The following is a 51,756-nucleotide window of genomic DNA, read 5'->3' as shown; positions in this document are numbered from 1 at the left end:
CGCCGAGCTCGCCCTTGTCGCCTTCGATCGCCTTCAGCGCCGAACCCTTGACGATGGGAATGTCGTCGCCCGGGAAGTCGTACTTCGACAGCAGTTCGCGCACTTCCATCTCGACGAGCTCGAGCAGCTCGGCGTCGTCGACCATGTCGCACTTGTTCATGAAGACGATGATGTACGGAACACCGACCTGACGCGCCAGCAGGATGTGCTCGCGAGTCTGCGGCATCGGGCCGTCGGCGGCCGACACGACCAGGATCGCGCCGTCCATCTGCGCCGCACCGGTGATCATGTTCTTGACGTAGTCGGCGTGACCCGGGCAGTCGACGTGCGCGTAGTGACGGGTCGCGGTTTCGTATTCGACGTGCGCGGTGTTGATCGTGATGCCGCGCGCCTTCTCTTCCGGCGCCGCGTCGATCTGGTCGTAGGCCTTCGCCTCGCCGCCGAACTTCGACGACAGAATCGTCGTGATCGCTGCGGTCAGGGTCGTCTTGCCATGGTCAACGTGGCCGATCGTCCCAACGTTTACGTGCGGTTTCGTCCGCTCAAACTTACCCTTAGCCATGCCAGTACCTCTTTGACAGATTCAGAAAACCGGACCGAACAGATCGACCACAACAACACGAAAAAGCGTGGTGCCCATGACGTGGATTGAACACGTGGCCTCTCCCTTACCAAGGGAGTGCTCTACCACTGAGCTACATGGGCTCCGTAAAAACCTAAGCGCGCCAAGCCTGGAGCGGGTGAAGGGAATCGAACCCTCGTCATAAGCTTGGAAGGCTTCTGCTCTACCATTGAGCTACACCCGCATACAACGCAGACGAAACGCTTTACACCCAGACCAGCTCGAACAGCGAGCCGGTCGCAGAAACTTGGTGGAGGGGGAAGGATTCGAACCTTCGAAGGCAGTGCCGTCAGATTTACAGTCTGATCCCTTTGACCGCTCGGGAACCCCTCCAAACGAAGACGCGCACTATAGGGGATCATTTTGCGCGTGTCAAACATCATTCGAACTTTTTTTCAGACGGGCGAGTTTTCCCCGCTTTGGCAAGGACGGCGATGCGGCGGCGCGTCGTGCGACCGGAAAGGAAATCGGGGAAGATGGCGCACCTTTCCCCATGGAGTCGCTGCAATGACGCTCCCCGCCCCCGGTTCGCGCGAGCCGCTTCCTGCCGGCTTTGTCGATGCGCTGCGCGCGCGCTTCGGCGAGCGCTTTTCGACGGCGGAGGCCGTGCGTGCGCATCACGGGCATGACGAATCGCACTTCCCGGACATGCTGCCGGACGCGGTCGTGTGGCCGCACACGACCGGCGAGGTAGTGGAGATCGCACGTGCGTGCCACGCGCATCGCGTACCCATCGTGCCGTTCGGGGTCGGCAGCTCGCTGGAGGGACATGTGCTCGCGCTGCATGGGGGCCTGAGTGTGGATTTCTCCCAGATGAACAGGGTGCTCGCGATTCACGGCGACGACATGGATGCGGTGATCCAGCCCGGGATCACGCGCAAGCAGCTCAACGCGGCGCTGCACGGCACGGGGCTGTTCTTTCCGGTCGATCCGGGGGCCGATGCGAGCCTCGGGGGGATGGCTTCGACACGCGCCTCGGGGACGAATGCGGTGCGCTACGGGACGATGCGCGACAACGTGATGGCGCTGGAGGTGGTGCTCGCGGACGGGCGCGTGATCCGCACCGGCGGACGGGCGCGCAAATCCTCGGCGGGCTACGATCTCACCGCACTGATGGTGGGCTCGGAAGGTACGCTGGGGCTGGTCACCGAACTGACGGTGCGGCTGCACCCGCTGCCGGAGGCGGTGTCCGCGGCGGTGTGCGCCTTCCCGGACGTCGACGACGCGGTGCGCACGGTGATCCAGACGATCCAGCTCGGCGTGCCGGTGGCACGCATCGAGCTGCTGGACACGCTGACCGTGCAGGCGATCAACCGCTACAGCAAGACGAGCCTGCGCGAGGCACCGATGCTGTTCTTCGAGTTCCACGGCTCGGCGGCGGGCGTCGAGGAACAGGCGCAGACCGTGCAGGAGATCGCGCGCGAGAATGGCGGCAAGGATTTCGAATGGGCGACGCGCCCCGAGGATCGCAGCCGGCTGTGGGCGGCGCGCCATGACGTGTATTTCGCGTCGATCAATCTGCGGCCGGGCTGCCGCGGCGTCACCACCGACGTGTGCGTGCCGATTTCACGCCTCGCGGACTGCATCGCCGGGGCGCGCGAGGACATCGCTGCAAGCGGATTCATCGCGCCCATCGTCGGCCATGTCGGCGACGGCAACTTCCATACGGTGATCCTGGTCGATCCGGACAGTGCCGACGAGATTGCGCGCGCGGAGGCGCTCAACCGCAGGATCGTCGAGCGGGCACTGGCAATGGACGGGACCTGCACGGGCGAACACGGGATCGGCTTCGGCAAGCAGGATTTCCTCGTCGCCGAACACGGTGACGCCGCGGTCGACGCGATGCGGGCGCTGAAGTTGTCGCTGGATCCGCACAACCTGATGAATCCGGGCAAGGTCGTTCGCGCGGGCTGAACGCCCCCCCATTGCGATGCCCGACGCGTGGGGCTAGGCTGGCCCGGATCGCGGGGACTTGTCCGCGCGGTGGTCCGGAAACGCAGTTCTTGCGCAAGGAGTCGCCATGGCCGAAGCCGATCCCCGCAGCGATGCATCGCCGGTGAGGAAGGTCAGCCTCGAGGACAAGTACACGCAGACATCGGGGCGCGTGTATCTCACCGGGTATCAGGCGCTGGTGCGCCTGCTGATGATCCAGAAGGAGCGCGACCGGGCGACGGGGCTGAATACGGCCGGCTTCGTGTCCGGCTACCGCGGATCCCCGCTGGGCGGGCTGGACCAGACGCTGTGGAAGGCGCAGACGCATCTTTCCAGCCACGACATCGTGTTCCAGCCGGGCGTAAACGAGGATCTCGCGGCGACCGCAGTATGGGGCACGCAGCAGGTCAACCTGTCGCCGCAGGCGAAGTACGACGGCGTGTTCGCGATGTGGTACGGCAAGGGGCCGGGCGTCGATCGTAGCGGCGACGTGTTCCGCCACGCGAATGCGGCCGGGACCTCGCCGCATGGCGGCGTCCTGGTGGTGGCCGGAGACGACCACGCGGCGAAGTCTTCGACGCTGCCGCATCAGACCGACCATTACTTCAAGGCGATGATGATGCCGGTGCTGGCGCCGGCAGGCGTGCAGGAGTACATCGACTTCGGCGTGCATGGCTACGCGCTGTCACGCTATTCGGGCTGCTGGGTGGCATTCAAGGCGCTCGCGGACACGGTGGAGACCTCGGCGTCGGTGGACGTCGATCCGCTCCGCGTGGGGGTCGTGATCCCGACCGACTTCGCGCTGCCGCCCGACGGCCTCAACATCCGCTGGCCCGATCCGCCGCTGGTGCAGGAGAAGCGCCTGCTGCACTACAAGCTGTACGCGGCGCTGGCGTACTGCCGTGCCAACGGCCTCAACCGCATCGTGATCGATTCGCCGGGGCCGCGACTGGGGATCATCACCTGCGGCAAATCCTATCTCGACGTGCGCCAGGCCCTCGACGACCTGGGCATCGACGAGGCGCTCGCGGCCGGGATCGGCATCCGCTTGTTCAAGGTAGGCATGGTGTGGCCGCTGGAGGCCGAGGGGGTGCGCAAATTTGCGGCGGGGCTGGACGAGATCCTCGTGATCGAGGAGAAACGCCAGCTGCTGGAGTACCAGCTGAAGGAGGAGCTGTACAACTGGCGTGAGGATGTCCGCCCGCGCGTGGTCGGGAAGTTCGACGAGAAGGGCGAGTGGGCGATGATCCCGCAGGCAGGCGGGGGCGTGGATCACGGCGAATGGCTGCTGCCGGCGGCGGGCGAGCTGACGCCGGCGATGATTGCGCAGGTGATCGCGGCGCGCGTCGGGCGCTTCTTCACGTCGGCGCGCATCGAGGCGCGGCTCGCCTTCCTGCTGGAGAAGGAGAAGGCGCTGGCGGAGCGCTTCTTTGCGATCGACCGCGTGCCGACCTTCTGCCCCGGCTGTCCGCACAATACGTCGACGCACGTTCCCGAGGGTAGTCGCGCGGTGGCCGGCATCGGCTGCCACTACATGGCGACGTGGATGCCGGAGCGGCGCACCGGCGCCTTCACGCAGATGGGCGGCGAGGGCGTGCCATGGGTCGGGCAGGCGCCGTTCACGCACGAACAGCATGTGTTCGCGAACCTCGGCGACGGCACCTACTTCCACTCGGGCCTGCTGGCGATCCGCCAGGCGGTCGCGGCGCGGGTGAACATCACCTACAAGATCCTGTTCAACGACGCGGTGGCGATGACGGGCGGGCAGCCGCTGGACGGCGGGCTGACGGTGCCGAAGATCGTGCGCCAGTTGCAGGCCGAGGGCGTGAGCAACATCGTCGTCGTGACCGACGGCACCGATCGCCATTACGGTCCGTCGGACATCCCGCACGTCCCGGTGCGGCATCGTGACGAGCTGGACGCGGTGCAGCGCGAGCTGCGCGCGTCGCCGGGCGTCACGGCGCTGATCTACGACCAGACCTGCGCGGCCGAGAAGCGCCGGCGCAGGAAGCGTGGCGCCTACCCCGATCCGGCGCGGCGGGTGTTCATCAACGAGGCGGTGTGCGAGGGCTGTGGCGACTGCGGCGTGCAGTCGAACTGCATGGCGGTGGTGCCCGTCGAGACGCCGTTCGGGCGCAAGCGCCAGATCGACCAGTCGGCATGCAACAAGGATTACTCGTGCCTCAAGGGCTTCTGCCCGAGCTTCATCACGATAGAGGGCGGACGTTTGCGCAGGGGCGGCGCGCAGGCGGCCGACAATGCGTGGATCGCCACCCTGCCCGAACCGGAGCTGCCGGGAACGGCCGCGCCCTTCGGCATGCTCGTGACCGGCGTGGGCGGATCGGGGGTCGTGACGATCGGCGCACTGATCGGGATGGGCGCGCACATCGACGGCAAGGGCGTGACGGTGCTGGACATGACCGGGCTCGCGCAGAAGGGCGGCTCGGTGTTCAGCCACATCCGTGTCGCCGACCGGCCCGACGACCTGCACGCGGTGCGCATCGCGGCCGGCGAGGCACAGGCGGTGATCGGCGGCGACCTCGTCGTCACGGCGAGCGTCGAGGCGCTGGCGAAGATGGCGGCGGGACGCACGCGCGCGATCGTGAATATGGCGGAGACGCCGACCTCGGAATTCGCGCGCAATCCGGACTGGAGTTTTCCGGTCGAGCGCATGGAGCGCGCGATCCGCGAGGCGGTGGGCGATGGCCCGGAGCGGCAGGCGGCCGATTTCATCGATGCGCAGCGGACAGCGACGGCACTGATGGGCGACGCCATCGCGACGAACGCCTTCCTGCTCGGCTACGCGTGGCAGAAGGGCATGGTGCCGGTGACACGGGCGGCGCTGCTGAAGGCGATCGAGCTCAATGCGGTGGCCGTGGCGATGAACACCCAGGCCTTCGAATGGGGACGGCGTGCGGCGGTCGAGCCCGAGGCGGTCGCGCGGGTGCTGGAACCGGCGCAGGTCGTCCCGATCCGGACGGAAACGCTGGACGGGCTGATCGCGATGCACGACGAGACGCTGGCGGCATACCAGGATGCGGCTTACGCGGCGCGATATCGCCGTCTGGTCGAACGGGTCAGGGGTGCGGAGACGCGCGTTGCCGGGACCGGCGCAACGCTGCGCCTGACGGAGGCGGTGGCACGCGGCCTCTTCAAGCTGATGGCCTACAAGGACGAGTACGAGGTCGCGCGGCTGTACACCGACCCGGCCTTCTGGGCGCGCGTCGAGGCGAGTTTCGAGGGGGACTACGAGCTGCGTTTCCATCTCGCGCCGCCGCTGCTCGCGCGCCCGGATCCGAACACGGGAAAGCTGCGCAAGAAGGCCTACGGCCCGCGCATGCTGAAGGCATTCCGCTGGCTCGCGCGGCTGCGGCGCGTGCGTGGCACGGCGTGGGACGTCTTCGGCTACAGCGCGGAGCGGCGGGCCGAGCGGGCGCTGATCCCGCAGTACGAGCGCGACATCATCGAGTTGCTGGAGACGCTCTCCTTCCTGCGCCTGCCGGCGGCGGTCGAGATCGCGAAACTGCCCGAGCAGATCCGCGGATACGGTCATATCAAGGCGCACAACATGGCGCAGGCGGCGACGCGGCGGGCCGAACTGCTGGCGGCCTGGCGCGAGCCCATCGGCGAGGGGCATGCGGGCGCTTCCGAGGCGGCCTGACGGGTCGCCGGCACGGGGGCGCGGTATGATCGCGCTCCCCTGCCCTTCCTCGTCCCCGGATGCCGCCTGCGCTCAAAGCCCTGTTCGCCCAGATTGCCGGCTGGGCCTGCGCCCTGCTGTTCGCCGGCGCCGGATGGCTGCCGCCGGGCATCTGGCCGCTGGCCGGCATGCAGGCGCTGGGCGCGACGGCTGCGGCGGCGGCGATGCGCAGCGCGCGCTGGTGGCTGGCGATCCATGCGGTGTTCGCGCCGTTGCTGGTCGTCGCCGGGCGGGCGGGCATCGCTCCGGCGTGGTATCTCGCCGCGTTTGCGCTGCTGCTCGTCGTGTATTGGACGAGCTTTCGCACGCAGGTTCCGCTCTACCTGTCGAACCGCGCGACGATTGCCGCGCTGGCAGGCATGCTGCCGGCCGGTCGCCCGGTGCGGGTACTGGACCTGGGCAGCGGCACGGGGTCGCTGCTGCGGGGGCTGGCGCGCCTGCGCCCGGACTGCCGCTTCGACGGCGTGGAAGCCGCGCCCGCGCCGTGGCTGCTGAGCCGCCTGCTCGCCCCCCGCGCGGGGCGGCAGATTACTGTGCGGCGCGGAGACTTCTTCGCGGAATCGTGGGCTCCCTACAACGTCGTCTATGCCTTCCTGTCGCCGGTGCCGATGGAGCGCGTGTGGGCCAAGGCGCTGCAGGAACTCGCGCCCGGCGCGCTCGTCGTAAGCAACAGTTTTCCGATTCCCGGCCGTAAACCGGACAGGGTCGTCGAGGTCGGCGACAGGCGGGCGACACGGCTCTACGTGTATCGGGTCACGGACGGGCGGGCGTCGAAATAGCGGGCTTATCCGGGCGCTTTTTCGCCTCTTGCACGCAAGCTCCCGAACCGATAATGCAATCGTGCGGCGTGGGGGCCGCGAGTGAGGAACACCGGCATGGCTGAAATCATCTGTGTGATCGGTAACAAGGGCGGTACGGGCAAGACCACCCTGTCGCACATGCTGTCGCAGGGGCTGGGCCTGTTGGGCCACCGCGCCGCCTGCGTGCTGACCGACACGTCGCGCGAACCGCTGAGTCCCGCGGGGCGCCGCTACATCACCGCCGATGCACGCACGCGCGAGGCACTCACCAAGGTCGTCGACAAGCTGCGTTCGCTCGAAGGCTGGCTGGGCGTGATCGACGGCGGCGGCAACCGCACGGAGATGGACCGCAAGCTGTACGCGATGTCGGACATCGTGCTGCTACCCTTCCGCGAGTCGCATGAGGACATCCGCACCGTCGTGCGCGATCTGGAGATGTTTCCGCGCGCCTATGCGGTGCCGACGCAGTGGCCGACCAATGCATGGCAGCGCGAGGCGGTCGATCGCAGCGTCGCGCAGTTGATGGGGGCGTACCGCCACCGCATCCTGAATCCGGTGCTGGCGCTATCGGGCACCAAGCTGTTGCTGCAGAAGCAGATTCCGGAGCACCTGCCGACGGCAGTGGCGAACGCTTGCCGCGCGCTGGCGCGGCAGGTTCTCGATCTCATGGACATCGAGCATACGGAATCGACCGCAGCGGCGGACGACGAGGACGAACCGCAGCTGAGCGGCCGGCTGTCGCCGGCCGACATGCCAATGCGCCTGCAGGCGAACCGGCGCCCCCACTGACGCAGCTTTGCTGCGGCACCCGCTAGCGCTGCCGGGCTGCGCCGGCCGCGGATCAGAGCCGCGAGCCGTGACGGGCGATGACGATCAGCGCCTGGGCGCGGCTGCTGACGTTGAGCGCGCGGAAGATCGCCGACATGTGCACCTTCACGGTGCCTTCGGACAGGCCGAGCAGGTCGGCGATCTCGCGATTGGTCTTCCCCTGTGCGAGGAGTTCCAGCACGCGGGTCTGCCCCGCGGTGAGACCGAAGCGTTCGCTGACGGGCGCGCCGGAGCGCTTGGCGGCCGGGTCATTGGCGATATCGGGCGCATGCACGCCGCCATCGAGCACGCAACGCACGGCTGCGCGTAGCGTGTCGCCCGAATCCGCCTTCGACACGAAGCCCGAGGCACCGCCCTTCATCGCACGCCGGATCGACGCCGCGTCGTCGAGGGCGGAGACGACGATCGTGGGGACGTCCGGGAAACGCTTCGCGAGCACGCCCAGCAGGGAAAAGCCGTTCAGGTCCGGCAGCATCAGGTCGATCACGGCGAGGTCCCAGTCGGGGCTGGCCTCCAGCTTGGCGAGCGCGTCCTCGGAACCCTTTGCCTCCACGCACTCGACGCCCGGCTCGAGGCGAGCAAGGGTCTGCGCCATGGCTTCACGCACAAGGGCATGATCTTCGACGATGAGAATCCGGGTCACGACGCGCTCCGCTATGCTGCAATTCCAAAGGCGTGAGGATAGCATGCGGGAACTGTCTCAAAAGGCAGGAGCAATTTTCCCCCTTGTGGGCAAAAATATCGGGGAAAATCACCCTGTTATATTCAGACAACCAATCATCACGACCGCCGCGCGGACATCACGCATTGTCATGCCGGGCGTACCGAAACTATCATCACCCGATGAGCATACGAGTTCCGCAACCGGCCCGGCTTTGGCCGACGCCTGCCGCGACATCCGCGCGAGGGGACCGGACCAGTCGTTCACCTGCGCTTCCGGATAACCGACCACTCCGCGCGACGCGCGCGGGGCGGCGCCGCTGAAGCGCCGATGCTGCAGCTCGACCGCCGCCTTCTGCGCACCCTGTTGCTCGCGCTTGCCGTCCTTGCGGTCTGCTGCGGTCGCGCATTCGCGGGCTCGCGCGTGGTGGTGGTCACGGGCGAGCGCAGCGGCGCCCACGAAGAAACCCTGGTCGCACTGCGCAATGCACTGGCTCCGGGCGTCCCCGATGGTGACGTGGCGGTCCTCGGCCTGCGCGACCTCGACCGCGGGGCGCTTGCCGATGCGCGCATCGTCGTCACGATCGGCACGCAGGCGGCCAAGGCCGTCGGCGTCCGCATGCCCGCGGCACCCGTGCTGCACACGCTGATCCCGCGCGACGCGTTCGACCTCCTTCAGTACGGGCCGCATTCGGACCGATATTCGGCGATCTTCCTCGACCAGCCCGTGCATCGCCAAATCGCGCTGCTGAGCATCGCCCTTCCGCAAACGCCCAACGTGGCCCTGCTCGCGAGTCCCGCCTCGGAGGATCTGGCGCGCCGGTTGGCGTCGGTCGCGCGGGAACAGCAACTGCGGGCGACCATCGAGAAGATCTCCACCGTGGACGAGATCTACCCCGCGCTGGAGCGCCTGCTGGCCGACCCCGCGGTACTGCTGGCTTTGCCCGACGGCGTGCTGTTCAACAGCTACACGATCCAGAACGTGCTCCTGACGAGCTACCGACGCCGCGCGCCGCTGGTCGGATTCTCGCCCGCCTATGTGCGGGCGGGGGCATTGTTGGCGCTGTATTCGACTCCGGCACAGATCGCCCGCCAGGCCGCCGATGCCGTGCGCCGCGTGCTCGCCGGGGGCGGCTTGCCCCCGCCGCAGGCGCCTCGCGAGTTCGAGATCGCAACGAATCCCAGTGTGGCACGCTCGCTGGCGATCGAGCTGGACTCCGCGGAGCACATCGCCGCCCGCCTGCGCCAGCGCGAAGGGCGTCCGGAGGTGAAGCCATGATCGACGCCTGGGGAGTCCGCGCGCGGGTGATGCTGGTGGCCGTGCTGCCGATGCTGGTGCTGGCCATCGTGCTCACGGCCTTCTACACCCGCTCGCGCGTCGCCGACCACGAGGAGGCGTATCACGCCCGCGGGCAGGCGTTTGCGCGGCAGCTCGCGGCGGCGAGCGAGTACGCGCTGTTTTCGGGCAACCGCGACACGCTGCAGCGGCTGGCGACGGCGATGCTTGCCGAGGACGACGTGACGGGCGTGCTGATCGTCGACCGCGGCGGCGAAGCGCTGGCGCGCAGCGGATACCTGGACGAGTCGCTGCCCGTGCTCTCGCAGCTGACACCTTCACGACGCCTGCTCGACACGCCGAAGACGCTGCGCATCATCGAACCGGTCGTTCCGAGCACGGTCGACCTCGACGACGACCTGTCCGGACATTCGCCGGGCAACGCGCTGGCAGCCGCTCCGCCGCCGATGCTGGGGGCGGTCGTCGTCGATATGTCGCGCGCACGTCTCGACGACCGCCAGCGCGAATTGCTGCTCACCGGAAGCGTTGCGATCGTGCTCGTGCTCCTGGGCAGCATGATGCTGGCAAACTACATGAGCCGGGGTGTGACCGGCCCGATCCGCCAGGTCGCGGTGACGGTGGAGCGCATCGGCCGGGGACAGTTCTCGGCCCGCGTCCCTCCCGTCGGCGGCGGCACGCTGCGCACGCTGACGGACGGGGTGAACCAGATGGCGGCTCAACTCGCGAGCGCACATGACGACATGAGCCGCCAGATTGCCGCGGCAACGTCGGAGCTGCGCGCGAGCAAGGACGAGGCCGAGCGTGCGACGCTGTCGAAATCGCGCTTCCTGGCGGCGGCAAGCCATGACCTGCGCCAGCCGATGCATGCGCTGGGCCTCTTCATCGCGGAGCTGGCGCAGCACGAGCACGCACCCGACGCGCACCGGCTCGTCGAGCGCATCGCCGCCTCGGCGGCGGCGATGGAGAATCTGCTTGACAGCCTGCTGGACATCTCGCGCCTCGATGCCAACGTGGTGCAGCCCAATATCCGGCCCTTCCCGCTGCAGCCGCTGCTCGACCGGATCGCGGCCGACGAGCGCCCCGGGGCCGACGCGCGCGACCTCGACCTGAAAGCACGGCCGACGGATGCGTGGATCAGCAGCGACCCCGTGTTGTTCGAGCGCATCCTCAGCAACCTCGTGAGCAACGCGGTGCGCTACACGCGCAAGGGGCGGGTGCTGGTGGCGTGCCGCAGACGCGGCGACCGGCTGCGCATCGAAGTGCGCGACAACGGCGTCGGCATTCCGGAGGAATCGCACGACGCGATCTTCCAGGAGTTCGTGCAGCTGCATAACCCCGAGCGTTCGCGCGACAAGGGCCTGGGACTCGGCCTGCCCATCGTACGGCGCCTGACCGAGCTGCTCGGACATCATCTGACGCTGCGCTCCAGCCCGGGACGGGGCTCGGTTTTCGCGGTCGAAGTCCCGCTCGCAAAGCCTGAGTCCGCCCCGGCGGGCAGCGAGAGCGGGCGCAATCCCGGCGATCTGGGCGGCTTGCACGTGGCACTGGTGGACGACGATCCGCTGGCGCGCGGCAGCATGCAGAGCCTGCTCACGTCGTGGGGCTGCAAGGTCGCGGCGGCCGGCGACGCCGAATCGCTCGTCGATGCGATGAACCGGGAGGGGTCCATCCCGGAACTGATCATCAGTGACTTCCGGCTCGATGGCCGCTTCAATGGAATAGATGTGATCCGCAGCCTGCGTGCGTGGAAGGGCACCGAAATCCCGGCGGTGCTGGTAACAGGCGATACGGGGCCGGACACGCTGCGTCAGGCACAGGAGGAAGGTCTGCCCCTGCTGCACAAGCCGGTGCGCCCCGCACGCCTGCGGGCTTTGCTGAATCGGCTGCCCGGGCGTCACGACTAGTCGCGGCGCAGTCGGACCAGGGCTCGTCCCATCCGTACGGGGGAGGAGTACTATGAAGGCGTATTCAATCGAGGGGGAGAGACATGACGAATGACAACTCGGCGAAGGATCCGCTCGAATTCGTGCGCGGCATGTGGAACAGCATGGGTTTCTCCCTGCCCGGCATGATCACACCCACGCTGGACGTGGGTGAACTCGACAAGCGTATCGCCGACCTGAAGGCGGTGGAGAACTGGCTGAAGATGAACCTCAGCATGCTGCAGATGACGACGCAGGGGCTGGAGGTGCAGCGCGCGGCGATTGCGGCCGTGCAGGCGATGAGCCATCAGGCGCGCGAGTCGGGCAACCAGGGACCCGGCGAAGCGCAAGCCAATCCGTTCGCGTCGGCAGCGATGTGGCCGTGGGCCGCGATGAGCGGAGCCCAGGCGGCCGGTGCACAGGCGGGGGCAGCGAATCCTGCCGCGGCCGGCGCCGATCAAGCGGCTGGTTCGCGCAAGCCTGCGGCGCAAAGGAAATAGGCCAGGCCAGGGGCGGACGCCGAGGCGCCGCCCCCCGTGCGCCGTGCTGCCTCTTACAGGAGATGCAGCCAGAAGGTGAGCGAGGGAACGGCGAGGAGCGTGGTCGCCGAGATCAGCCACGCGACGCCGGCGCCGTCGCCCCCCATGCGCATCGCGAGGATGTAGGCGGAACTCGCGCTCGGTAGCGCGGCGAACAGCACCAGCGTATCGAAGGCGACGCCTTCGACTCCCAGCGCACGACCGATCTGCCAGGCCACTGCAGGCAGGAACAGCAGCTTCACCGCAACGATCCACGCGGAGCCGGTCCAGCGTCCGCCCACCATTTCCCAGCGCAGCGCGGCACCGACCGCAAGCAGCCCCAGTGCCACGGCGGCATCGCCGAGGCGCTTGAGGAAGGACGTCAGAGGTCCGGGCAGATCGAACCCGGCGAGATTGAACAACAGGCCGGCGAGCGTCGCGAGTACCAACGGGTTGCGCGACAGCTCGCGCAGCAGGCTGCCCTGCCCGTGGCGCGCGAGCATGCCGACCGCCATCACGTTCGCAAACGGCACCATCGCGCCGCACAGACCGCCCATCAGCGCGATGCCCGCAGCGCCGTGCAGCTTGCCGGCGATCGCGATGCCGATGTAGGTATTGAAGCGATAGGCGCATTGCAGGCGCGACGCGAAGCCCATCGCATCGAGCCCCATGAGGCCGCGCCCGAGCCAGCCGAGCGCGAAGCCCGCGACCATCGTGCCGAGGCCGGAGAGGAAGAGCGGCAGCGCGCGGCCGGGATCGATGTCGGCGGTCGCCAGCGCGTTGAACAGCAGCGCGGGGAAGAGCACGAAGTAGACCAGCTTTTCGACGCCGGTCCAGAAGGCTTCACCGTCGACGAGGTGGCGGCGCAGGACCGTGCCGAGGAGGATCAGCGAGAAATCGGGAAGCAGGAGGAGCAGGCTTTGCATCGGTGAAGCTTAACGCGCGACCGGCTGTGCCGCGACTGCGGCTTCTACGCCCTACCCCCTGCTGCTGCCGCTCAGATCACGCCGGCCGTGCGCAGGCGGGCAATCTCCGCGGCATCCAGACCGAGCGACTCCAGCACCGCGTCATTGTCGCCACCGGCCTGCGGCGCGGGCGTGAAGGGGCCGGGCTCGAAGCCCGACAGGCGCACCGGAGGGCCGAACTGGCGCACGCCGTCGACTGTGGTGACCATGCCGCGCGCGCGGAGCTGCGGATTCTCGAGGCTTTCCTCGAGGCGCAGGATGGGCGTCACGCAGCAGTCGACGCCGTCGAAGATCGCCGTCCATTCGGCCAGAGTGCGGCTGCGGAAGATTGCCGCAACCTCGGCGCGCGCGCGGGCGCCCTCGTCGCCGGTCGCGAGATGCACGGGCTTGAGGTCGGGGCGGCCGAGGGTATCGCACACGAGGTGCCAGAACTTCTCCTCCAGCGAGCCGACCGCCATGTGGCGCCCGTCGGCGGTCTCGTACACGCCGTAGCAGGGTACCCCGCCGGTCAGGAGGTCCTCGCCGCGCGGCTTCACGCCGCCGTGCGCGAGCACTTCGGCGAGCGGGAAGATCGCATGCGCCAGCGCGGCGTCGGTCATCGCGACGTCGACGTGCCGCCCCTGTCCGCTCGCGCGCGCATCGAGCACGGCAACCAGGAGACCGAACAGCGCGGACATCGTGCCGCCGAGGAGATCGCCGATCTGCAGGTTGGACATCGCGGGCGCCGCCCCGGCCACGCCGATCTGGTCGAGCACGCCGGCGTAGCCGATGTAGTTGATGTCATGGCCGGCGCGCAGCGCGTAGGGGCCGGTCTGGCCGTAGCCGGAGATGCTGCATACGACGATCTTCGGATTCCGTTCCGACAGCGCGTCGTAGCCGAGGCCCAGCTTGTCCATCACGCCAGGGCGGAAACCTTCGACGACCACGTCGGCGGTGTCTACGAGGCGCAGGAACAGTTCGCGGCCTTCGGCCTGTTTGAGGTCCAGGCGCACGCTCTTCTTGCCGCGGTTGCACACCTGGTAGAAATAGCTGGTATCGCCGTTCATCGCGCCCATCGTGCGCGCGTAGTCGCCGGCACCGGTGTCCTCGATCTTGATGACCTCGGCGCCGTAGTCGGCAAGGTGCTGGGTCGCAAGGGGGCCGGGAAGGAGGCGCGTGAGGTCGAGGACGCGCAGGTTCGCGAGGGGCTTCTGTCTCATGCTTTCGGTATCGGATTGTGGGGACGCACGATTCTACCGTCCGCGCGGCGCGACATCCCGGAACGATTCCCGCGCGTCAATCAGTCGTACTTGCGCACGTCGTCGATGACCTTGCCGTCGTTGGCGAGGCTGCCGGGCGTGCAGAAGCTCACTTCGCCGCGCAGCTTCGTGAGCTCGCGGATGCTTGCCGCGATCGCGCCGGCCAGCATCTCGCCGGGGTGTACCGTCTCGCAGTGCAGGGTCATGCGGTCGTTGAGGTCCGGGTTGTCGACGACGAGGCGCGCGCGCACGATCTCCGGGTGGCGTTTCGCGACCGCCGCGATCTGGCCGGGATGCACGAACATGCCCTTGACCTTGGTGGTCTGATCCGCGCGCCCCATCCAGCCCTTGATGCGCAGGTTCGTGCGCCCGCAGGGCGAGGGGCCGGGCATCAGTGCCGAGAGGTCGCCGGTGCCGAAGCGGATCAGCGGATAGTCGGGGTTGAAGGTCGTGACGACGACCTCGCCGACTTCGCCCGGAGCGACCGGGTCGCCGGTGCCGGGACGCACGATCTCGAGGATGACGTCCTCGTCGAGCACCATGCCCTCGCGCGCCGGCGTCTCGTAGGCGATGAGGCCGATGTCGGCGGTCGCGTAAGCCTGGTAGGCCACGATGCCGCGCGCGGCGAACGCGTCGCGCAGCGCGGGCGGGAAGGCTTCACCGGAGACGAAGGCCTTCGTGAAACTTGGGACGATGCCCATCTCCCCGGCCTTGTCGAGGATGATGCGCAGGAAGGACGGCGTGCCGACATAGGCGTTCGGCCGCAGGTCGGCAACTGCGGCAACCTGCTGCTCGGTCTGGCCGACACCCGCGGGAAAAACCGTGCAGCCGAGGGCGTGCGCGGCGGTCTCCATCATCGAGCCGGCCGGGGTGAAGTGGTACGAGAAGGTGTTATGGACGAGGTCGCCCTCGCGGAAGCCGGCCGCGAAAAAGGCGCGCGCGAGGCGGTAGTAGTCCGGCCGCGCGCTTTCCGGCTCGTACAGCGGGCCGGGTGAGGCGAATACGCGGCGGCAGTCGGCACCCCACGCCGTCGCGGCAAAGCCGCCGAACGGACGTGCGGCCTTCTGGCGTTCAAGCAGTTCCGATTTGCGCGTGACGGGCAGGCACGCGAGCGCCTCGCGGCTCGTGACCGTGGCCGCATCGACGCCTTCCAGCACCACCGCAAAGGCCGGCGCATTCGCCTTCGCATGGGCGATCTGGGCCGGCAGGCGGGCCATCAGCTCCCGCTCGCGCTCGGCGGGGTCACGGGTTTCTCTGGCGTCGTAGTAGTTCATCTCTAGATTCCTGCACACGCCGGACCACTATTGGTCCGGCTGCCAAATACCGTTCGGGCTGAGCCTGTCGAAGCCCTGCGACGCTCCCGCCCTTCGACAGGCTCGGCGCGAACGGTCCCTCAGCAGTGTCCCCTGCTCGCGTTGCCTGGCCGCGGCGGCGGGAAAGCGCGGTGCGAGGGTGCGCCGTGTACTGCTGCACACAAGCGCCCGAGCACCACCGCATCGCGCCGCGATCTCCCGTCCTCAAGACAACCAGCGTTTGCGCCTGCGGTAATGCTTCACGTCGCGGAAGCTCTTCCGCCCCTCGCCCGACAGCCCGAGGTAGAACTCCTTGACGTCCTCGTTATCGGCAAGGCTCTTCGCTTCGCCCTCCATCACGATGCGCCCGTTCTCGACGATGTAGCCGAAGTCCGAGTAGCGCAGCGCGACCATGGTGTTCTGTTCGGCGAGCAGGAAGCTCACCTTTTCCTTCACGTTGAGGTCCTTCACGATCTCGAACACCTCCTCGACGATCTGCGGCGCGAGGCCCATCGAGGGCTCGTCGAGCAGCACCATGCGCGGGTTCGACATCAGCGCGCGGCCGATCGCGCACATCTGCTGTTCGCCGCCGGAGGTGTACGCGGCCTGGCTGGTGCGGCGCGTTTTCAGGCGCGGGAAGTAGGTGTAGACCTTGTCGAGGTTGGCGGCGATCTCGCCCTTGTCCTTGCGCGTGTAGGAGCCGGCGAGCAGGTTTTCCTCGATCGTCAGGTGGGCGAAGCAGTGCCGCCCCTCCATCACCTGCACGACGCCGCGGCGCACCAGGTCGGACGGCGACAGGCTTTCGACACGCTCGCCGTCGAGCTCGATCGTGCCTTTCGTGACCTCGCCGCGTTCGCCCTTGAGCAAATTCGACACCGCGCGCAGCGTCGTCGTCTTGCCCGCGCCGTTGCCGCCCAGGATCGCGACGATGCGGCCTTCGGGCACCTGCAGCGACACGCCCTTCAGCACCAGCGCGACGTGGTTGTAGATCACCTCGATGCCATTCACATTGAGAAGGAGGTTGGACGTATTCATCGGTTCATCCGGTAGCTGGTTTTCGCTCCGGCCATGCCCAGGCACGGCCGGTTCGGCGGAAAGCCCGCGCGCTGCAGACGGCCGCAGCCGGACTGCCGCGCGCGCTTGCGGCGATCAGGCCGCGCAGTCGCTCGCGTCGCGACGCTTGATCTGCTTGTCGGTCGCGTACTTGTCGGCCGCTTCCTTGACCAGCGGATCGACGACGCTCTTGTCGGCTTCATACCAATCCGCCTGCATCTTCCACGTGGTGCCGTCCCACGAGTGGATGCGCGCCGCGGACGAGCCCATGTGATCGGTGCAGCTCGTCTTGATCGGACGGATCAGGCCGGCCAGCCCGAGTTCGCCGATGCGCTTTTCGTCGACGTTGAGGTTCTCGAGTCCCCAGCGCACTTGCTCGCCGGTCATGACCTTGCCCTTGCCGAACTTCTCCTGCGCGGTGCGCACGGCTTCGGTCGCCAGCATCTGGATCAGCAGGCCGCGCATGTACAGCACCGAGCCCACTTCGTCGCGCGGGCCGCTGCCGTTGCCGGCGTCATGCACCTTCTTGAGGATGTCCTTGATCAGCGGCGAGTCCGTGCCGTGCGGATTCAGCGCCAGCGCGCTGTAGCCCTTGGCGTTGGCGCCGACGTCCTTGACGTCCGGCTCGGCACCCGACCACCACACGCCGAACAGCTTCTCGCGCGGATAGCCGGTCGCGACCGCTTCCTTGAGCGCCGTCGAGTTCATCACGCCCCAGCCCCACAGCAGCGTGTAGTCCGGACGCTGCTGGCGCACCTGCAGCCAGGTCGCCTTCTGCTCGACGCCCGGCGCCGTGACCGGCAGCAGCACGAGCTCGAAGCCGTGCATCTGCGCGCGCTTCTGCAGCAGCGGGATCGGCTCCTTGCCGAAGGGCGAATCGTGATAGACCAGCGCGATCTTCTTGCCCTTGAGCTTGTCGAGGCCGCCTTCCTTCTTGCCGAGATGCTGGATCAGGATGTCGGCCGCGGTCCAGTAGCTGCCCATCAGCGGGAAGTTCCACTTGAACACGCCGCCGTCCTGCGAAGCGGCAAGGCCGTAGCCCAGCGTGATCAACGGGATCTTGTCGACCGGTGCCTTGTCGGTGAGCGCAAAGGTGATGCCGGTGGCCTGCGGGTCGATCACGGTGGATTTCTTGCTCTTCAGGCGCTCGTAGCACTCGACGCCCTTGTCGGTCGCGTAGCCGGTCTCGCATTCCTCCCATGCGATCTTCACGCCGTTGATGCCGCCCGTGGCGTTGATGTACTTGACGTAGTCCTGCTTGCCGTTGGCCCAGGGGGTGCCGTTCGGAGCGTACGCGCCGGTGCGATACACGAGCAGCGGGAAGAACTGCTCGTTGGCCTGCTGTGCCGCCGCCGGGGCGGACAGGGTACCTGCACCGAATGCCGCCAGTGCGGCGACGAGCGCGAAAGCCTTGCGTTTCATGGTGTCTCCTCCTTGATTTTGATTGGCACTTTCGGCGTGCCTGCCGTTCTGTTGCCGAACCGCGACTACGTTGAACCGGTGGCGCCCCGCGTCAGTGCGGGAAGGGCCACAGGCGCAGCTTCTGCTTGCCGATGCTCCACAACTTCGCCAGCCCGTGCGGCTCCGCGATGAGGAAGAACACGATCAGCGCCCCGAAGATCATGTGCACGAGGTGCGAGGTGGTCGCCGTGGAGAGCGGGATGCCGAACCAGTGCGGGACCTGGTCGAGGATGATGGGCAGGACCACGATGAAGGCCGCGCCGAAGAAGGCGCCCATGATCGACCCCAGCCCGCCGATGATGACCATGAAGAGGAGTTGGAAGGAGCGGTCGATGCTGAACGCCGCCGGCTCCCACGCGCCCAGATGCACGAAGGCCCACAGCACGCCGGCGACACCGACGATGAAGGAGCTCACCGCGAAGGCGGTCAGCTTGGCATACACCGGGCGGATGCCGATCACCGCGGCGGCGACGTCCATGTCGCGGATCGCCATCCACTGACGGCCGGTCGCGCTGCGCGTGAGGTTCTTCGCGGCGAGCGCGAACACGCACACGACCGTGAGGCAGAACAGATACTTCGCGACGGGCGACTCGATCGGCAGGCCGAACACGTTGAGGCCGGCAACGCTGACCGAGCCCGAGGTCGAATTGTTCGTGAACCAGCTCACGCGCAGGAAGGCCCAGTCGGTGAAGAACTGCGCCGCGAGCGTCGCGACCGCGAGGTACAGCCCCTTGATCCGCAGCGAGGGGATGCCGAACAGAACCCCCACCACGGTCGCGGAGAGGCCGCCCAGCAGCATCGCGACGATCAGCGGCATGCCGTCGATGCGCACCAGGAAGTTGTACGCCGCGTAGGCTCCGACGGCCATGAAGGCGCCCGTGCCGAGCGAGATCTGGCCGCAGTAGCCGACCAGGATGTTGAGTCCCAGCGCCGCGAGCGCGAGGATCATGAACGGGATCAGCACGGCGCGGAACAGGTACTCCGAGCCGGCCAGCGGCATCACGACGAAGGCGACGAGGAGCACCAGTCCGATCGCGATGCGGTCCTGCGCGATCGGGAAGATCTGCTGGTCGGCCGCGTAGCTCGTCTTGAACTGGCCGTTTTCTCTGTAGAGCATGTGGAAACTCTCCCGGGATATGCAGCCGCGTCAGACGCGGTCGATGATTTTTTCGCCGAACAGGCCTTGCGGGCGCACCAGCAGGAAGCCCAGCGCCAGCACGTAGGCGAACCAGATCTCGATGCCGCCGCCGAAGAAGGAACCGAGGTAGATCTCGGACAGTTTCTCGCCGACGCCGATGATCAGCCCGCCGAGGATCGCGCCGGGCACCGAGGTCAGCCCACCCAGGATCACCACCGGCAACGCCTTCAGCGCGACCAGCGAGAGCGAGAACTGCACGCCCAGCTTGGAGCCCCAGATGATGCCGGCGACCAGCGCGGCGAAGCCGGCGACCGACCACACGATCACCCAGATGCGATTCAGCGGGATGCCGATCGACTGGGCGGCCTGGTGGTCGTCCGCCACCGCACGCAGCGCGCGGCCGGTCGCGGTTTTCTGGAAGAACAGCGCCAGCGCCAGCACCAGCGCGGCGGAGATGAGCGCGGCGACGAGGTCCTCCTTGCTGATCAGCAGTCCGCCCTCGAAAGTGCCTTCCAGGATCATTGCCGGATCCTTGGGCATGCCGACGTTGATGCTGTAGATGTCGTTGCCGAACAGCGTCTGACCCAGGCCGTCGAGGAAGTAGCTGATGCCCAGTGTTGCCATCAGCAGCGTGATGCCTTCCTGGTTCACGAGCCTGGACAGGCACAGGCGTTCGATCAGCCACGCCAGCACGACCATCAGCGCCATCGCCACGACGAACGCGAGCAGGTTCGCAACGACCAGGTTGTCGAAACCCAGCCACTTCGGAATCCACTCCGCGAAGCGCGCCATCGCCAGCGCTGCGAACAGCACCATCGCGCCCTGCGCGAAGTTGAATACGCCCGAGGCCTTGTAGATCAGCACGAAGCCCAGCGCGATCAGCGAATACAACATGCCGGCCATCAAGCCGCCGAACAAGGTTTCAAGAAAGAATCCCATGTGAAGCTCCCGCTCAGTGCGACGTGCCGAGATAGGCACGGATGACGTCCTCGTTGGCGCGCACCTCTTCGGGCACGCCGTCGCCGATCTTCTTGCCGTAGTCGAGCACCACGACGCGGTCGGAGATGTCCATCACGACCCCCATGTCATGCTCGATCAGCACGATGGTCGTGCCGAACTGGTCGTTCACGTCGAGGATGAAGCGGCACATGTCCTGCTTTTCCTCGACGTTCATGCCGGCCATCGGCTCGTCGAGGAGCAGCAGGCTGGGCTCGGCGGCAAGCGCCCGGCCCAGTTCCACGCGCTTCTGCAGGCCGTAGGGCAGCGCGCCGACCGGCGTCTTGCGGATGTCCTGGATCTCGAGGAAATCGATGACCTCCTCGACCTTCACGCGGTGCTCGATCTCCTCCCGCTGCGCACGCCCCCAGTACAGCGCGTTCGCGAGCAGACCCGACTTCATCTTCAGGTTGCGCCCGGTCATGATGTTGTCGAGCACGCTCATGCCCTTGAACAGCGCAATGTTCTGGAAGGTGCGCGCGATGCCCTGCGCGGCCGCCCTGTGCGGCTCCATCTTGCGGCGCTCCTCGCCGCGGAACAGGATGCGGCCCTCCTGCGGGTGATAGACGCCGTTGATCACGTTCAGCATCGAACTCTTGCCGGCACCGTTCGGGCCGATGATCGAGCGGATCTCGTGCTCGCGCACGTTGAAGCTGATGTTGGTCAGCGCCTTCACCCCGCCGAAGGACAGCGAAATGTTCTGCAGGTCGAGGACCACGTCGCCAATGCGGCGCCCGTTGCCTTGAGCCTGCTCCTGCGCCTGCACCGCCTGCGGCATGTCGTTCATCATCATCACCCTCCCCCTCACGCCGCCTGCTTCGACGCCTGCGGCGCGAAGGTCTTCGTTTCCTCGATGCGCAGGTCGGCGCTGATGCGGCCCTCGCGGCCGTCCTCGTACTTCACGACGGTGTCGATGTGCTGCGTCTTCTTGCCCTCGAACAGCGCCTCGATCAATTCCGCGTAGCGCTCGGCGATGAAGTTGCGGCGCACCTTGCGCGTGCGCGTCAGCTCGCCGTCATCGGCGTCGAGTTCCTTGTGCAGGATCAGGAAACGCTTGACCTGCGAGCCGCTCATCTGCGGATCGGCCGCGAGGTCGGCATTCACCTTCTCGACGCAGTCGCGGATCAGTTCATACACGGCCGGCTGCGACGCGAGATCGGTGTAGCCCGAGTACGGCAGGCCGCGCCGCTCGGCCCAGTTGCCGACCGCCTCGAGGTCGATGTTGATGAAGGCGGTGACGCAATCGCGGCCATTGCCGAAGGTGACCGCCTCCTTCACGTGCTGGAAGAACTTGAGCTTGTTCTCGATGTAGTTCGGCGCGAACATCGAGCCGTCCTTGAGCTTGCCGACGTCCTTGGCGCGGTCGATGATCTTGAGGTGGCCGTCCTCGTCGAAGTAACCCGCATCGCCGGTCATGAAGTAGCCGTCGGCGTTGATCGACTCGGCCGTCGCATCGGCGCGCTTGTAATAAGCCTTCAGCAGCATCGGCCCTTTTACGAGGATCTCGCCGTTGTCGGCCAGCTTCACATCGACGAAGGGCGCAGGCTTGCCGACCGAATCGAGCTTGATCTGGCCGTCGGGCTGCAGGCACACGTAGGCGCAGGTCTCGGTCTGGCCGTAGAGCTGCTTGAGATTCACGCCGATCGAACGGTAGAAGCGGAAGAGATCCGGCCCGATCGCCGCGCCCGCCGTGTAGGCCACGCGGATACGGCTCATGCCCAGCACGTTCTTCAGCGGGCCGTAGATCAGCAGATTTCCCAGCGCGTACTGCAGGCGGTCACCCGCGGACACCGGCTTGCCGTCCAGGATGTCGGATCCGCAGCGACGCGCGACCTCCATGAAGTGTGCGAAGAGCTTGCGCTTCAGCGCGCTCGCGTCCTCCATGCGGATCATCACCTGCGTCAGCAGGTTCTCGAACACCCGCGGCGGAGCGAAGTAGTAGGTCGGGCCGATCTCGCGCAGGTCCGTCATCACGGTATCGCCGGACTCCGGGCAGTTGATCGTGAAGCCCGCGACCATCGCCTGCGCGAAGGAAAACAGGTGGTCGCCCACCCAGGCCATCGGCAGGTAGGACAGGATATCCTCCTGCTCGGAGAGCTTGTCGAAGCCCATCGCCCCGGTCGCCGCGGCGATGAAGGCCGCATGGGTCTGGCACACGCCCTTGGGCTTGCCGGTCGTGCCGGAGGTGTACAACATCACCGAGATGTCGTCGCTCGCGCCCTTGTCGATCTCCCCGTCAAGGAAGTCGGTGTGGTTGCGATCATGGATACCGCCCATCTCCTGCAGCTCGTCGAGGCCGATCAGCATCGGCTGGCTGTAGTGGCGCAGGCCGCGCGGATCGTCGTAGATCACATGCTCGAGGAAGGGCACCTCGGGGTGGATCTCGAGCATCTTGTCGACCTGTTCCTGGTCCTCGACCACCGCGAAGCGGATCTCGGCGTCCTGCAGCACGTAGGTCATCTCCGCGGCCACCGCGTCCTGATACAGCATCACCGGGATGCCGCCGAGACATTGGCAGGCAGCAACCGACCAGTACAGGCGCGGGCGGTTGTCGCCGATGATCGCGAGCCGGTCGCCGCGCTTGAAGCCCAGCTCCGCCAGGCCGCAGGCGATGGCGCGCACGCTGCGCGCGACTTCGGCCCAGCTGTAGGTCTGCCAGATGCCGAATTCCTTCTCGCGCATCGCCGGCCGGCCGGGTCGCACGGCCGCATGATGCATCAGCAGCCGCGGAAAGGTATCCAGGGCGGCCGGATGCGCGGTTTGCCCGTGTCTGTCGGACATACCATCTCCTCCTTTGGTTTTTATCCTGCGTCTCCACCCGGCCTGGTTGTCGTTATCGGGTCCGGGGTCCGGCGCAATCGTGTGCGCCGCGGCGTCGGCGGCAGCCTTGTGGCGGCCGCTCGCGCTCTTCCATGCGTGCAGTCTCGCAAGCCATGTTTGCGCAACTGTTTGTGAAATGTAGTGAATTGTTGCAGTCGGCCGTAACACCGCCGCAACGGCCCGGACGCCGCGCTGCGGCACCTTGCGTGCCGGGCCGTAGACGAAAAAAAGGGGAGGTCGCCCTCCCCTTTTGCGTTACTGCTTCAGGCTGCGATCAGCTGAAGAAACCCGTCACCACCAGCACCAGCAGCACGAGGCCGACGGTGATCAGGGTCAGGCCGAGGATCACCGAGCCGACATGCAGCTGGCGCGACGGCGCATCGACCAGGTACTTCTCCAGCTCGCCGGATTCCACCAGGCGCTGGTAGTGCGCGGGATGCTCGCGGCTGAACTCTTCCAGCGACTGCGTGCCGGTGAACATCACCACGTCCGGCGGCGGCAGCTTGTCGGGACGGAAGTGGTTGTTGAAGAAGTGCACCGTGAAGAGGAACACCGCCGCAAGGAAGGCTTCCTCGCCATGCACCAGCGTGCCGACGTTGAACACCCAGCCCGGCAGGAAGCTTGCCGTCACGTGCGGGAAGGCCAGCATCAGGCCGCTCCAGCCGATGATGTTCACACCCCAGAACACCGCCCAGTAGTCGAACTTCTCGAAGTAGGTCCAGCGATCGAACTTCGGCCGCGGCCCCTTCCCGAAGAACCACTTGAACATGCCCCAGCAATCGGCGAGGTCCTTCCAGTTCGGGATCAGCGAATCCGGCCCGAACCAGCGGAAGTTGCGATCACGCAGCAGGCGCGACATCACGTACACGAAGTGGATGAGGAAGATGCCGACGAAGAGCGAGGCGGCAACGCGGTGGATGATGCCCATCACCTTCGGCCCGCCCAGCGCCGCGGCAACCGTGGGCGCCCACGCGCTGTCGGCGAACATCACCGTCGTGCCGGTCAGCACCAGGGTCATCGTCACCAGCGCGAACGCGAGGTGCGCAATGCGCCAGCCCCGGGCGAAGCGTACGAAATGCTTGCCTTCATGGATGCCCAGCTCGCCCGTACGAACGTGCGGCACGGTCTTGCGTTCCTTGCGCTCCTGCCACTCGCGGTAGTACCACAGGCCGCTGTGCAGCCAGAAGAAGGCAAACACGCCGATCAGCAGCGCCGTCATGAACGTCCCGGCGATCCACATCTTCGGATACTTCTCGAAATCGTGCGTGTTGGCGTGCGGGCCGAAGGTCACGAAGCCGGCCGTCGCCTTGACCATGCCCGGCTTCTTGTCGTCATGGCACTTCTGGCAGGTCTTCAGGCGGTTGTCCGGATGCACGCGCGACTTCGGATCGTCGCCCGCCTTGATGCCGTGGCTGCCGTGGCAGTCTGCGCACTTGGCGGTATACACGAAGCCGAGACGGTTAACCTGCCCGTGGTAGGTATCGCGATAGCTGTGCAGCTCTTCCGTGTGGCAGTCGCCGCAGGCGAGCACGTTCTTGAGCTTGAACGCCTCGGACGACGAATTGCGGATCTCGTGCGTCGTGTGGCAGTCGGTACATACCGCCCCCTTCGGGTCGCCCTTCTCGATCAGCTTGCCATGCACGGAGCTCTTGAAGTCGTCGAGCTGATCCTCGTGGCAGGCGGCACCGCAGGTCTCCGGGATCGTCATGCGCCATTTTTCGCGCTCGGGCGTCCCGGCCGGCGGCACGGCGAAGTCGTGCGTCGCGTGGCACTGGTTGCAATAGGCCTTTGGCCGGTCCGGATTATCCGCGTCCGGGCGGGCGTGGAAGGACTCCTTGTAGGCGGCGATATTCTCGACGACGATGCCCAGGCGCTCCTTGCTCGCGGCCTGGTTGTTCTTCTTCGCCTCGTCCCACAGCTTCTCGTGGCAGCCGGCACAGTCGGGCTTCGCGGAACTGGCCGCCTTCTCGTGCTTTTCCTTCGCGTCGACGATGTCGGTGTGACAGGCCACACAGTCGAGCTTCGCGTGCACGCCCTTCGCAAGCTTGGCGGTATCGACGGCCGGCAGGGCGACCTTCTCGCCCTCGGCATCCTCGACCTGGATCTCCGGTTTTCCGCTCTGGTGGCACTTCAGGCAGGTCGCGTTATCGAGCGCGGCCGGAGCGTCGCCGCCACCGGCGGCATGGCCCGATAAAGGCCACAGCAGCGCGGCAGACGCGACCGCCGCCAGCAGGCCCCGAATGTTGCGTATTTTCACGTTGATGCTCCCCTTTTCGCGGCGCAGCCAGCGCGCCACACACAAAAAAAAAGGGGGCCGGCACGTCGCACGCCAATCGTCAGACGCGCAAGCGTCATATGTGCTCGTGGGCCCCCTGCCCGGCGACTTCCTGTCCCCGGACGAAACCGGGCCGCCTGCGGCCCGGCCGTTGCTGCCGTGAATCAGAATGCGTGCGAGAGCGTCACCGCAATCACGCGCGTTATCTGATCAGGATTCACGAGGACCTTCGTCCCGTCCGAGTAGGTCCAGCTCGACCACGTGTAGTCGTCCAGCTCGCGCCGGTCCCAGACATAGTCTAAACGAATAGCCGTGGCCTTGGTCACTGCGTACTTCGCGAACAGCCGCAGGGTATTCAGCGTGTACTCGGTGTCGGGAAGAATTCCCGCGCCCTGGCGGATCGACGAGAATCCCGGGCCCACGCGGGGCGACGCGAATGCCCCCTCGTCCGCGTAGGAGATGTCGTACTTGTTCACGTCGCGGCTGTAGAGGTACTGCCCGCCGACCGACAGCTTCGAACTGATCTGCCCGTCGAACCCGGCGCCGAACGCATTGGAACTCAGCTCGAGGTCGGCACCCCACGGCACGCAGGTGTTACGGACCGAAGTGCCGTTGCACAGGGAACCGAAGGTGCTGTTGAGCGAATTCTGCTCGATGTCGTTGGTGCTGTGCGAATACCACATGTTCGCCTTCCAACGGTCATTAAAGCGGTACGACGCGTCGAGCGAGAACAGTTCCGAGCGGCCCTCGTTCAGGCCCATGTCGAAGATGCGCGTCTTGTAGTCGTCCAGCGCATACTCATAGGCGAACTGCACCGACAGCGGGTCGATGGGCATCCAGTCGACCATCAGCTTGAGCTTGTCGCGCTCGCGGTCGGAGAACTGGGTCGGCGCGGTCCAGTGCAGGCCGACCGCGTGGGTACCGTCATTCACCAGGTTCGGCGTGGTGCCCCAGCTCGAGCCGTCGCGCTCGCTGTGTGCGAACATCAGGCTGCCGTTGACCGTGTCACCGAGGGACTTGCGTACATCGACCCGGTAGGTGTTCTCGGTGATCTCGTCGCGGAACAGTTCGTCCATGCCTTCGTACTTCTTGAAGTCATAGTCGTAGCCGGCGGTGAGGTTGAAGCCCCGCGGCAGGCGGTAGCTCGCCTCGAACTTGCCGCGGTGCGTCTTCTGCGACTCGGGATTGTTCTGCAGGATCGCGCCGCCGTGGCCCACGTCGACCAGGTAGTCGACCTGCGGCGTGCGGTCGTCGCGATCCTCGTACGCCCACGATGCCAGCAGGTTGAGCTTGTCCGTGACACGCGACGTCAGCGACCCGAACACGTTGGTCGTATCGACCTTGCCGCCCAGGTCCGAGCGCTTCATGCCCGCGTAGTACGGCACGCGCGCGGAATTCGGCAGGAAGCTGTCGTCCTGCGTCGCGAAGGTCTTGCTGATCTTCAGGTTCGCGCGCGTGTCGCGGCTCCAGTTGTAGCCGCCGGCAATGTGGAACTGGTGCGCCTGGTTGTCCGGCGCGAGCGACAGCGGGCTCATCTGCGTCGGCGAGCCCTGCACCGCAACGGGGTTGCCGGCACCACCGGTGGTGCCGTAATTGACGAACAGCCCCTTGCCCGCCTTGTTCTCGAAGAAGCTGCCGTAATACCCGCCCGAGACGTAGAACTTCTCGGTGGCATAGTCGATCGAGGCCTCGATCTGCTTGTGGTTGGAGTCGATCGGCTCGGGCGTGAACAGCTGGCCGAGGAAGCCGCCGACGTTGCCGTTCGATCCGAACAGGCGCTCGCCCTTCTTGTCCTCGTTCTTGAACGTGACGTTCGCCTGCAGATTCTTGCTGATGAACTTGGTGGCGGTCAGCGAGGTCGCGGTGCGCTCGGTTTTGAGGTCCTTGTCGTCGATGCGCGTACCGAGGTTGAGCGTGTCGTGGCCGATGCCGGTCACCGGCGTAAACACCACGAAGGGAGCGAAGCGCGGGATCTGGTTGTAGTCGATGCCGACTTTCCAGTCGCCCTGCTGCTCCAGCGACGCACCGAATTCCTGCGTGCGCAGGCCGAGGTCGCGGCCCTCGATGCGCAGCCAGCGGCCCGCATCGGAGCGCTGGATGATCTTGACGTCGGCACTCGCATTAACGCCGTCATCATTGATGCCGTTGTACTGCCGGTAGAGCGGATTGACGTCGTCGAGATATTGCAGCTTGACGCCTGCTTCCGCGACGTTCGGGCTGATCAGCTCCGCGACGTCTTCCTGGGCGATGGCGGACGAGACGGGGAAGGCCATCGACACGGCCAGCGCGAGCACGGTCCGCTTGAAAACGCGATTGTTGTGCATGGTTTCTCTCCCTGACTCTTAACGCCAGAAGCGCAACGCCTTGGAGGCGTTCGCCGGACTGTTGCTGCCATGGATCTCGGTATGGCAATTCAGGCAGCCGCGCGCCTGAGTGACGCCAACGGAATTGAGACCGTTGTTCTGAACCGCCGGAGAGCCGGTCGCGAGACCATTGACGGTGCGGCTGAGATCGGTGTTCGCCGCGACACCCGGAATCGTGCCGAGGTGGTTGGCGGGGTCATGGCACTGCTGGCACAGGAAGGGCGGACGGGTCTTGAGCATCGCGTCGGCGACGGTGCCGTGCGGGTTGTGGCAGTTGGCGCAGTCTTCGGTGACCGGCGCATGGTTATGCACGAAGGGGCCGCGCTTCTCCGCGTGGCAGGTGTAGCAGGTCGCGTTGGTGCTGTCCTTCACGAGCAGTTTCGGACCGGTGGTGCCGTGCGGGTTGTGGCAGTCCGAGCAGGCCATCTTGCCTTCGGGGATGGGGTGGTGCGACGGACGGTTGACCTGCGCGCGCTGCTCCTTGTGGCAGGCGAAGCACACTTCGGCCTGGGTGCGCTTGTCGCGGACCTTGTCGTCGGCGGTGTGCGTGTCGTGACACGAACTGCAGGCGACGTCGCGGCGCTCGTGCGTGCTGCCGGCCCACAGGTGACGCTTGGGATCGGTCTGGTGACAGGACAGGCAGGCGGCGTTGCGCTCGGCAACGGGGGTCGCGGACTGCTTGTCGAAGGTGCGGTCGGGCTTGGGCGGCTTGTCGCTGCCCTTGTAAGTCACGTGCTTGTCGCTGTCGCCGTGACAATCGGTACAGGTGGGCGTGCGGCCGTCGGCGCGCGTGCCGTGCTTGGTCTTGCCGATGTGCAGCACGCCGGGGGCATCCGCCTCGTCGTGACAGGACGTGCATTTGGCATCACCGGCGAGGACGATGTCCTTGGGCGCCTCCTTCGGCGCATCCGCGGCGAACACCGCCCCGGAGCAGACGCTGCCGATACAGGCCAGCACTGCAAGCAAGCTTCGTATTTTTCTCATGTTACCCCCTTGTTTCCAAACGTCATTGCCGCACCGCCCGACCGGGCGGTGCGATTCAGGCCACGCTGCTTACTGCGAAAGGATCCATTCCATGAGGTTCTTGATCTCGGCCTCGTTCTTGGTGTTGATGATCTTGTGCTCTTCTTCGGTGCCGTCCTCGAGCTTCACCTTCGGGCCGGTGGTGATGTTCTTCTTCATCTTCTCGAAGCCTTCCGCTTCCTTGCCCTTGTACTTGGCGGCGATCTTCTTGTACGCAGGGCCTTTCTTGGTCTTGTCGATGGCGTGGCACTTGAAGCAGTCGTTGTCCTTCGCGAGCGCCTTGGCGGCGTCGGCATCCACGGCGTACGACGAGGACGAGGCGAGGATCGCGGCGGTGGCGGCAACGAGCAGCGACACGCGGTTGAGACGGAATTGCATTTGAACTCTCCTGTTGAAGCTGGACTTTCGTCGTAGCGACCGCAGTTGGGGACGCGATCCGACGTGACGAAATTTTCACGAATCCGCGCAAAACCACATATCGGACAGGGTTTAAATTGCGTGTAGGAAAATTCCTAATGCCGCGCAGCCCGCGATCGCGGCCGATGCGGTGCAAGCGCCGGGCGCGCGCGGGCATGCCGCGGCCTTCGCGGCGCGGCGCAGGGGCCCGGCGGGGCCGGAAACGAGGCGGGAGAGGGGAAGCGGAAGGCGCCGCGCGGGTGCGGCGCGGACTTACACGTCGGTCGACTTCACCAGGTGGTGCGCGACCGCATAGCGGATCAGCTCGGACGTATTCGTCATCGACATCTTCTGCAGGATGCGCGTCTTGTGCGTGCTGATGGTCTTGACGCTGAGCGACAGCTCGTTGGCAATGTCGGTGAGGCCCTGCCCGAGCACGAGTCGGTGGAAGATCTGGTATTCGCGGTCCGACAGGGTGGTGTGCGGCAGCTCGTTCGCGGCGGGCATGAGGCCGCGCGCGATCAACTGGGCGACGGTGTCGCTCACGTACACGCCGCCATGCGCGACGCGGCGGATCGCTTGTACGAGCAGCTCGGCGTCGCTCTCCTTGGTCAGGTAGCCCGACGCTCCGGCGTGCAGCGCACGCACGGCGTACTGCTCCTCGTGGTGCATGCTCAGGATCAGGATGGGGAGCTTGGGCTTCTCGTCGCGGATCAGGCGGATGAGATCGAGGCCGCTGCGCCCGGGCATCGAGATGTCGAGCACGATGACGTCCCACTCCTGCTCGCGCACGAGCAGCAGCGCCTCGTTGCCGTTGGCCGCCTCGCCGCACACCGCAAGGTCTTCCGTGTCGGCGAGGATCTGCTTCAGGCCGTCGCGGATGATCGCGTGGTCGTCGGCGAGCAGTACCCTGAGTTTTTCCATCTTGCCTGCCTCATTGCCGGGCCGGGACGGTGACGTCGATCGTCGTGCCGTCGCCGGGCGTGGAGTGGATCACGAAGGTTCCCTGCACCAGGCGGATGCGCTCGCGCATGCCGAGCAGGCCGAATCCCGCCTGATTCGCCGCATCGAGCACGAAGCCGATGCCGTCGTCGCGTACCGTCAGGCGCCAGTCGCTGCCGTCGCGCCGGCACGCCACCCATACGGTACTCGCCTGCGCGTACTTCGTGACGTTGGTGAGGGATTCCTGCAGCACGCGGAACAGCGTCGTCGCCTCGGCGCTGCCCCGCTCGGGTTCGTCGTCGTCCAGATCCAGCACCAGTTCGATGTTGGTCCGTTTGGAGAAATCGTCCGTGAGCCACGAGATCGCGGCGCGCAGGCCCAGGTCGTCGAGGATCAGCGGCCGCAGCTCGTAGGTGATGCGCCGCACCGAGGCGATCGTCTGGTTGAGCTGCTCCTTGATCACGCCCACCTTGTCCTGCAGGTCGGCGCGTTCGCCCGGCAGGCGGCCGCCCAGCCAGGAGAGTTCGAGCTTGATCGCGGTGAGCCGCTGCCCGAGTTCGTCGTGCATTTCGCGCGCGATGCCGGCCCGTTCGTCCTCGCGCACCCGCTGCAGCGCCGTGGACAGTTCCTGCAGCTGGCGATTGGTTTCGCGCAGATGGGTTTCGATGCGCTTGCGCTCGGTCAGGTCGCGCAGCACCACGGTGAGGAACCGCTGCCCCTGGGTCTCGGTGGAGGAAAAGGTAGCGTCGGCGGGGAATTCGCGGCCGTCGGCGTGGCGGGCAGTGAGTTCGGCGCGGCCGCGGCGCGCATGCCGCGGTTCGCCCGAATTGCGCCGCCGCCCGACGATGGCGTGATAGGCGCCGCGCGACTCGCTCCCGAGGAGGCGGTCGAAGGGCTTGCCGATCGTGTCGTCGGCACGGACGCCGAACATCTGCTCGGCCGCGCGGTTGAACAGCACCACGGACAGGTCCTCGTCGATGGTGACGATCGCGTCCATCACCGACTCGACCATCTCGCGCAGGCGCTCTTCGCTGTGCTGCAGCGCGCTCGCCATCAGCGCACGCCGGCGCATGCTCCACGCGACACCGCAGGAGGCCGCCAGCAGCAGCGCGGCGACGATGCCGGCGCCCGCAACGATGGGACGTGCGGTCATCGGCCAGGACACCAGCGCCGAGTCCTGATCCACGGCGACGCCGATCAGGAAGGGATAGCGCGGCACGCGATGGTAGGCGACGAAGCGGTTCTCGCCGGCCAGGGTCTCGGTAACGCGGATCGTGCCGTTCGGGTCGGCCGCCTTCTCGGTGAGCGTAGGCAAACCCGCGACGGGCTGATCGACCTTGTCCATGTCGCTGGGGAAGCTCGCGACCAGGTTGCCGCGCGCGTTGATCAGCTGGATCTGCTTGCCGAAGCGCAGGTCGAGCCGGCGGTAGAACGATTCGAAATAGTTCGCGACGACCGCCGAAGCGACGACGCCGCGGAAATTGCCGCCGGCATCGACGAGCCGCGCGCTGAGGTAGAAGGTCCACTCACCGTCGAAGCGGCGGCGGTACATCTGGCTGATGAAGATCCCTTCGTCCTTGCGCACGAGACGCGCGAAGTAGTCGCGGTCCGCTTCGTTGAAGCCGGGACGGGTGCCGAGCAGGGTCGAATTCATGACGACCCCGCTGGCATTGACGACGAACATCGACGAGTACTGCGGCAGCCCTTCGGCGCGGGCCTTGAGGAGCGCCTGGACGGGGAAGCTGTCGAGTTCGAGCTGCATCCCGATGTTGTCGGAGAGCCTTTCCTGGGCGCCGCGCAGCGCCATCACGACGCCGTCGAGCGTGCGCGCGGTCTGCTCCGCGAGGATGCGGCTGAGGGTCGAGATCTCGCTGCGCGCGTATTCGATCTCGCGCTGGCGCATGTCGTAGAGCAGGAATGCGGTGCCGCCGGCCAGCACCGCCAGCATCAGCGCGGTCAGCAGCATCACCGCGCGCACGGGCGGCTCGATCCAGAACTTGCGTAACAGGCCTGACATCCGGAATTTCCCGCGATAAGGCCGGCACGCCCCTTCCGACCCGATCATCGGTCACGGCCCGCCGGTGCGGGCGGACTATAGAAGGCAGCGCCGCGCTCGGCAAGTTTGAAACAAACAATTCATCGTGGCGGTTCCTGCAACAATCGCCCACCAGAATGTTCGCTCCCGCTATCCGTCCGCGACGTCGCCGCCCGGCATTCCGGTCGCCGGCCCGGGGGTCGGGTAGAATTCCGGCCTTTCCCACCTGCGCATCCGTCCATGGAATTCCTCGCCCCGCTGCTCGACATCGTCCTTCACCTCGACAAGCACCTCGAAGTGCTCGTCAGCACCTACGGCATCTGGATCTACGCGATCCTGTTCGCGGTGATCTTCAGCGAGACCGGCTTCGTCGTGACGCCCTTCCTGCCCGGCGACTCGCTGCTGTTCATTGCCGGCGCGCTGGCGGCGCTGGGCAACATGGACATCTCGCTGCTGATCCTCACGCTGACGGCCGCCGCGGTGCTCGGCAACACCATCAACTACTCGATCGGCCGCTACTTCGGCCCCAGGGTCTTCCACTGGGAGAACTCGCGCCTGTTCAACAAGGCGGCGCTGATGAAGACGCACCTCTTCTACGAGAAACACGGCGGCAAGACGCTGGTGATCTCGCGTTTCCTGCCGCTGTTCCGCACCTTCGCGCCCTTCGTCGCAGGCATCGGCAGCATGAGCTACGCGCGCTTCACGCTGTTCAACGTCGTCGGTGCGGTGGCCTGGGTCGTGTCGCTGACGCTTGCCGGCTACTGGTTCGGCAACATGCCGTGGATCAAGCAGAACCTCACGCTGGTGATCGTCGGCATCATCGTGCTGTCGCTGCTGCCGGTGGTGATCGGCGCGTTGAAGGCACGCTCGACCGCATCCTGAGCGTGACGGACGTGGCGGCGCAGCGTTGCGCCGCCCTGCCCTGAGCACTAGGATGAATTGTCGCCGGCACGAGCGCTCGCCGCCGGCACGGCAATCGGGCCGACGGACGCCGTTGCGGTGCAAGCGCAGAGGAGAGCGTCATGAGCTACGCCGAACGCGCGTTGCGCACGCTGAGCGCGGGCAACCGCACGTTGTTGCGGGCGCAGGACGAGGCAACGCTGCTGCAGGAGATGTGCCGGGTGATCGTCGAGCTCGGCGGCTACCGCATGGCGTGGGTCGGCTACGCCGAGCACGACGAGGAACGGACCATCCGCCCGATGGCGCACCACGGCGTCGAGGAGGGATTCCTGACACTCGGCCACTTCAGCTGGGCCGAAGGCGACACGCCCGACGCACGCGGCCCGACGGCCACGGCGATCCGCAGCGGCAAGACGGTCGTCATCCAGGACCTGCACAACATCCCCGACGTGCAGCTGCCGATATCGCTCAATGAGTCCTTCAGGCGCGGGTATGCGGCGCTCGCTGCCTTCCCGCTGATCATCAAGGGCGAAACCATCGGCAACCTGACGATTTTCGCCACCGAGCCCGATGCTTTCGATGAATGCGAGACCGGGCTCCTGGCCGAGATGGCGGACGATCTCGCCTTCGGCATCGCGACGCTGCGCATGCGCGAGCGCCACCGCGAGGCGGAGGAGACGATCCGCCACATGGCATACTTCGACGCGCTGACCGACCTGCCCAACCGCAGCTCGGTGGGCGAAACGCTCGCCGTGGAGATCGCGCAGGCGCAGCAGGAAAACCAGTCGATGGCAGTGCTGCTGCTGAAGGTCGGGCGCTTCCAGGAGATCAGCGACACGCTGGGCTATCAGGAGGGCGACCATCTGATCGTCGAGATGGCCGGGCGCCTGCAGCACATCGCCGGCCCGAACAAGTCGGTCGCGCGCGTCGGCGAGGACGAGTTCGCGATCATCATGCCGCGCTCGAGCGCGGAAGCGGCGATGCGCGTCGCGCACCATGCGATGCGCGAGGTGTGCGACCCGGTGATCTTTGCCGGGCTGGCGATGGATCCGCACGCCCATATCGGCATCTCGCTATACCCCGGGCATGGCAATACGCCCGAGGCGTTGCTGCGGCGTGCGAAGATCGCCGCAGTGCAGGCGCGCAGGACGGCGTGCAAGTACACGCTGTACAAGGGCACCGAAGACCGCGAGAGCACGCGCCGGCTGGAGCTGATGAGCGAGCTGCGCAGCGCGATCGACCAGAACGAGCTGCTGCTGTACTGCCAGCCGAAGGTCGCCATCCGCAGCAGCGAGATCTGCGGTGCCGAGGCGCTGGTGCGCTGGCAGCACCCGCAGCACGGCATGATCGCGACGGGCGAATTCATCGCACTCGCCGAACACGCCGGCCTGATCATGCCGCTGACGCGCTGGGTGCTCGAAGCCGCCTTCCGCCAGTCCTACGCGTGGCACGAAAAGGGGATCAAGCGGCCGCTGTCGGTGAACCTGTCGGCGCAGGACCTGCGCGATCCGCGCCTGATCGACCGCATCAGCGGCCTGTTCGCAACCTGGGCGCTGCCACCCGAGCTGGTGCAGTTCGAACTCACCGAAAGCGCGCTGATGGAGGATCCGGCCGGCGCGCTGGAGACGCTCGTCCAGCTCAAGGATCTCGGCGTCGAACTCTTCATCGACGACTTCGGCATCGGCTATTCCAGCCTGAGCTACCTGCAGAAGCTGCCGGTCGATTCACTCAAGATCGACCATTCCTTCGTGACCAGCATGCTGACCAACGCGGGTTCCGCGGTCATCGTTCATTCGACCGTGGAACTGGGGCACAACCTGGGTCTGGGCGTGGTCGCCGAGGGCGTGGAGAGCGAGGCGCTGTGGGACCGGCTCCTGGAGTTGAACTGTGACACCGCGCAGGGCCACTTCGTCGGCCGGCCGATCCCGACCGAACAGTTCGACGAATGGGAGGCTCAGTCGCCGTGGAGCCGTTCGCCGGGCGGTGACGTCGCGCTGCACTGAGCGCCCCGCCCCGCCCGTGCGCGGACGTCAGATCACGCCCTGCGCCAGCATCGCGTCCGCCACCTTCACGAAACCGGCGACGTTCGCGCCATCCACATAGCTGACCGTGCCGTCCGGACGGCGGCCGTGCTGCACGCAGGCATCGTGGATGCTGTGCATGATGCCGAGCAGGCGCGCATCGACCTCCTCGCGCGGCCACGACAGGCGCATCGCGTTCTGGCTCATCTCCAGACCCGAAGTCGCGACCCCGCCCGCGTTGCTGGCCTTGCCCGGCGCGTACAGTACTCCGACGTCCTCGAACACGCGCACCGCCTCCGCCGTCGAGGGCATGTTGGCGCCTTCGGCGACGCACTTGACGCCGTTCTTGACCAGCTTGCGCGCATCCTCGCCCTCGAGCTCGTTCTGCGTCGCGCACGGCAGCGCGACATCGACCGGCACGTGCCACGGCGACACGTCGGGCAGGAAGTTGGCCTTCACGCGCTGCGCGTAGTCGCTGACGCGGCCGTAGAGGTGGTTCTTCACTTCCATCAGCTCGGCGAGCTTCTCGGTCGTGAAGCCGTCCTCGTCAATCACCGTGCCGCTCGAATCGGACACCGTGACGACCTTCGCGCCGAGCGCCATCGCCTTTTCGACCGCGTACTGCGCGACATTGCCCGAGCCGGACACACTCACGCGCAGGCCGTCGAAGGACATGTCCTTGCGCTTGAGCATCTCCTCGGCGAAATACACGGTGCCGTAGCCGGTCGCCTCGGGGCGGATCAGCGAGCCGCCGAAGGCGAGCCCCTTGCCGGTGAACACGCAGTCGGCGCGGTTCGACAGCTTCTTCATCATGCCCGCCATGAAGCCGACCTCACGGCCGCCCACGCCGATGTCGCCCGCCGGCACGTCGGTGTCGGAGCCCACATGACGGAACAGCTCGCTGACGAAGGCCTGGCAGAAGCGCATCACCTCGGCCGGGCTCTTGCCCTTCGGATCGAAGTCCGAGCCGCCCTTGCCGCCGCCCATCGGCAGCGTCGTGAGCGCGTTCTTGAAGGTCTGCTCGAAGGCGAGGAACTTGAGGATGGAGAGGTTCACCGAGGGGTGGAAGCGGATGCCGCCCTTGAACGGGCCGATCGCCGAGCTGTGCTGGATGCGATAGCCGCGGTTGACCTGCACGTCGCCGTGGTCATCGACCCAGGAGACGCGGAACATGATCACGCGTTCGGGCTCGACCAGGCGATCGAGGAGCCCCTGTTCCGCATACTTCGGATGACTGGAGATGAAGGGCCACAGGCTTTCGATCACCTCGGTGACGGCCTGCAGGAATTCGGGTTGCCCCGGGTTGCGTGCCGCGACGTGTTCCAGAAAGTTCTCGAGCGACTGGTATTTCATCGGATTCCCTCAAATGGTGCATTCAGACGAGTCGGCGATAGTTCGCCCGCATTTATGCACCACCATTGGGCATTCGATCAACGATTTTTTAAATTCTCATTAATCTTCGCCCCAACATGGTGCGCCTCGCGCGCCATCCGGCGCTGCGGGCAAAAAAACGGCGCCCGCAGGCGCCGTCTTTCGTGATGCCGGAGTGCTGTCCGCTTACATGCTGCGGCGATACTGGCCGCCGACCTCGTACAGCGCGCTGGTGATCTGACCGAGCGAGCAGTAGCGCACGGCGTCGACCAGCACCTCGAACACGTTGCCGTTCGCGATCATTGCCTCGCCATCGAAGGGCAGTCCCGCTTCAGACGAAAAACGGGTCGATCAGTTGCAGACCAGCTACCGCCTTGAAGTCACGGATATTACGGGTCATCAAAGGCAAGCCCTCAATCAGCGCACTGGCGGCGATGATCGCGTCCGGCAACTTGATGGCGATGGTCGAGCGCATCTCGATTACGCGCTCGACCACAACCGAGGTCAGGGCAATCTCGTCGAGCTGATCCAGCAGAAAGCGGGCGCGGGCGCGGCTCTCGTCGGTATGGCCACGCCATCCCAGCACCTCCATGCGGGTGATCACCGAGATTCTGGCCTGCTCCCGCAATGCATGCTCAATGCGCTGAAGAACTGGCGCATCGAGGCGCCCGCCAGAAAGTAAATCAGCAGATTCGTATCGACAACGCACGGCATCAGCGGCGTTCGTCCCATTCGTCGCGCATTGCCTCCACTTCGGCGTCGATCTCGTCGGCACTCATCGTTTTCGGCCACGATCCGCGCGCCGCCGCGATCGCCGCATCGAGTTGGCTGGCGTCATGGTGTCGCTCGGCGAACAGGGCATCGACGAGTTGCATCACAGCGGTGCGCTGCGCACACGGTAAGGATTCAAGCTTGTGAATCAGTTCGATGTGCCCCATGGCGATCTCCGACGGTTCTGTACCTAGTGTAGTCAGGCTTGGGGTTTCGCCGCAACCGGGCAGCAAAACGGCGCCCGCAGGCGCCGTTTTGCTGCTGCCGAAGCGGCAAGCGCGTCTTACATGCTGCGGCGATACTGGCCGCCGACCTCGTACAGCGCGCTGGTGATCTGGCCGAGCGAGCAGTAGCGCACGGCGTCGACCAGCACTTCGAACACGTTGCCGTTCTCGATCACGGTCTGGCGCAGCTTGGCCTGCCACTTCGGCGCCTCGGTCTTGTTGCGGGCGTGGAAGTCCGCGAGACGCTTGAGCTGGCCCTGCTTTTCTTCCTCGGTCGAGCGGGCGAGCTCGATTTCCTGCTGCGCCTGGCCCTTCGGGTTGAGGAAGGTGTTCACGCCGATGATCGGGTAGGAGCCGTCGTGCTTCTTGTGCTCGTAGTAGAGCGACTCCTCCTGGATCTTGCCGCGCTGGTAACCGGTCTCCATCGCACCGAGCACGCCGCCGCGCGAGGCGATGGCCTCGAATTCCTTGAGCACCGCTTCCTCGACGAGATCGGTGAGTTCGTCGATGATGAAGGCGCCCTGGTTCGGGTTCTCGTTCTTCGCCAGGCCCCATTCGCGGTTGATGATCAGCTGGATCGCCATCGCGCGGCGCACCGATTCCTCGGTCGGCGTCGTGATCGCCTCGTCGTAGGCGTTGGTGTGCAGCGAGTTGCAGTTGTCGTAGATCGCGATCAGCGCCTGCAAAGTAGTACGAATATCGTTGAAGTCCATCTCCTGCGCATGCAGCGAGCGCCCGGAAGTCTGCACGTGGTACTTCAGCTTCTGGCTGCGCTCGTTCGCGCCGTACTTGTTCTTCATCGCCACCGCCCAGATGCGGCGCGCGACGCGGCCGATCACCGAATACTCGGGGTCCATGCCGTTGGAGAAGAAGAAGGACAGGTTCGGGGCGAAGTCGTCGATGTGCATGCCGCGCGCGAGATACGACTCGACGTAGGTGAAGCCGTTCGACAGCGTGAAGGCGAGCTGCGAGATCGGGTTCGCGCCGGCCTCGGCGATGTGGTAGCCGGAGATCGATACCGAGTAGAAGTTCTGCACCTTGTGATGGACGAAGTATTCCTGGATGTCGCCCATCATCTTCAGCGCGAATTCGGTCGAGAAGATGCAGGTGTTCTGGCCCTGGTCTTCCTTCAGGATGTCGGCCTGCACGGTGCCGCGCACCGAGGACAGCGTCCATTCCTTGATCTTCTGGTACTCGTCGGCGGTCGGCTCGCGGCCGTTGTCGGCGCGGAACTTGGCGACCTGCTGGTCCACCGCGGTGTTGAAGAAGCACGCGAGGATGATCGGCGCCGGGCCGTTGATCGTCATCGACACCGAGGTCGTCGGCGCGCACAGGTCGAAGCCGTCGTACAGCACCTTCATGTCGTCGAGCGTCGCGATCGAGACGCCGGAGTTGCCGATCTTGCCGTAGATGTCCGGACGCGGATCGGGGTCGCAGCCGTACAGCGTCACCGAGTCGAACGCGGTCGACAGGCGGTGGGCGGGCATGCCTTCGGACACGCGCTTGAAGCGGCGGTTGGTGCGGAAGGCGTCGCCTTCGCCGGCAAACATGCGGGTGGGATCCTCGCCCTCGCGCTTGAACGCGAACACGCCGGCGGTGTAGGGGAAGGAGCCGGGAACGTTCTCCTTCATCAGGAATTTCAGCGATTCGCCGTCGTCGTCGAAGTTCGGCAGCGAGACCTTGCGGATCTTGGTGCCGGAGAGCGAATCCGAGGTCAGCTTGGTGCGGATCTCCTTGTCGCGGATCTTCACGACGTATTCGTCGGCGGCGTACAGCTCCTTGGTCCGCGGCCACATGTCGAGGAGCTTCTTCGCGGCCGGCGTCAGCTCGCCGTCCTTCCAGTCGATCATCTCGGCAAACGAACCCGCCTCCTTGCCGCACTGCTCGAACAGCGCCTTGGCGATCTTCAGCGACTGGCGCTCGCGCGCGACGCGGGCCTGCTGCTGGACGTGCTTGTGGTAGTCGCGCACGCTGTCGGCGATCTCGGCGAGGTAGCGCACGCGCTCGGCAGGGACGATCGCGCGGCCGCGGCTCGAGGCCTTGATCGTGACCTTGGGCAAGCTGCCGGGCTTGGCTTTCAGGCCCTTCTCGACCAGGCGCGGGAACATCGCCTGGTACAGCGCGGTGATGCCGTCGTCGTTGAAACGCGCGGCCATCGTGCCGAACACCGGCATTTCGTCGGTCGGGGTGGAGAACAGCTCGCGGTTGCGCTGGTACTGCTTGCGCACGTCGCGCAGCGCGTCCTCGGCGCCCTTGCGGTCGAACTTGTTGATCGCGACGAAGTCGGCGAAGTCGAGCATGTCGATCTTCTCGAGCTGGCTCGCGGCGCCGAACTCGGGGGTCATCACGTACAGCGACAGGTCGACGTAGGGCACGATCGCGGCGTTGCCCTGGCCGATGCCGGAGGTCTCGACGATGACGAGGTCGAAGCCCGCAAGCTTGGCCGCGGCGATGACTTCGGGCAGCGCGGCGGAAACTTCCGAGCCGGTGTCGCGCGTCGCCAGCGAGCGCATGTAGATGTTCTCGTGCTCGATCGCGTTCATGCGGATGCGGTCGCCCAGCAGCGCGCCGCCGGTGCGCTTGCGCGACGGGTCGATCGAGACGATGCCGACGCGCAGCTTGTCGTTCTGGTCGAGACGGAAACGGCGCACCAGCTCGTCGGTGAGGGAGCTCTTGCCCGCGCCGCCGGTGCCGGTAATGCCCAGCGTCGGGGTCTTCACCTTGGCGGCGGCTTCGACGAGCGCCTTCTTCACGTCTTCACCGTAGGCGCCGTTCTCCAGCGCGGTGATGATGCGCGACAGGCTGCGTAGCTGCGTCTTGCGCTCGCCGGTGGTGAGCGCCTTCACGACGGCGTCGGCCGAACCGGGCGCGGCGCTGGTCAGGTCGAAGTCCGAGTTCGCGACGAGGTCGTTGATCATGCCCTGCAGGCCCATCATCGCGCCGTCTTCGGGCGAGTAGATGCGGGTGACGCCGTACTCGTGCAGTTCCTTGATCTCGGACGGCACGATCACGCCGCCGCCGCCGCCGAAGACCTTGATGTTCTCGCCGCCGTTGGCCTTCAGCAGGTCGATCATGTACTTGAAGAACTCGACGTGGCCGCCCTGGTAGGAGGTGATCGCGATGCCCTGCACGTCTTCCTGCAGCGCCGCGTTGACGATCTCGCCGACCGAGCGGTTGTGGCCCAGATGGATGACCTCGGAGCCGGTCGATTGCAGAATCCGCCGCATGATGTTGATCGACGCGTCGTGGCCGTCGAACAGGGCCGCGGCGGTGACGAAACGCACCTTGTGCTGCGGCTTGTAGGCGACGAGCTTCTTGGCTTCGCTGAGATTGGTCATGCCTTCTTCCCTCTGGTTGGCGCCCGGACGGCGCTCGGTCATGTTTGTGGGCTTAATGTTAGAAGGCGGATGGAGCATTTGCCATTGTGCGTGCCGACGACAATCGTGCAAAATCCGCCAATCGCTCATCGCCCGTCAGGACGCTTCCGCATGCCCACCACCCTGCCGCCCCCCGGTGCCGACGCAGCGCCGCTTCGCCCGAAGCGCGCCACGGTGGCGATGGGTTTCGTGACCGGCATGCTCGCGGGCATGCAGGGCCGCGGGCGTGATCCGACCCCCTTCCTCGCCGCGGCCGGCATCGACCTTGCAGACCCCGCCACGCGGGTGCCGATCGACCGTTACGCACGCCTCTACAACGACATCACGCGCGCGCTCGACGACGAAGGCTTCGCGCTGTTCGCCCGGCCGATGCGCACGGACAGCTTCGAGTTCCTGTGCCGCGGCATGCTCGGCGCCGCGACGCTGGGCGAGGCGCTCGACCGCGCCGCACGCTTCCTGCGCATCGTGCTGCCCGACCTCGCGGTGAGCGTGCGCCGCGCCGAGGCCCCGGATGACGAGCGCGCCGAGCTGCGCATCTCCGAGACGCGCCGCCTCGCGGACTGGCGCGGCGACCCGGCGCGCGTGTTCGCCTTCGAATGGCTGCTGCGCCTGATCCACGCGGTGGCGTGCTGGCTCGTCGGCCGCGGCCTGGCGCTCGATTCGGTGCATTTCCCCTACCCGCGCCCCGCGCACGCCGACGATTACGCGCTGGTCTATACGGAACATTCCTTCTTCGACGCCGGCACGCTGGTCGCGCGCCTGCGCGACAACCTGCTCGACCTGCCGGTGCGGCGCGACGAGGCGGCGCTCAAGGCCTTCCTCGACGGCGCACCGGGCAAGATCACGATGCTGTACCGGCGCGACCGCGACATGGTGCTGCGCGTGCGCGACCTGCTGCGCGACGCACTGCCGGCGAGCCTCGCGCTCGAGGACGTCGCTGCCCGCCTGCACCTTTCGCCGCGCACGCTGCACCGCCGCCTCGAGGACGAAGGGGCGACCTTCCGCTCGATCAAGGACGCCCTGCGGCGCGACATCGCGCTGTCGCGGCTCACGAAGACGCAACTGCCGGTCGCGACGATCGCCGCGGAGCTCGGCTACGCCGACACCTCGGCCTTCTATCGCGCCTGCGTCGCGTGGACCGGGGTGTCGCCCGAGCGCTTCCGCAGGCAACTGCATGCCCATGGCGCAGACGCGACGGCGAAGCCGCGGTCGCACTAGAATGGGGCAACACAGCCACCTTCCAGCGCCCTTCCACCCCTGAGCGACCGACCACCCGATGCTTCGCACCCCGCCACCGACCCAGAGCGCCAAAGCGCCGTCGCGCATGTCCTCGCACGAGCTGCGCCGCTACGACCTGCTGCTTGCGGGCCTCGACCTGCTCGACCAGGCGATCGCGGTATTCGATGCGACGCCGAAGCTGGTGACCTGGAACAAGGCGATGCTGCGCCTGCTGGACTTCCCCGAAAGCATGGTGCGCGTCGGCACGCCCTTCGAGGAGTTCGTGCGCTTCAACGCCGAGCGTGGCGAATACGGGGAAGGCGAACTGGAGAAGCTGGTGTCCGAACGCATGGCGGCGGCACGCGCCTTCCTGCCGCACTACGCGGAGCGCAAGCGCCCCAACGGCAAGATCCTCGCCATCCGCGGCGTGCCGATCCCGAACCTGGGCTTCGTCTCGCTGTGGACCGACATCACCGAACAGCGCCGCGCCGAGGAGGTGATCCACCAGCAGAACCTCGAGCTGGAGGCCCGCGTCAAGGCACGCACGCAGGAACTCGAGAACGCCAACGCCCGCCTCGCCCACGCCAACGCGGAGATCGACGAGATCGCGGGCGCGCTGCGCCACAGCGAGGAAAAGCTCAAGACCATCATCGACTCGATTCCCGCGCTGATCGCCTACGTCGACCGCAACGAGATCTACCAGTTCGCGAATCGCGGCTACGCGGAGTGGTTCGGGCTGAGCAAGGAGGCGATCGTCGGGCGCACCATCGAAAGCGTGTTCGGCCCCGAGCTCTATCCGGTCGTCCGGCAGAGGCTCGCGGTCGTGGACCGCGGCGAACGCGTGAGCTACGAGTACGCCCGCAAGCTCGCCAACGGCCGGACGGTGCATGCGCGCAGCGTGATCGTGCCGGAGATGTCCGCGCAGGGCGAAGTGCTTGGCTATTTCGTGCTGTCGACCGACATCACCGAGCAGAAGGCGAGCCAGGCCGCGCTGATCCAGGCGCAGAAAATGGAAGCGGTGGGCCAGCTCACCGGCGGCCTCGCGCACGACTTCAACAACCTGCTGACGATCATCATCGGCAACCTGGCTGCGCTGCAGTCGCAGATGCCGCCGGGCACGCACGGCGAACATCTCGACCCGGCGTTGCACGCCGCACGCCGCGGTGCGGAACTCATCAAGCGCCTGCTCACCTTCTCGCGCGGCCAGGCGCTGGAGCCGCGCGCGGTCGAGGTCGGGGCGCTGGTGCAGGACATGGCGCAGCTGCTCGCACGCTCGCTGACCGAGAACGTACGCCTGCACACGCAGGCGCCTCCGGCGCCGCTGCACGCCTTCGTCGACGCCCACCAGCTCGAGAACGCGCTGCTCAACCTCGCGCTCAACGCGCGCGACGCGATGCCCGACGGCGGCGACCTGACGATCGCGATCGGCGAGCGCCACCTCGACGAAGGGCCGGCCGCGCTGGCCGAGCTGCCGCCGGGCGATTACGTGCAGATCGACGTCACCGACACCGGCAGCGGCATCGCCCCGGAACTGCTGCCGCGCCTCTTCGAGCCCTTCTTCACGACCAAGCCTTTCGGGCGCGGCAGCGGACTCGGCCTGGCGATGGTGTATGGCTTCGTGCGCCAGTCCGGCGGCAACATCCGCATCCGCAGCACGCCCGGCAAGGGCACGACGGTCACCTTCGTGCTGCCGCGTGCGGAAGCCCCCGCGGCGGTCGCCGAGAGCGGTACGGCCCCGCTCGTGAGCGCGGGGCGCAGCGTGTCCGGCCCGGTCCTGCTGGTCGAGGACGAACCCGAGGTGCGGCGCGTCATCCGCCTGCAGCTCACCGCGCTGGGCTACACCGTGATCGAGGCGGCCGATGGCGTCGAAGCGTGGCTGCTGCTCGAAGCCGTATCCGACATCGCGATCCTCGTCACCGACACCATCATGCCCGGCGGCATCGGCGGGCGCGAACTCGTCACGCGCACGCGCGCCTTGCGTCCCGACATGCCCATCCTCATGATTACCGGTTACGCGAGCGACAACGCCCTCGCCGGCACCGCCGAGCTCGACGTGCCCGTGCTGCGCAAGCCCTTCGACCAGGCTACGCTCGCCGCCGCGCTCGACGAGTTGCTCGAACACCCAGGAACCGCAGCCGTCCAGAGAGAGGAAGCCCCCGACCGATGACCGGACAAGAGACTTCGTCGCCGCTGATCCTCGTGCTGGAAGACGAGCCCGACATCGCGCGCATCATCTGCAGCGCGCTGTCGGGCTACGGCTTCCGCAGCGAACACCTGCGCACCGGACGCGACCTGCTCGCGCGTGCGCATCAGACCTCGCCCGATCTCGTGATCGTCGACCTCGGCCTGCCCGACATGGACGGCATGCAGGTGGTGCGCGAACTGCAGGACGGCAGCCCCTGCGCGGTGCTGATCCTCACCGGCCGCAACGACGTCACCGACCGAGTGCTGGGCCTCGAACTCGGCGCCGACGACTACATCGTCAAGCCCTTCGAACCGCGCGAGCTGGTCGCCCGCGTGCGTTCCATCCTGCGCCGCTACGCGCGCTCGGCCACGCCCGAGGCCGGCGCCGAGGCGCCCGCCGAACGCACCGTCGCCCGCTTCGGCGACTGGCGCTTCGACACCGGACGCCACTCGCTGGTGCACGCGGACGGCAGCGAAACCGCCCTGTCGTCGGCCGAAGCCGCCCTGCTGCTGACGCTGGTGCGACGCCCGAACAAGATCCTCAGCCGCGAGCAGCTGCTCGGCGAGCGCGACGTCGACCCGTTCGACCGCAGCATCGACGTGCGCATCTCGCGCCTGCGCCGCAAGCTCGGCGACGACCCGCACAGCCCCAAGATGATCAAGACGGTCTATGGCGCCGGCTACCTGTTCGCCGCACAGGTGAGCTGGGAGTGAGCGCCTCTCGTGCCCGACGCAGGGCATTTGCATGAACGATTCGTAGGGCGGAAAAGCGCAGCGCCTTCCGCCACGCGACGGTTGAGCTGGAGCGGCCGATCATGCGGCGGATAACGCCTTCGGCTCATCCGCCCTACACCCACATCGACGAGCACGATCGGCAGCCGGCACGACCGCGAGATTGTGCGCGCACGATTGCCCGCGCCCCTCTCGACGCCCCCACGCAGACTCGCCATAATTATGAATTCTTAATCCAGACGAATCGCGGAGACACTTCCATGACGCAACGCCCGTTCAAGATCCTCGGCATCCAGCAGATCGCCATCGGCGGCCCGAGCAAGGACAAGCTCAAGACCCTGTGGGTGGACATGCTCGGCCTGGAGGTGACCGGCAACTTCGTCAGCGAGCGCGAGAACGTCGACGAGGACATCTGCGCGATGGGCAAGGGTCCGTTCAAGGTCGAGGTCGACCTGATGCAGCCGCTCGACCCGGAGAAGAAGCCGGCCGTGCATGCGACGCCGCTCAACCACGTCGGCCTGTGGGTGGACGACCTGCCGAAGGCGGTGGAATGGCTCTCCGCCAACGGCGTGCGCTTCGCCCCGGGCGGCATCCGCCGCGGCGCGGCAGGCTACGACATCACCTTCCTGCACCCGAAGGGCAACGACGAGTTCCCGATCGGCGGCGAAGGCGTGCTGGTGGAACTGGTGCAGGCGCCGGCGGAAGTCGTCGAGGCGTTTGCGAAGCTGGCCGGCTGAGCTGACGCCTACAGTTTTGCGACGCTGAAGGTGTCGCACGCCTTCAGCGAGCCCTTCTCGAGGCCGGTGCGGAACCAGCGCACGCGCTGCGCGGAGCTGCCGTGCGTGAAGCTGTCGGGCACCACCTGCCCCTGCGTCTGCTTCTGCAGGCGGTCGTCACCGATCGCGGTGGCGGCCCCCAATGCTTCCTCGACGTCGCCCGCCTCCAGCACCTGGCGGCTGCGATCGGCGTGATGCGCCCATACGCCCGCGAGACAGTCCGCCTGCAGTTCCAGCCGCACCGATAGCTGGTTGCCCTGGCGCTCCGACACGCGCTCGCGCGCCTGTTGCACCTTTTCCGAAATCCCCAGCAGGTTCTGCACGTGATGGCCGACCTCGTGCGCGATCACGTAGGCCTGTGCGAAGTCGCCGGGCGCGCGGAAGCGGTCCTTCAGTTCGTTGAAGAAGGACAGGTCGAGATAGACCTTCTGGTCCGCCGGGCAGTAGAACGGCCCCATCGCCGCCTGGCCGACGCCGCAGCCGCTGCGCGTCGCGCCGGTGTACAGCACCATGCGCGGCTGATGGTACTGCCCTCCGCCTGACTTGAAGATGGTCCCCCAGGTGTCCTCGGTATCCGCCAGCACCATGGACGCGAAGCGTGCCAGCTCGTCCTCGGCCGGCGAGCGCGGCGCCGCGCGCCGGGCGGCCGGTGGCGGCGACTGACTGACGCTCGCGGTGTCGAGGATCACGCGCGGGTCGATGCCGAAATACATCGCGACGAGCGCGATCACGATCGTGCCGACGCCGATGCTGCGACCGCCGCCGAAGCCGCCCCCGCCGCCACCTTCTTCACGGCGATCCTCGATGTTGTCGCTCTCGCGGCCGTTGCGGAACAGCATGCGTTTTCCCCGTCCTGATGTCCTGTAACAACTTCCATTATGGACGAGGCCGGCACAGGTAGCCGTGCTTACGCGTAACTGCGTATGTGCGGACGCCCCGCTCGGCCTTGTCGCGATTGTCCGCTTTGCATGCTGCGGCCGCAGGGCGCCGGGCGGGCCCATCGCGGAGCGCAGCGGCCCGGCACATCCCGACCCCGCCGCCGGCGGGGAAGTCCGGCGGACACACACCGGGGCAGCGCCCCCCGTGAATGCTGCGGCGCAAAACTTGCTAGGTTTCCCGTATTGACTGTGCGGTCATTCGTTCCCGGCCGCCCGTGGCCGGCGGACAAATCCGGTGCCGCGGGCGCAGCCGGGAATGGTCGTTCGACCGCATCCGGAAATCGTCGTCTTCCTGCAGGAGGGGCCGCATGAGCAAGACTCCGGTCCGCAACGAGCATCTCCAGCTCGTCGCCATTTATGAAATCAGCAAGATCCTGGGCGAAGCCGTGGACCTCCCGCGGATGATGCACAGGATCCTGAACGTGTTCACGATCTATCTCGAGACCCGCCAAGGGACGATCAGTCTGGTGCACGAATCGGGCGAATTGCACCTGGTTGGTGCAAGCGGCATGTCAGGGGAGGAATTCCGCAAGTGCCGCGAATGCATCGGCGAAGGCTTGCCCGGGCGGATCTTGCGCAGCGGGATGCCCGTCGTGATCCCGGACATCACGAAGGAACACGGCTTCATCCATTGCGCCAGCTGCACCGGCGAACTGGAGGGGCCGGGGCGGCGCGTGGCGTACATCGGCGTGCCGATCCGCACCGGTCGCGAGGTGGTCGGCGTGATGGGCGTCGAGCGCGTAGTCTATGACGCCTCGCACCGCTTCGACGCCGACGTGCATCTGCTGAAGATGGTGGCCAACCTGATCGGCCAGGCCGTGCGCCTCCATCACGAGCGCAGCGCCGAGGCGGTACCGCTCGCAGAGGAGCGGCGCGCGCCGATGCAGGCGCGGCGGCGCGAACGCTACAGCCTCGACAACGTCGTCGGCAATTCGTCGTCGATGCAGAAGGTATTCGCCGAGGTCCACCAGTCGGCACCGTCGCGCTCGACCATCCTGCTGCGCGGCGAGAGCGGTACCGGCAAGGAGGTGATCGCGCGCTCGATCCACTACCTGAGCCCGCGTCGCGACGGCCCGTTCATCAAGGTGAACTGTGCGGCGCTGTCCGAGACGCTGCTCGAATCGGAACTCTTCGGGCACGAGAAGGGCGCGTTCACCGGCGCCCAGTTCGAGCGCAAAGGGCGCTTCGAGCTCGCGAACGGCGGCACGCTGTTCCTCGACGAGATCGGCGAGATCTCGCTCGCCTTCCAGGCCAAGCTCCTGCGCGTGCTGCAGGAACGCGAGTTCGAGCGCGTCGGCGGCAACCGCCCGATCAAGGTCGACGTGCGCCTGATCACCGCGACCAACCGCGACCTCGAGCGCGCGGTGGCGGGCGGGGATTTCCGCTCCGACCTGTACTACCGCATCAACGTCGTGAGCATCTTCATGCCGCCGCTGCGCGAGCGGCGCGAGGACATCCCCTCGCTGGTCGATCACTTCCTCGCGCGCTATAACGGCGAGAACGAGCGCGAGCTGGAGATCACGCCCGAGGCGATGCACATCCTGCAGCACTGCTACTGGCCGGGCAACGTGCGCGAGCTGGAGAACTGCGTCGAGCGCACGGCGACGATGACACGCGGCACGCTCATCCGCGACCTGAACATCCCCTGCCAGCACAACCGCTGCCTCACGCAGCTCCTGCACGAGCTGAACGACGAGGGCGCCGGCGAGCGGCCGACGAGCCGCATCGTGACAATACCGATCCACCGGGCGCCGCCCGAGGACGCGCCGAAACCCGAGGCCGGCCTGTCGGAGCGCGAAACGCTGTTGTGGGCGCTGGAGCAGTCGCGCGGCGTGCAGGCGAAGGCGGCGCGGCTGCTGAACCTGTCGCCGCGCCAGTTCGGCTACGCGCTGCAGAAACATGACCTGCGTGTGAAGAAGTTCTGATCCGCCCCTCCCCTTCCCTTTCCCCTTCCCTTGCGGGCCACGGCGCTCCCCTCTCCCGGCGCCGTGGCCTTTTTTCGTCCGCGCACGACGCCCCCGGCCGCGACGTCGCGCTCTCGACAATACGTCGCGACGCGTTGCGAATGTCCGGATTGTCACGCGCTGCTGCGAGCGCACAATCCGCGCAAGCCACTGATTATTTGCAACAAACATCGATGGCATGGTTCTGGCTCTGTGAGTCGCGAAGGGGCGAAGTCCCCGTCACCACTCACAGAGAGGTCTCCATGGAAGCTACCGCTTATGTTGGCGTGCAGGACATCAAGCCGCTCGCGCAGCTGCTCGACAAGGTCGCGGAACACAAGGGCTGCGGCACCTCGAGCGGCAGCGGCAAGGCGAGCTGCGGCTCGTCGGCAGGTCCCGCGGACATGTCGCCGGAAGTGTGGGAGAAGGTGAAGAACCACCCCTGCTACAGCGAGGAAGCCCACCACCACTACGCCCGCATGCACGTAGCGGTGGCGCCGGCCTGCAACATCCAGTGCAACTACTGCAACCGCAAGTACGACTGTGCCAACGAGTCGCGCCCGGGCGTCGTCAGCGAGAAGCTCACGCCGGAGCAGGCATCGAAGAAGGTGCTCGCGGTCGCATCGGCGATCCCGCAGATGACGGTGCTGGGCATCGCCGGCCCGGGGGACCCCCTCGCGAACCCGGAGAAGACGTTCAAGACCTTCGAGCTGATCGCGAAGACCGCACCGGACATCAAGCTGTGCCTGTCGACCAACGGGCTGGCGCTGCCGGACCACGTCGACACGATCAAGTCCTTCAACGTCGACCACGTGACGATCACCATCAACATGGTCGATCCGGAGGTGGGCCAGCACATCTACCCGTGGATCTACTACCAGAACAAGCGCTGGAAGGGCATCGACGCGGCGCGCATCCTCAGCGAACGGCAGCTGCTGGGGCTGGAGATGCTCACCGAGCGCGGCATCCTGTGCAAGGTGAACTCGGTGATGATCCCGGGCATCAACGACCGCCACCTCGTCGAGGTGAACAAGGCCGTGAAGTCGCGCGGCGCCTTCCTGCACAACATCATGCCGCTGATCTCGGCGCCCGAGCACGGCACGGTGTTCGGCCTGACCGGCCAGCGCGGCCCCTCGGCGCAGGAGCTGAAGGCGCTGCAGGACGCCTGCGAGGGCGAGATGAACATGATGCGCCACTGCCGCCAGTGCCGCGCCGATGCGGTCGGGCTGCTGGGCGAGGACCGCAGCGCCGAGTTCACGACCGACAGGATCGACGCGATGGAGGTCGAGTACGACGCGGCGACGCGCCAGGCCTACCAGGAACTGGTCGAGGAGCAGCGTCAGGCGAAGGTCGCCGCGAAGCGGGAAGAACTCGCGGAGCTCGCCGGCGCGGACAGCGACATCAAGCTGATGATCGCGGTCGCGACCAAGGGCGAGGGCAAGGTCAATGAACATTTCGGCCACGCGAGCGAATTCCAGGTGTACGAGGTCTCGACCGCCGGGGCGAAGTTCGTCGGCCATCGCCGCGTCGATCTTTACTGCCAGGGCGGCTACGGCGAAGAGGACGCGCTGCCGACGGTGGTGCGCGCGATCAACGACTGCCATGCGGTGTTCGTCGCGAAGATCGGCGGCTGTCCGCGCGACGAGCTGAAGGCCGCGGGCATCGACCCGGTCGACCGCTACGCCTTCGAGTTCATCGAGCGCTCGGCGATCGCCTACTTCCGCGAATACCTCGACAAGGTCGCCGCGGGCGAGATCGTCCATCAGCCGCGCGGCGATGCCGACATCCGCCAGGGCGCGTACGTCGCAGCGGCTTAGGGACAGGAGATTGCCATGGCCTACATGATCGTCGCCGACCAATGCACCGGCTGCTGTGCGTGCGAGCCCGAATGCCCGAACAAGGCGATCAGCGCGCACAAGAGCATCTTCGTGATCGACCCGGACAAATGCACCGAATGCGTCGGGCACCACGACGAGCCGCAGTGCGTCGCGGTGTGCCCGATCGACGACACCTGCATCATCGATGAAACCTGGCCCCGTGAAGAGGCCGCCTGAGGAGATCAACCCATGAACATTTCCATCACCCCCGCCGCCGAGAAGTTCATGCGCCGCATGGTGCGCTTCGGCGGAGGCGGGCCGGATGCCGGCTTCCGCCTGCAGGTCACGGCCGGCGGCTGTTCCGGCTATGCGTCGGAGTTCAATGTCGAGCCGCCGCGCGCCGGGGACGCGACGCTGGACTGGAACGGCCTCACGCTGATCCTGCCGACCGAGTCGCGGCTGCTGCTCGAGGGCGTGACGATCGACTTCGCCGACACGCCGATGAGCTCCGGCCTGACCTTCATCAACCCCAACGCCGCGAGCTGCGGCTGCAGCACGAGCGCCCCGTCCGGCCCGGCGGGGGTGGCGGCGATCAGCATCGACTCGATCCGCCGCAAGGCCTGAAGGCGCGATCATGGTCCCCGACACTGACACTCTTCCCGACGGCATCCCGGCGGTCGACTGGCAGGGTCGGGCGATCGACTGTACGAACTGCCCCCACCGCGAACTGCGCGCCGCCGGCCGCTGCACGCCGGGGCATGCCTGCGTCGCCGACCGCTACGCGAAACGCATCGACCGCTTCTTCGCGTGGAACCCGAACGTGGCCGACACCTGCCTCGACCATCCCTACTTCGAGGTGCGCGCCGTCGCCGCCAAGCACGCCGACCTGTTCCTGCTGCCGCGGCTGCTCGGCGATCCGGACGAGACCGTGCGCTGGAGCATCGCCCAGCGCCTGCCGCAGCGCTACCTGATGCAGATGCGCGACGACCCCGACCGCGAAGTGCGCATCCGCGTCGCGGCGCGGCTGGAGCCGGCGGCGCTGAAGAGCATGCTCGACGACCCGGACTACTACGTGCGCACGGTGATCGCCCGCCGCCTGCCGCCCGGCCTGCTGCGCATGCTGCAGCACGATCCGGACCGCGAGGTGCGCGTCGCGGTGGCCCGCCGCATCGACGCCGAGGGCCTGCGCGGCATGGCCGGCGACGCCG

General features: G+C 66.7%; 40 protein-coding genes and 3 tRNA genes (1 of these 43 running past the window's edge). 18 read left to right on the top strand and 25 right to left on the bottom strand.

The features are described from left to right. The 4 genes from BW991_RS20025 to BW991_RS20010 all read right to left on the bottom strand — a co-directional run. The coding region (locus BW991_RS20025) for a GTP-binding protein (RefSeq protein ID WP_139335966.1) at positions 1–562 on the bottom strand (562 nt) is incomplete at its 3' end. Positions 563–630: 68 nt separating this feature from the next. Further along, positions 631–705: transfer RNA gene (locus BW991_RS20020), tRNA-Thr, on the bottom strand. A 27-nt stretch (positions 706–732) separates the two neighbouring features. Then, positions 733–806 (bottom strand) — tRNA-Gly (locus BW991_RS20015). A gap of 64 nt (positions 807–870) precedes the next feature. Further along, positions 871–955: transfer RNA gene (locus BW991_RS20010), tRNA-Tyr, on the bottom strand. A 174-nt stretch (positions 956–1,129) separates the two neighbouring features. Here BW991_RS20010 and BW991_RS20005 point away from each other — a divergent pair. From BW991_RS20005 to BW991_RS19990, 4 genes are all read left to right on the top strand, one after another. Continuing rightward, on the top strand, positions 1,130–2,536 hold the full coding sequence (locus tag BW991_RS20005) for an FAD-binding oxidoreductase (RefSeq protein WP_076603881.1): 1,407 nt from the start codon (positions 1,130–1,132) through the stop codon (positions 2,534–2,536). 106 nt (positions 2,537–2,642) lie between these two features. Then, positions 2,643–6,215 carry an indolepyruvate ferredoxin oxidoreductase family protein gene (locus tag BW991_RS20000; RefSeq protein ID WP_076603880.1) on the top strand — a complete coding sequence of 1,191 codons (3,573 nt, stop codon included), beginning with the start codon at positions 2,643–2,645 and terminating at the stop codon, positions 6,213–6,215. Between the two features lie 59 nt (positions 6,216–6,274). Then, positions 6,275–7,033, top strand: coding sequence for a class I SAM-dependent methyltransferase (locus BW991_RS19995; protein WP_076603879.1), 759 nt, complete (start codon positions 6,275–6,277; stop codon positions 7,031–7,033). A gap of 96 nt (positions 7,034–7,129) precedes the next feature. After that, on the top strand, positions 7,130–7,843 hold the full coding sequence (locus BW991_RS19990; RefSeq protein WP_076603878.1) for a P-loop NTPase family protein: 714 nt from the start codon (positions 7,130–7,132) through the stop codon (positions 7,841–7,843). A gap of 52 nt (positions 7,844–7,895) precedes the next feature. Here BW991_RS19990 and BW991_RS19985 read toward each other — a convergent pair whose 3' ends face one another. Further along, positions 7,896–8,525: a response regulator transcription factor gene (locus BW991_RS19985; protein WP_076603877.1), complete on the bottom strand. Its 630-nt coding sequence runs from the start codon at positions 8,523–8,525 to the stop codon at positions 7,896–7,898. 348 nt (positions 8,526–8,873) lie between these two features. On the opposite strand from BW991_RS19985, the gene BW991_RS19980 reads away from it, so the two are divergent. The 3 genes from BW991_RS19980 to BW991_RS19970 all read left to right on the top strand — a co-directional run bounded on the left by BW991_RS19980 (position 8,874) and on the right by BW991_RS19970 (position 12,261). Next, positions 8,874–9,821: an ABC transporter substrate-binding protein gene (locus BW991_RS19980; protein ID WP_076603876.1), complete on the top strand. Its 948-nt coding sequence runs from the start codon at positions 8,874–8,876 to the stop codon at positions 9,819–9,821. Continuing rightward, positions 9,818–11,743: a hybrid sensor histidine kinase/response regulator gene (locus tag BW991_RS19975; RefSeq protein ID WP_076603875.1), complete on the top strand. Its 1,926-nt coding sequence runs from the start codon at positions 9,818–9,820 to the stop codon at positions 11,741–11,743. Before BW991_RS19980 ends, BW991_RS19975 begins: the two co-directional genes overlap by 4 nt. An 83-nt stretch (positions 11,744–11,826) precedes the next feature. After that, positions 11,827–12,261 (top strand): PhaM family polyhydroxyalkanoate granule multifunctional regulatory protein, encoded by a 435-nt coding sequence (locus tag BW991_RS19970; RefSeq protein ID WP_076603874.1) that lies wholly within the window; start codon positions 11,827–11,829, stop codon positions 12,259–12,261. Positions 12,262–12,314: 53 nt separating this feature from the next. On the opposite strand, the gene BW991_RS19965 is transcribed toward BW991_RS19970, so the two are convergent. The 15 genes from BW991_RS19965 to BW991_RS19895 form a co-directional block, all read right to left on the bottom strand. After that, positions 12,315–13,205 (bottom strand): AEC family transporter, encoded by an 891-nt coding sequence (locus BW991_RS19965; protein WP_076603873.1) that lies wholly within the window; start codon positions 13,203–13,205, stop codon positions 12,315–12,317. Between the two features lie 71 nt (positions 13,206–13,276). Beyond that, a complete protein-coding gene (locus tag BW991_RS19960; RefSeq protein WP_076603872.1) occupies positions 13,277–14,443 on the bottom strand; it encodes a CaiB/BaiF CoA transferase family protein in 1,167 nt (388 codons plus the stop codon). 80 nt (positions 14,444–14,523) lie between these two features. Next, a complete protein-coding gene (locus BW991_RS19955; RefSeq protein ID WP_076603871.1) occupies positions 14,524–15,756 on the bottom strand; it encodes a phenylacetate--CoA ligase family protein in 1,233 nt (410 codons plus the stop codon). 243 nt (positions 15,757–15,999) lie between these two features. Then, a complete protein-coding gene (locus BW991_RS19950; RefSeq protein WP_076603870.1) occupies positions 16,000–16,809 on the bottom strand; it encodes an ABC transporter ATP-binding protein in 810 nt (269 codons plus the stop codon). A gap of 114 nt (positions 16,810–16,923) precedes the next feature. Next, on the bottom strand, positions 16,924–18,249 hold the full coding sequence (locus tag BW991_RS19945) for an ABC transporter substrate-binding protein (protein ID WP_076603869.1): 1,326 nt from the start codon (positions 18,247–18,249) through the stop codon (positions 16,924–16,926). Between the two features lie 91 nt (positions 18,250–18,340). Beyond that, a complete protein-coding gene (locus BW991_RS19940; RefSeq protein WP_076603868.1) occupies positions 18,341–19,405 on the bottom strand; it encodes a branched-chain amino acid ABC transporter permease in 1,065 nt (354 codons plus the stop codon). 30 nt (positions 19,406–19,435) lie between these two features. After that, positions 19,436–20,365 carry a branched-chain amino acid ABC transporter permease gene (locus tag BW991_RS19935; RefSeq protein WP_076603867.1) on the bottom strand — a complete coding sequence of 310 codons (930 nt, stop codon included), beginning with the start codon at positions 20,363–20,365 and terminating at the stop codon, positions 19,436–19,438. Positions 20,366–20,378: 13 nt separating this feature from the next. After that, the gene (locus BW991_RS19930; RefSeq protein ID WP_076603866.1) at positions 20,379–21,215 is read right to left on the bottom strand and encodes an ABC transporter ATP-binding protein; all 837 of its coding nucleotides are present in this window, start codon (positions 21,213–21,215) and stop codon (positions 20,379–20,381) included. A gap of 11 nt (positions 21,216–21,226) precedes the next feature. Then, on the bottom strand, positions 21,227–23,203 hold the full coding sequence (locus BW991_RS19925) for an AMP-dependent synthetase/ligase (protein ID WP_076603865.1): 1,977 nt from the start codon (positions 23,201–23,203) through the stop codon (positions 21,227–21,229). A 313-nt stretch (positions 23,204–23,516) separates the two neighbouring features. Then, positions 23,517–25,499 carry a cytochrome C gene (locus BW991_RS19920; protein ID WP_076603887.1) on the bottom strand — a complete coding sequence of 661 codons (1,983 nt, stop codon included), beginning with the start codon at positions 25,497–25,499 and terminating at the stop codon, positions 23,517–23,519. A gap of 182 nt (positions 25,500–25,681) precedes the next feature. Beyond that, complete coding sequence (locus BW991_RS19915) at positions 25,682–27,841, bottom strand: MtrB/PioB family decaheme-associated outer membrane protein (RefSeq protein ID WP_076603864.1); 2,160 nt, start codon at positions 27,839–27,841, stop codon at positions 25,682–25,684. Positions 27,842–27,859: 18 nt separating this feature from the next. Then, positions 27,860–28,864, bottom strand: a complete 1,005-nt coding sequence (locus BW991_RS19910; protein WP_076603863.1) for a DmsE family decaheme c-type cytochrome — start codon at positions 28,862–28,864, stop codon at positions 27,860–27,862. 69 nt (positions 28,865–28,933) lie between these two features. Then, positions 28,934–29,281 (bottom strand): c-type cytochrome, encoded by a 348-nt coding sequence (locus BW991_RS19905; protein WP_076603862.1) that lies wholly within the window; start codon positions 29,279–29,281, stop codon positions 28,934–28,936. A gap of 291 nt (positions 29,282–29,572) precedes the next feature. Beyond that, positions 29,573–30,223 (bottom strand): response regulator, encoded by a 651-nt coding sequence (locus BW991_RS19900; RefSeq protein ID WP_076603861.1) that lies wholly within the window; start codon positions 30,221–30,223, stop codon positions 29,573–29,575. Positions 30,224–30,233: 10 nt separating this feature from the next. Then, the gene (locus BW991_RS19895) at positions 30,234–32,258 is read right to left on the bottom strand and encodes a cache domain-containing protein (RefSeq protein WP_076603860.1); all 2,025 of its coding nucleotides are present in this window, start codon (positions 32,256–32,258) and stop codon (positions 30,234–30,236) included. A 258-nt stretch (positions 32,259–32,516) separates the two neighbouring features. Between BW991_RS19895 and BW991_RS19890 the strand changes: the two genes are divergently transcribed. Both BW991_RS19890 and BW991_RS19885 read left to right on the top strand, forming a co-directional pair. Beyond that, positions 32,517–33,158: a DedA family protein gene (locus BW991_RS19890; RefSeq protein ID WP_076603859.1), complete on the top strand. Its 642-nt coding sequence runs from the start codon at positions 32,517–32,519 to the stop codon at positions 33,156–33,158. Positions 33,159–33,298: 140 nt separating this feature from the next. After that, positions 33,299–35,179 (top strand): putative bifunctional diguanylate cyclase/phosphodiesterase, encoded by a 1,881-nt coding sequence (locus tag BW991_RS19885; RefSeq protein ID WP_076603858.1) that lies wholly within the window; start codon positions 33,299–33,301, stop codon positions 35,177–35,179. A gap of 27 nt (positions 35,180–35,206) precedes the next feature. Here BW991_RS19885 and gdhA read toward each other — a convergent pair whose 3' ends face one another. The 4 genes from gdhA to icmF form a co-directional block, all read right to left on the bottom strand. Beyond that, positions 35,207–36,550: an NADP-specific glutamate dehydrogenase gene (gene gdhA / locus BW991_RS19880; protein WP_076603857.1), complete on the bottom strand. Its 1,344-nt coding sequence runs from the start codon at positions 36,548–36,550 to the stop codon at positions 35,207–35,209. Between the two features lie 349 nt (positions 36,551–36,899). Further along, the gene (locus tag BW991_RS19875; protein ID WP_139335965.1) at positions 36,900–37,277 is read right to left on the bottom strand and encodes a type II toxin-antitoxin system VapC family toxin; all 378 of its coding nucleotides are present in this window, start codon (positions 37,275–37,277) and stop codon (positions 36,900–36,902) included. A 4-nt stretch (positions 37,278–37,281) separates the two neighbouring features. Next, a complete protein-coding gene (locus BW991_RS19870; protein ID WP_076603856.1) occupies positions 37,282–37,506 on the bottom strand; it encodes a hypothetical protein in 225 nt (74 codons plus the stop codon). A 116-nt stretch (positions 37,507–37,622) separates the two neighbouring features. Next, the gene (gene icmF / locus BW991_RS19865) at positions 37,623–40,901 is read right to left on the bottom strand and encodes a fused isobutyryl-CoA mutase/GTPase IcmF (RefSeq protein ID WP_076603855.1); all 3,279 of its coding nucleotides are present in this window, start codon (positions 40,899–40,901) and stop codon (positions 37,623–37,625) included. Between the two features lie 150 nt (positions 40,902–41,051). Between icmF and BW991_RS19860 the strand changes: the two genes are divergently transcribed. The 4 genes from BW991_RS19860 (at position 41,052) to BW991_RS19845 (ending at position 45,811) form a co-directional block, all read left to right on the top strand. Next, positions 41,052–42,158, top strand: coding sequence for an AraC family transcriptional regulator (locus tag BW991_RS19860; RefSeq protein WP_076603854.1), 1,107 nt, complete (start codon positions 41,052–41,054; stop codon positions 42,156–42,158). A 58-nt stretch (positions 42,159–42,216) separates the two neighbouring features. Then, positions 42,217–44,325 (top strand): PAS-domain containing protein, encoded by a 2,109-nt coding sequence (locus tag BW991_RS19855; RefSeq protein WP_076603853.1) that lies wholly within the window; start codon positions 42,217–42,219, stop codon positions 44,323–44,325. Then, positions 44,322–45,056, top strand: coding sequence for a response regulator transcription factor (locus tag BW991_RS19850; RefSeq protein WP_076603852.1), 735 nt, complete (start codon positions 44,322–44,324; stop codon positions 45,054–45,056). Before BW991_RS19855 ends, BW991_RS19850 begins: the two co-directional genes overlap by 4 nt. Positions 45,057–45,334: 278 nt before the next feature. Continuing rightward, positions 45,335–45,811, top strand: coding sequence for a VOC family protein (locus tag BW991_RS19845; RefSeq protein WP_050417575.1), 477 nt, complete (start codon positions 45,335–45,337; stop codon positions 45,809–45,811). Between the two features lie 8 nt (positions 45,812–45,819). On the opposite strand, the gene ypfJ is transcribed toward BW991_RS19845, so the two are convergent. Continuing rightward, a complete protein-coding gene (gene ypfJ / locus BW991_RS19840) occupies positions 45,820–46,689 on the bottom strand; it encodes a KPN_02809 family neutral zinc metallopeptidase (RefSeq protein ID WP_076603851.1) in 870 nt (289 codons plus the stop codon). Between the two features lie 407 nt (positions 46,690–47,096). Here ypfJ and nifA point away from each other — a divergent pair, with 407 nt between their 5' ends. The 5 genes from nifA to BW991_RS19815 all read left to right on the top strand — a co-directional run. Next, entirely contained in the window at positions 47,097–48,713 is a 1,617-nt protein-coding gene (gene nifA / locus BW991_RS19835) for a nif-specific transcriptional activator NifA (protein ID WP_076603850.1), read from the top strand. A gap of 281 nt (positions 48,714–48,994) precedes the next feature. After that, on the top strand, positions 48,995–50,548 hold the full coding sequence (gene nifB, locus BW991_RS19830) for a nitrogenase cofactor biosynthesis protein NifB (protein WP_076603849.1): 1,554 nt from the start codon (positions 48,995–48,997) through the stop codon (positions 50,546–50,548). A gap of 15 nt (positions 50,549–50,563) precedes the next feature. Beyond that, complete coding sequence (locus tag BW991_RS19825; RefSeq protein WP_076603848.1) at positions 50,564–50,785, top strand: YfhL family 4Fe-4S dicluster ferredoxin; 222 nt, start codon at positions 50,564–50,566, stop codon at positions 50,783–50,785. A gap of 12 nt (positions 50,786–50,797) precedes the next feature. Further along, positions 50,798–51,172, top strand: coding sequence for a HesB/IscA family protein (locus BW991_RS19820; protein ID WP_076603847.1), 375 nt, complete (start codon positions 50,798–50,800; stop codon positions 51,170–51,172). A gap of 10 nt (positions 51,173–51,182) precedes the next feature. Next, positions 51,183–51,756, top strand: the 5' portion of a protein-coding gene (locus tag BW991_RS19815) for a 4Fe4S-binding leucine-rich repeat protein (RefSeq protein WP_076603846.1). It continues 194 nt past the right edge of the window; 574 of the gene's 768 nt are visible here — the first part of the coding sequence; its start codon is at positions 51,183–51,185; the stop codon falls past the right edge of the window.

The organism is Aromatoleum tolulyticum (genome assembly GCF_900156155.1).
Taxonomy (GTDB): domain Bacteria; phylum Pseudomonadota; class Gammaproteobacteria; order Burkholderiales; family Rhodocyclaceae; genus Aromatoleum; species Aromatoleum tolulyticum.
The sequence above is the reverse complement of the archived record's forward strand: the minus strand, read 5'-3'. Positions and strand labels throughout refer to the sequence as shown.

Coding starts and splice junctions, on each gene's coding strand:
- BW991_RS20005 (WP_076603881.1), top strand. CDS start 1,130: ATGACGCTCCCCGCCCCCGGTTCGCGCGAGCCGCTTCCTGCCGGCTTT.
- BW991_RS20000 (WP_076603880.1), top strand. CDS start 2,643: ATGGCCGAAGCCGATCCCCGCAGCGATGCATCGCCGGTGAGGAAGGTC.
- BW991_RS19995 (WP_076603879.1), top strand. CDS start 6,275: ATGCCGCCTGCGCTCAAAGCCCTGTTCGCCCAGATTGCCGGCTGGGCC.
- BW991_RS19990 (WP_076603878.1), top strand. CDS start 7,130: ATGGCTGAAATCATCTGTGTGATCGGTAACAAGGGCGGTACGGGCAAG.
- BW991_RS19980 (WP_076603876.1), top strand. CDS start 8,874: ATGCTGCAGCTCGACCGCCGCCTTCTGCGCACCCTGTTGCTCGCGCTT.
- BW991_RS19975 (WP_076603875.1), top strand. CDS start 9,818: ATGATCGACGCCTGGGGAGTCCGCGCGCGGGTGATGCTGGTGGCCGTG.
- BW991_RS19970 (WP_076603874.1), top strand. CDS start 11,827: ATGACGAATGACAACTCGGCGAAGGATCCGCTCGAATTCGTGCGCGGC.
- BW991_RS19965 (WP_076603873.1), bottom strand. CDS start 13,205: ATGCAAAGCCTGCTCCTCCTGCTTCCCGATTTCTCGCTGATCCTCCTC.
- BW991_RS19960 (WP_076603872.1), bottom strand. CDS start 14,443: ATGAGACAGAAGCCCCTCGCGAACCTGCGCGTCCTCGACCTCACGCGC.
- BW991_RS19955 (WP_076603871.1), bottom strand. CDS start 15,756: ATGAACTACTACGACGCCAGAGAAACCCGTGACCCCGCCGAGCGCGAG.
- BW991_RS19950 (WP_076603870.1), bottom strand. CDS start 16,809: ATGAATACGTCCAACCTCCTTCTCAATGTGAATGGCATCGAGGTGATC.
- BW991_RS19945 (WP_076603869.1), bottom strand. CDS start 18,249: ATGAAACGCAAGGCTTTCGCGCTCGTCGCCGCACTGGCGGCATTCGGT.
- BW991_RS19940 (WP_076603868.1), bottom strand. CDS start 19,405: ATGCTCTACAGAGAAAACGGCCAGTTCAAGACGAGCTACGCGGCCGAC.
- BW991_RS19935 (WP_076603867.1), bottom strand. CDS start 20,365: ATGGGATTCTTTCTTGAAACCTTGTTCGGCGGCTTGATGGCCGGCATG.
- BW991_RS19930 (WP_076603866.1), bottom strand. CDS start 21,215: ATGATGATGAACGACATGCCGCAGGCGGTGCAGGCGCAGGAGCAGGCT.
- BW991_RS19925 (WP_076603865.1), bottom strand. CDS start 23,203: ATGTCCGACAGACACGGGCAAACCGCGCATCCGGCCGCCCTGGATACC.
- BW991_RS19915 (WP_076603864.1), bottom strand. CDS start 27,841: ATGCACAACAATCGCGTTTTCAAGCGGACCGTGCTCGCGCTGGCCGTG.
- BW991_RS19910 (WP_076603863.1), bottom strand. CDS start 28,864: ATGAGAAAAATACGAAGCTTGCTTGCAGTGCTGGCCTGTATCGGCAGC.
- BW991_RS19905 (WP_076603862.1), bottom strand. CDS start 29,281: ATGCAATTCCGTCTCAACCGCGTGTCGCTGCTCGTTGCCGCCACCGCC.
- BW991_RS19900 (WP_076603861.1), bottom strand. CDS start 30,223: ATGGAAAAACTCAGGGTACTGCTCGCCGACGACCACGCGATCATCCGC.
- BW991_RS19895 (WP_076603860.1), bottom strand. CDS start 32,258: ATGTCAGGCCTGTTACGCAAGTTCTGGATCGAGCCGCCCGTGCGCGCG.
- BW991_RS19890 (WP_076603859.1), top strand. CDS start 32,517: ATGGAATTCCTCGCCCCGCTGCTCGACATCGTCCTTCACCTCGACAAG.
- BW991_RS19885 (WP_076603858.1), top strand. CDS start 33,299: ATGAGCTACGCCGAACGCGCGTTGCGCACGCTGAGCGCGGGCAACCGC.
- gdhA (WP_076603857.1), bottom strand. CDS start 36,550: ATGAAATACCAGTCGCTCGAGAACTTTCTGGAACACGTCGCGGCACGC.
- BW991_RS19870 (WP_076603856.1), bottom strand. CDS start 37,506: ATGGGGCACATCGAACTGATTCACAAGCTTGAATCCTTACCGTGTGCG.
- icmF (WP_076603855.1), bottom strand. CDS start 40,901: ATGACCAATCTCAGCGAAGCCAAGAAGCTCGTCGCCTACAAGCCGCAG.
- BW991_RS19860 (WP_076603854.1), top strand. CDS start 41,052: ATGCCCACCACCCTGCCGCCCCCCGGTGCCGACGCAGCGCCGCTTCGC.
- BW991_RS19855 (WP_076603853.1), top strand. CDS start 42,217: ATGCTTCGCACCCCGCCACCGACCCAGAGCGCCAAAGCGCCGTCGCGC.
- BW991_RS19850 (WP_076603852.1), top strand. CDS start 44,322: ATGACCGGACAAGAGACTTCGTCGCCGCTGATCCTCGTGCTGGAAGAC.
- BW991_RS19845 (WP_050417575.1), top strand. CDS start 45,335: ATGACGCAACGCCCGTTCAAGATCCTCGGCATCCAGCAGATCGCCATC.
- ypfJ (WP_076603851.1), bottom strand. CDS start 46,689: ATGCTGTTCCGCAACGGCCGCGAGAGCGACAACATCGAGGATCGCCGT.
- nifA (WP_076603850.1), top strand. CDS start 47,097: ATGAGCAAGACTCCGGTCCGCAACGAGCATCTCCAGCTCGTCGCCATT.
- nifB (WP_076603849.1), top strand. CDS start 48,995: ATGGAAGCTACCGCTTATGTTGGCGTGCAGGACATCAAGCCGCTCGCG.
- BW991_RS19825 (WP_076603848.1), top strand. CDS start 50,564: ATGGCCTACATGATCGTCGCCGACCAATGCACCGGCTGCTGTGCGTGC.
- BW991_RS19820 (WP_076603847.1), top strand. CDS start 50,798: ATGAACATTTCCATCACCCCCGCCGCCGAGAAGTTCATGCGCCGCATG.